This is a genomic window from Corynebacterium sp. HMSC06C06 (assembly GCF_001807295.1).
Classification (GTDB): domain Bacteria; phylum Actinomycetota; class Actinomycetes; order Mycobacteriales; family Mycobacteriaceae; genus Corynebacterium; species Corynebacterium striatum.
On record NZ_KV788521.1, the window covers coordinates 170,179 to 215,052 of the forward strand.

The following is a 44,874-nucleotide window of genomic DNA, read 5'->3' on the forward strand; positions in this document are numbered from 1 at the left end:
GTCAGGAAACGTGGCCCCCAAAGCTACAGCTGGCTGTAAAGCGACCAGTATAACCGCGCTTAAACAAGGCAGCGCAGCTGCCCTAACAAGTACAGAGAAAAAGAACTGTGTACGCTATTGCTCAATTGCCTTTTATTGTGCGCGATCCTGAAGCGCTAAAAAGGGTTTGAAACAGCGACATGATATCGCGTCATCGAAAGGGATGAAGTCGAGTGGCAGAAGCAGCCGGGAAAACCCTGGTCATCGTCGAGTCAGCGACCAAGGCTAAGAAGATCCAGCCCTACCTAGGCGACAAATACATTGTTGAAGCCTCCGTGGGGCACATCCGCGATCTTCCACGCGGCGCTGCTGACGTCCCTGCGAAGTACAAGAAGGAATCCTGGGCCCGCCTCGGCGTGAACCCTGAGGACAACTTCACCCCGCTGTACGTCATCAGCCAGGAGAAAAAGAAGAAGGTCGCAGACCTCAAGGCCAAGCTGAAGCAGTGCGATCAGCTCTACCTCGCAACAGACCCGGACCGCGAGGGCGAAGCCATCGCTTGGCACCTGCTCGAGGTTCTCAAGCCCAAGGTCCCTGTGCGCCGAATGGTCTTCAACGAGATCACCAAGTCTGCCATCTTGGAGGCGGCAGAAAACACCCGTGAGCTCGACGAGAACCTCATCGATGCCCAGGAAACCCGCCGCATCCTTGACCGCCTCTACGGTTACGAGGTGTCCCCGGTTCTGTGGAAGAAGGTCATGCCGCGCCTGTCCGCCGGCCGCGTGCAGTCCGTTGCTACCCGCGTCATCGTCGAGCGCGAGCGTGAGCGCATGGCGTTCATCTCTGCTGAGTATTGGGACCTGACCGCTTCCCTGCAGACGCAGGGCAATGCTAAGGAGGAGTTCGACGCCCGCCTGACCGCCATCGACGGCAAGCGCGTTGCCTTGGGTCGTGACTTCGACGATAGGGGCCAGCTCAAGGGTGATGAGGTGGTCGTCGTCAAGCAGGCGCAGGCGCATGCGCTTGCCGACGCCCTCCAGGGCGCCACCTTCGACGTTTCCAGCGTCGAGCACAAGCCATATACCCGCAAGCCTTATGCGCCGTTCATGACTTCGACGCTGCAACAGGAGGCAGGCCGTCGCCTGCACTACACCTCCGAGCGCACCATGCGTATCGCGCAGCGTCTCTACGAAAACGGTCACATCACCTATATGCGTACCGACTCAACCTCGCTGTCCAAGCAGGGGCTCAACGCCGCGCGAGGGGCCGCAAGCTCCATTTTTGGTTCGGAGTACGTCTCTGAGGCGCCGCGCATCTACGACCGCAAGGTGAAAAACTCCCAGGAGGCCCACGAGGCTATCCGCCCAGCCGGCGAGAAGTTCATCACCCCGGGCGAGCTCTCCGGCAGGCTCGACGCGGAGGAGTTCAAGCTCTACGAGCTCATCTGGAAGCGCACCGTGGCCTCCCAGATGGCTGACGCCAAGGGCACCTCCATGAAGGTCACCGTGGCGTCCACCGCCACCACCTCCGAGGGCGCACAGGACGTGGAGTTCTCCGCCACCGGCCGCACCATCACCTTCCCGGGCTTCCTCAAGGCTTACGAAGATGTGGCTGCCAAGAATTCCGACGGCGAGTCCCGCCTGCCGCACCTGGACGAGGGTGATGACCTCGCCGTCACCAAGGTGACGGCAGACGGCCACTCCACCAACCCGCCGGCTCGCTACACCGAGGCCAGCTTGGTTAAGAAGATGGAAGACCTAGGCATCGGCCGCCCGTCGACGTACGCCTCCATCATCAAGACCATCCAGGACCGCGGCTACGTGCTTTCCCGCGGCAACGCCCTGGTTCCGTCCTGGGTTGCCTTCGCGGTCATCGGCCTGATGGAAAACAACTTCACCGAGCTGGTGGACTACGACTTCACCTCCTCCATGGAGGACGAGCTCGACGCCATCGCCGCCGGCACCGAGAACGGCACCGACTGGCTCAACGGCTTCTATTTCGGCAACGCCGCAGCCAAGGACCAGAAGGCGGACTCGATTGCCCGCCATGGTGGTCTGAAGTCGCTCATCGACATCAACCTCGAGGCCATCGACGCCCGCCAGGTCAACTCGCTGAAGCTTTACACCGACTCGGAAGGCCGCGACGTCTTCGTGCGCGTGGGCCGCTACGGTCCGTACATCGAGCGCATCGTGGGCACCAACGAGGACGGCACGCCTGAGTACCAGCGCGCCAACCTTTCTGAGACCACCACCCCGGATGAGCTAGGTGAAGAGCTCGCTGAGAAGCTCTTTGCCACCCCGCAGGGTGGCCGCGAGCTGGGTGAGAACCCTGCTAATGGGCGCATGGTCGTGGCCAAGGAAGGCCGCTTTGGTCCTTACGTGACCGAGCAGGTGCGCGACGATGAGCGCGAAAAGGCCGAGGCCGAGGCCCTCGAGGTAGTCAAGCAGGAGCGCGAGGCCGAAGACAAGCAGCGCGCCGAGGAAGGCAAGCGCGCCAAGAACTGGGAGACCAAGACTGCGGAAAAGCAGAAGGAAAAGCGCATCGCCGAGTACATCGACGAAAAGCTCAAGCCGGGCACTGCTTCGCTGTTTAGCTCGATGGAGCCATCTTCTGTCACCTTGGAAGAGGCGCTCAAGCTGCTGTCCCTGCCGCGTGAGGTGGGCGTGGATCCTTCCGACAACGAAGTCATCACCGCGCAGAACGGCCGCTACGGCCCGTACCTGAAGAAGGGCAGTGATTCCCGCTCGCTGGCTAACGAAGAGCAGATCTTCTCCATCACCTTGGACGAGGCGCGCCGCATCTACGCGGAGCCGAAGCGCCGTGGCCGCGCCGCCGCGCAGCCGCCGCTGAAGCAGCTGGGTGACAATGACGTCTCCGGCAAGCCGATGTCCGTCAAGGATGGCCGCTTCGGCCCGTACGTCACCGACGGCACCACGAATGCTTCGCTGCGCCGCGGCGACGATCCAGCAACGCTTACCGACGCCCGCGCCAACGAGCTGTTGTCCGAGCGCCGTGCCAAGGAGGCCGCGGATGGCGGTAAGAAGACCACCAAAAAGGCTGGGAAGAAGTCGACCAAAAAATCGACCAAGAAATCCACGAAGAAGGCAACCAAGAAGTCGGCGAAGAAGCCTTCGCCAGGCACTAAGAACGTGGTCAAGGCAGGCAGCCGCAAGTAGCGATGGACTTCCTACAACGCACTGAGGAGGGCGCCGCCGCGCTGTGGCGGGCGGTATATCCCGCAATCACCGATCCCGCCGGCCACCCCGCGCGCCTTGGTTTTCTAGCTGCCGGGGAGGCCAGCGCTTGGGCGCGCATCTTCGGGTTTGAGCCCCGGCTTCTCGACGCCACAGTAATAGCTACTCTATGCACCCAAACGGCGAACCCGGTGCTGCGCGGTGGCCTTGCCGCCGGTTCGGTGGGCCAGTACTGCAAGCGCGGCGAACCGAATGCTCTGGGCATTGCCGCCATTGCCTTGCATCACGGGGCTTATCTGTATCTTTTGCGTGCACAGCGCAACGACAAGCTGGGCTGGGGCCTGCGCATCGGCGCGTGGGCTGGCGGCCTTGCCGTATCTAAGGGCCGCTACCGCGCGGCCACCGCCGTGGCTGGTGCGGCTGTCGCCGCCACTTCGGCGCTCGCAGGGGATCCAGCCTTGCGTGCAGAGGCCACGAAGGGCGCGAGCCACGGCGCCAACCTCATCCTCTTCTCAGAGGGGCTTACCCTCGCACGCACCCTGCCCTTCAACCCGCTGCGTGATAGCCGCCTGCTGGGCGCCGCCGAGGCCGCTAGCCGCGTGCTTGGCCACTTCCTTCTGGTTGATGCACTGGAGCGCCACTGACGGGTGATTCAATGCCGCTAGGCGGCTGCCTTTTTAGTTCTGGCCGCATCGTCTTGCCATAAGAAATTCGGCGATGCAGCCACTCGAATGGGCCCGGCTTGCCAAAGCATTCGAGAAGGCAGGCCAGCAGCAGAGTGAGCAGCCAGTTGCCCACCGCCAACAAGGCCAAGCCGGAGGCATAGAACTGGGAGCCGATGTTTAAGGTGAACGGGAAAATCACCGTGAAGAAGATGATCGACTGCATGATGTAGCCGCTCATCGAGCGCTTACCCAGCGCACTAAATGGCCACAGCCACCAGGGCAGTGTCTGCACCTTCTCTAGCACCAGCGCGAGCATCGCCAAGATACCCGGGCCGGTAATCACACCGACGAAGGTGTTGAGCAGATAGAAGGCCCCCTCGGCTTCCGCGGGGAGCACGCCGATAGCAGCAAGGCCCCACGGCAGGCCCACGCCCAAGATGATCGCTGCTGCAATGCCCGCCCAGATGCGCAGCTCGGTGCGGTGAGACGCGACGTCGGCAAGCGTGCCCTGGCGCGCCCACGTAAAGCCCACCAACATGATGGGTCCGTACATGAGAATGAACGGCCCGGCGCTAACAGCCTGCCCCAACAGCATCACTAATCCATCCAGCACCAACTTCCCATAGGATTTGGGGAGCTCGGAAAAGAGGACATAATTAATGCCTGATTCCGGAACCAAAAGCGTAAACACAAACGCACCGATTCCAAGGACCGTAATGATGGTCAGCAGGGTATAAGCGATCTTCTTGAGAGTTTTATCGTGCAGGGTAATAAACATGCTGATGGCCAAAGCACAGCAGCCGTAGAAAAACATGATGTCGCCATTGAAGATAAACACCAGGTGGATAATGCCGAAAAGGGCCAGGAAGCCGTAGCGCTTGATGATGACCATGCGTGCCTGGCCGAGCGGGAAGCCGCGGCGCCAAAGGCTCAGGGTGATAAGCCCAATACCGAAGCCCAGGAGCGTGGAGAACATCGGCAAGCCGCGGTTATGCGCGAACATCGCGGTAAAGAGCACGGTTGCCTTATCCCACACGTTGCCGGAATCGATGCCGCCGAAGTACTGGCCGTCTGGATGGGCGGTGGTAATCCACCCAGTGCAGACGTTGGCTAGGGCGATGCCGAGAAGAGCCATGCCACGAGCTACGTCGGGCACGATCATGCGAGGTCGAGACTGAGACACTGCGGAGGTCATGGGCCGCATGTTACAGGTCTTATGAAACTTCTTCTCGGTTACTATGCTGCTATTGCTCCGCGCGCTCAGCAAGCGTGGGGCGGATAGGGCGTGCCAGTCGCGTCATGCGGCGTCGTCCGCGCAGCTCAATGGACTTCATCATGGTCCAACGCGCCTGTTCAGCCTCGTTGGCACCGCGCAGCGTGGCGGAGTTAGTCAGCACTTGGCCCGGGGTGTCCTTGGCCAGCTCGGTCAGGCGCGCCGCCTCGTTTACTGCGTCACCGATGACGGTGTACTCGAAGCGATCTGCGCCGCCGATGTGGCCGGCCACCACGTGACCCGCCGCGACGCCGATGCCTGCCTGCAGCTCCAAGCCACGCAGCTCCTGACGCAGCTCGCGCGCCGCCTGCAGCGCCATGGAGTTAGCGTCGTAGACGTTAAGCGGAGCGCCAAATATGGCCAGCGCGGCATCGCCCTGGAACTTGTTGATGATGCCCTTGTTGCGGTGCACCACTTCGACTACGTGCTCGAAGAACTTGTTGAGCGCTTCGACGACCTCCTCCGGTGTGTGGTTGACCGCGAAGGTGGTGGAGCCGATGACGTCGATGAAAAGAACGGCTACCTTGCGGTCCTCGCCGCCCAACTCGGGGCGCTCCTCCAACGCGCGCTGGGCCACCTCCGTGCCCACGTAGCGGCCGAAGATATCGCGCACGCGTTGACGCTCGCGCAGGCCGCGCATCATCTCATTAAAACCTGCCTGCAGCACGCCCAACTCGGATCCGTCATAAATATCGACCTGTACATCATTTTCGCCGCGGCGCACGCGGTTGATGGCGTCCTGCAGCTCCAGGATGGGGTCAACGACGCTCATCATCGCGAAGATGGTACCGGTAAAACCCGTTCCCAGGGCGGTCAGTGCAAGGGCGATTACCGCGGGCATGATGTCGGTGGAGTTATCGGTAAAAAGTCCTGCGCGCTGGCCCAGCAGAACGAGCACGATTCCGATCAAAGGAATGCCCGACGTCATCACCCAGGTGAAGATGAGGCGGTACTTGATGGGCGGCTCTAGCGTGGAGTCCTCGAAGCGACGCGCCACGGCCTGCGCGGCTACTGGGCGCACCAGACGCTCGGCTTGCAGGTAGGTCAGCAGGACCACCAGCAGTCCCGCCAGGGTGGTGGACACACCGACCACCAGACCCAAACGGCCCGAGGACTGCGAGGCGATAACTACGGCGAGGATGATGCCGATGACCCACACCAAGGCCGCTACCGCGGCTTGGTAAACCGGGATGCGTAGCACGAGGTTGCGCACCATGTTGGGATCATGAGCGTCGGGATTGCGCTGCCAATCCAGCACCGGACGGAAAAGCAGCAGGGTAACCGCGATGCCGATCACCACAGCGAAGGTCACGTATAGGACGCCGACGAGCTCGAGGTTGGGCACGTCGGAGGTGAAGTCCTTAATTTCCGGCATCGGCAGGAAGAAGACCACGAAGGTCATAATCGCGATGGCGCCGACGATGTTAGAACCCAGAACGAGCGTGGCGTACATCGGCCATTGGGTGCCCATAAGCCAGCGGGCGCCACGCAGTAGTCTGTTCATGATTTATTACTTTAGTTATCCCAGTAGGCTAGGGCGAGTGAATACCGGAAGCGTTGCGCAACGATTGGCAGATACCCCGGCGGTGGCCCACACGATCCTGGCCGCCGCGCGGGCAGCCCGCGGGGAGGGGGACCCGCGTGCCATGAGCCACTCGTGGCTGTTCACGGGCCCGCCGGGGGCTGGAAGGTCCCTGGCTGCGCTCTGCTTCGCGGCTGCGTTGATGTGCACTAGCGCTGACGAAAATGGGGACCCTGGCTGCGGCCAGTGCGAGGCCTGCCGCGGCGTACTCGAGCAACAAAAACACACCGACTTGGTCTACGTGGACCCCCAAGAACAATTCATCACCGTGGGCGAGGCCCGCGAGGTGATCGGCCGCGCCGCCAGCCTTCCCAGTGTGGCGCCGTGGCGCGTGGTCATCTTCAATAAGGCCGATCGCTTCCGCAACGAGGCCGCCAACGCGCTTCTCAAGACTGTTGAGGAGCCGCCGGAGCGCACCGTCATCATCATGGTCGCCCCGTCGGAGGACCCGCAGGACTTTTCCCAGACCCTGCGATCACGCTGCCGCCACCTCTATATCCCGGCACCGAGCGTCGACGGAATCGTCAAGCAGCTCACCGCCGAGGGCGCCAGTGAGCACGACGCCCGTCTGGCCGCCGTGGCCAGCCTGCGCCACGTGGGCCGCGCGCGCCACTTGGTGCAGGATCCCGGCGTGCAGAAGCGTCGCGCCATGGCCATCAACCTGGCCGAGGAGGTCTACCGCGGGTCGCAGGCTTTCCAAGCAGTGACGGCATTGCTGAAGTTCGTGGAGACCGACGCCAAGAATTCCCGCGCCGAGCAGGATGCGGCAGAGCTGGTCAAGTTGGAGCAGTCATTTGGCGTGGGTGCCAAGGGTAAAGGCGCGGCCCGGGCACAGCGCGACGCCAAGTCGGCCCTCAAGGAGCTCGAGGATTTGCATAAGAAGCGCGCCAAGCGCCGGATTACGGACGGCTTGGACATGGCGCTCATCGATCTAGCGGGAATCTACCGCGATGCCCTCATGCTCAAGGTCGGTGCTCAAGTGGAGATGACGCACCCGGATTTTGCTGGATTGGCAGGCGAACTGGCCAAGCGCGTGAGCGAGGACGGTCTGCTCGCGGCGCAGTCCGCGATTCGCACCTGCCGTGAACAACTTCTGCAGAACGCCAACCCCCAAGTGGCCTTCGACGGCATGGTGGGGCGGTTGCGTTTGGCCCGCTAGAGCCTGCTTTCCGACGCCGATCCACACGCGATTTCCGGAACCCGCCAGCACTGCGATAGAATCCCTTTTGCTGCATATGCAGTGCGCCGCTTTAGCTCAGTCGGTAGAGCATTTCACTCGTAATGAAAAGGTCGTGAGTTCGATTCTCACAAGCGGCTCAAAAAGAACCCGCCTTCTTATCTGTAAGAGGCGGGTTTAGTGCTTCCTGGCTAGTTACCCAGACCTGGAACTACAGACTTCCTGCTCGCCACCGCACGTGCTTGCCGACGCCCCGCAATCCACCAGAAAGCTGCATTTCCACCCCTGGGTATTTGCTAGAGGATGGCGGAGGGAGGGGGAGAAGTAGGAAAGCGTTAGCTCTCGTTAGCTCTGCAGCAAGCGCGGGACAACCTTGCCCGTAGCGTTGCGCGGAAGTTTGTCCAGGAAGTGGACATCGCGCGGCACCGAGTGGTCGGCGAGGTTCTCGCGCACCCATTCGCGGATGGTTTCTGCCGTCACGGACTTGCCCAGCGAATCCTTGGTGGTCACAGCCCACACCGCGATGCGCTGGAAGGTCTTCTCGTCCTCCACGCCGCCGGCGTGCACCTCGTGGATGCCCGGCATCGCTTCCAGAATCTCAGTGACCGACTGCGGGTGAACGTTCTCGCCGCCGACGATAATCATGTCGTCGGCGCGACCTACTACGTGCAGGTAACCCTGCTCGTCGATGTAGCCCAAGTCGCCGATGGAAATCAGCCCGTCAATCTTGTTTAGCTTGATCTTCGGGTTGGTGTAGCCAATCAACGCGGTGGAGTTGGTCAGGTAAATCTCGCCGACCTCGCCGCGCGGCACCTCGATGCCCTCCTCGTCGAGGATGCGCAGCTTCGTGCCCGAAGCCACCTTGCCGCCGGTGGTCGGGTCCTTGGCCACTTCTTCCATCGTCGCCGTGGAGGCGAGCGCGAGCTCCGTGGAGCCGTATACGTTGCACAGAATGGGTCCGAAGCGCTCGTTAGTTTCCTCCACAATCTGCGGCGTGAGCGCGTGGCCTGCAGAAGCGATGAACTTTAGCGAAGAAGTTTCATAACGCTTCTCCGGGTCAACCTCGACCATGCGGCGGAAGAAGACCGGCGAGGAGAGTAGACCGTCGAGCTTGTAGCGTTCGATATCGTCGAGTGCGAGCTCCGGGTCAAAGTCGCGGCGGGTCACGATGGTGTTGCGCAGACCCAACGCGATGTTGATGCAGGCCCATCCCCAAGTGTGGAAGATGGACGCCGTCATCTGCACCTTCTGGTTTGCGCGCCACGGGATGTTGCCCACGATGGAGGCAAGCACGACCGGCAGGGTCGGCTCTGGGCGCATGATGCCCTTCGGGATGCCGGTGGTGCCGGAAGACATCAGCACGATGTGGCCATGCTTGGGGTACTTGTCCAGGCGGACCTGGGAGACGGCCTCGGGGTGCTTGACGACGTCGCTTAGCGTGCGCAATCCATAATGTTCCGCGCCCGAGTCGTGGCTGATGATGACCTCGAGCTTTTCGTAATAGGCCGGATCGAGACGGTCGATGAATTCGTCATCGATAACGAGGGCGTTGATGTTGTTTTCTTCGATGCAACCGGTTAGCTGTTCCGGAGAGGAACCCACGTTGAGCAGGAAGATGTGGGCACCCGCGTAGCCTTTGGCGCCGAGCGGGGTAATGATGCCGCGGCCGTTGCGAGCCATGACGCCGAGGCGGATCTCCGGCAGGTCGAGCGCGCGCAAGTGCTTGGCGAGGGTCTGCGCGTTATTGCGCAGCTGGCGGTAGGTGAGGGTGCCGTCGTCATCGATAAGCGCAATGCGATCTGGACAGGTGATGTAGCCCTGCTCGAGCTCGCGCGCCGTGGTGAAACGGTAGCGGGTCAGGATTGGCCCTGCCTTGATCAGGGGAGTGATTCCGTCGTGGTGGGTAATGATTCCGGACTTGAAGAGTTCGGGGACAAAGCGGCTGATCGCCGCAGCATTGAAAGCTAAATCGGAAAAATTGAAAGACATATAAACCTATTTTCAAAATAATTTGGAGAGCTATTCGCTTCTCTATCGTATTTTCGAGGCTAACCGTTGCCCTGAAGGGGGCAAATGTTGCTAGTGTTACAGAAGTTGCCCTAAAGTAGCGTAGGATACTTTTGATTCTAAACACATTTTCTGAATATCCGGATTCCTGGCGGTCAACTGGACGAGCGTCCAGGTTGCGCTAGGATAATGCGCGACAAATTTCGAGAGGAATCTAATGAAGCTGAAGAAGAAAGTGGCTGCTGTCGCCGCCGCTATGTTTGTTGCAGTTGGGGTTGGCCAGGTGCCGCAGGCGGTTGCGGCTGAGCGTAACTTGGTGGCTTTCGGTGACTCCGTTTTGGCAGACCCTGATGCGGGGGCCTACCTGCAGGCGCGTTTGAGCTCTCAAAGTGCTGGTGGTGTGAATTGCCCGCAGTCCAATAACTTTGCAAAGCGCACTGGTGCGAAGCTGGGCCTGCCGGTCGCGGATTTCTCCTGTTCCGGCGCCGTTTCCTTCTCTCCTGGGCCGCAGATGTTCTCCCAGGTGGATCGCGCTATCCAGACGGGAGCGCTCAGCGGTGAGACGCGTCGAGTTCTCTACGCCACCGGTTTCAATGACACCTACAACAACCCGGGAATGGGCCAGGGCGAGCTGCGTCGCCGCTTTGTTGATGCGAATGCGCCTTTGATTAACCGCATTCGTGCTGCTGCGCCGAACGCGCGTATTCAGATTGTGGGCTATCCGACCATTGGTTCCGCGGGGAGCTACTGCTTGCTGCACGTTGGCCCAACTCCGGCGGATCGCACCTACCTTCCGCAGGTGGAAGGCTGGGAGAACGCAGCCCAGTGGATGCAGGTTGACCTTGCGTCCCGTACGGGTGTCGAATTTCTCGACATGAAGCCTTCTTCCCGTAATAACGGCATGTGTGCGAACGCAGATCAGCGCATGTGGGCTGGTCTTGTGGACTTTACTGCCGGCGACGGCAATCTGCCGCTGCACATCAACCAGCGCGGTCACGAGCATGCGGCAAACGTTATTGCCGCATCCTAGATTCTGAAAGACATTTTCATTAGTGCGGTCTTGCTGAAAATCTGTGTAGGCTCGGCCGCATGAGTGAAACAATCGTTAAAGCAGTAATCGCCCGTTCCAAGGGCGCACCAGTAGAGACCGTTGACATCGTCGTGCCCGAGCCGGGCGCAAACGACGTCATCGTAAAAGTTCAGGCCTGCGGTGTGTGTCACACCGACCTGGCCTACCGCGACGGCGACATCGAAGATGCCTTCCCGTTCCTGCTTGGCCATGAGGCTGCGGGCGTCGTCGAGCGCGTGGGCTCCGACGTAACCCACGTGGAGGTCGGTGACTTCGTCATCCTGAACTGGCGCGCCGTGTGCGGCGAGTGCCGCGCCTGCAAGAAGGGTGAGCCGAAGTACTGCTTTAACACCCATAATGCTTCCGCGAAGATGCGTCTGGCCGAAGGCGACCAGGACGCCGGCACGGAGCTGACCCCAGCGCTCGGCATCGGGTCCTTCGCGGAGAAGACCCTGGTTCACGAGGGTCAGTGCACCAAGGTGGATCCAGACGAGGATCCTGCCGCCGCTGGCCTGCTGGGCTGCGGCATCATGGCAGGTCTGGGCGCTGCGGTTAATACCGCCGACATCCAGCTGGGCGAGTCCGTCGCCGTATTCGGCTGCGGCGGCGTGGGCACTGCGGCCATCGCAGGAGCCAAGCTGGCAGGTGCTGCGAAGATCATCGCGGTGGACATTGACGAATCCAAGCTGGAAACCGCCCGCGAGTTCGGCGCCACCGACACCATCAACACCAAGGATTTGAGCGAGGACGAGGTCGTCGAGGCCGTCCGCAACCTCACCGAGGGCTTCGGCACCGACGTCACCATCGATGCAGTGGGCATTCAGCCGACCTGGCGCCAAGCTTTCTACTCCCGCGATCACGCCGGCCGCATGGTCATGGTGGGCGTTCCTAACCTTATCGATCACGTGGATATCCCAGCCATCGACCTGTACGGCCGCGGGGGTTCCATCAAGCCGGCGTGGTACGGTGATTGCCTCCCGGAGCGCGACTTCCCGGCCTACGTCTCCTTGCACCGCAATGGGCAGTTCCCGCTGGACAAGTTCGTCTCGGAGCGCATTGCGCTTGACGACGTCGAGGAAGCCTTCACCACCATGAAGTCCGGCAAGGTTCTGCGTTCTGTCGTAGAGTTCGTGTAAACCGCTAGGGTGCAATCAAGAAGGAGCAAAGATGCAGATCCATAAGGTAGTGACCTCGGGTAAGTTTCGCCTCGACGGCGGGGAGTGGGACGTGGATAATAACGTCTATGTCATTGGCGATGCCTCCGGCGTTTACGTGGTGGACCCTTCCCACGACCTAGACGCAGTGGCCGACATGGTTGGCGACCGCCCCGTCAAGGGCATCCTCCTCACTCACGCCCACAACGACCACTGTGACCTCGCGCCCGCGGCCGCCGAGCGCTTTAGAGCCGAGGTTTATCTCCACCCCGACGATGAGATGCTGTGGGAGGAGTCCAACGGCGGTGCGCCTTTCACCCCGCTGGCGGATAAACAGCAGTTCCAGGTCAGCGGCGAGGACATCACGGTGTTCCACACCCCAGGTCACTCCCCGGGCTGTGTGGTCTTGCACCTGCCATCCGACGGCGTTCTACTCTCCGGAGACACCCTCTTCAATGGCGGGCCCGGTGCTACCGGCCGCAAGTACTCCGACTTCGACGTCATCATCGAGTCGCTGCGTAACGTCGTGTTCCACCTGCCCCCGGAGACTCGTGTCCTGCCAGGTCACGGCGATGAAACCACGGTAGGGGCAGAGGCTGCCCGCATCGACGAGTACGTGGCCCGCGGCTATTAGTTAGCCCTCGCTCGCTGCGTCTACCAGATAGGCGCCATAGCCTGATTTCATGAACGGATCGGCGAGCGCGGCCAAGGCCTGCCGGGAGATGAAACCCTCGTGGTAGGCCGCCACCTCGGGTGAGCCAATCACCGTGCCGGTGCGCTTTTGCATGACCTCGACGTAGGCGGAGGCCTCGCTCATGGAGTCCACGGTGCCGGTATCCAGCCATACGTCGCCGCGCTGCATGCGCTGTACGCGCAGCTGCCCGCGCCGCAGGTATTCCTCGTTGACCGCGGTGATTTCTAGCTCCCCGCGGGCGCTGGGCTCGATAGACTTGGCGATCTCAACAACGGAGTTGTCGTAGAAATATAGGCCCACCACCGCATGGTTGGACTTGGGCCTTTCCGGCTTCTCCTCAATCGAGAGCGCATTGCCGTCGGCGTCGAAGTCCACCACGCCATAGCGCTGCGGATCAGAAACCTCGTAGGCGAAGATGATGCCGCCCTCCGGATTGCGGCACTGCCCCAGCGCGGTGGCAAAGCCGTGGCCTTCGAAGATGTTATCGCCCAGTACCAAGGCCACCGAGTCATCCCCGATGAAGTCCTCCGCGATGAGGAAAGCCTGCGCCAGGCCCTCGGGCCGTGGCTGTACCGCGTAGGAGAGCATGAGGCCGAGCTGGGAGCCGTCGCCAAGCAGGCGTTCAAAGGATGCCGAATCCTCCGGCGTGGTGATGATGAGGATCTCCCGAATGCCCGCCTGGATGAGAGTGCTCAGCGGGTAATAGACCATGGGCTTGTCGTAGATCGGCATGAGCTGCTTCGAGATGCCTTTGGTGATGGGGTAGAGGCGCGTGCCTGAACCGCCAGCGAGGATGATGCCTTTCATGCATTCAACCTTAATCCAGCGAGTAGAGCGCGAGGTACAGCGCAATCGCCGCGCGCCAGTTCATAGGGCTAAAGCCGGTGGCCTCAATCTTGGACAAATCCAGCGTGGACTCCAGCGGACGCCGCGCGGGCTCGTCGCCGTATTCCTCGGTGCTGACCGGGTGGACCTCGGAAGGGTCGTGGCCGAGCCCGATGAACGTGGCCATCGCAATTTCGTCTCGGCCTACGCTGTCGCCCCCGGAGGATATGTTGTAGATGCCGTAGGGTGCCTGCACCTTAAGCAGGTGAGCGATGCCCTTGGCTAGGTCCTCGGCGAAGGTCGGCCGCCCGTGCTGGTCATGGATCACCTTCGGTTCCACGCCCTGTTTGGCAAGCCGCGCCATGGTCTTGACGAAGTTATTGCCGTCCCCAAAGACCCAGGAGGTGCGCACGATGTAGTGCTTTGGCGCCACGCTTGCCGACGCCTCACCTGCCGCCTTCGACGCCCCATACAGGCTCAACGGGCTGGGTGTTTCCTCCTCGGTGTGGATTTTCTGGGAACCGTCGAAGATGTAGTCGCTCGAGACATGCACCAAGGTCAGGTTGTTCTCCACGGCGATGCGCGCGAGCTTCGCGGGCGCTAGGGCGTTGACTTCCCAGGCGCGGGCGCGGTCGGACTCGGCCCCATTGACGTCGTTGTAGGCAGCGCAGTTAATGATTGTGGAGTAGTGCCGCCAATGGCGCTCAGGTGGGTTGCAGATGTCGAAGTCCTCGCGTGCACAGAACTCAGCGTGGGGCAACACTTGGCGCAGCGCGCGCCCCAGTTGACCGTTTGCACCGGTGACCAATACTTTGCGCGGGGCCATGGGGGTGACGTCGGCAAGGCGTGGGTGAGCCCGGTCTTTGTCAGAGATCTCCGTGGGTTCGAGCGGCCAATCCACCATGTCCAGATTCACGAACGTGTACTCCGCATCCGGTGACCAGTGGTCATTGACGAGGTAGGAATAGGCGGTTTCCTCCAGTGCCTGGAAACCGTTGGCCACGCCCCAGGGCACAAAGACGGCGGTCTCCGGCCCAATTTCGTGGGTGACCAGCTCGCCGTAGGTCGGAGAACCCTCGCGCACGTCGCACCACGCGCCAAAAACTTTGCCATGGGCGACGCTCACCAGCTTGTCCCATGGTTCGGCGTGGAGGCCGCGAGTCACACCCCTCGTGGCGTTGAAAGAAACGTTGTTCTGCACCGGCTGAAAGTCCGGCAGCCCGGCATCCAGCATCTTGGCGCGCTGCCAATTCTCTTTGAACCAGCCACGGTTGTCGCTGTGCACATCCAGCTCCACGATGAGCAGGCCTTCAATGGCTGTCTTCTTGATCTGCATGATTGCCTCTTATTGTCCTTGCTGTGCGTAGTGCTTCTCGACGTCGCCCTTCACCGGACGCCACCACTGCTCATTGTCGTGGTACCACGTGATTGTTTGCTCAAGCCCCACGCGGAGGTCCGTGTAGCGCGGGACCCAGCCGAGCTCGCGGCGCAGTTTCGAGGCGTCCATGGCATAGCGTTGGTCGTGGCCCGGCCTATCTGCCACGTGCTCGTAGCGGGCCTTACCAGTTTCGTCAGTAGCTCCCATGATCTCGCAGATCACTTCGATGACTTCTTTGTTGTTGATGTCTTTCTGGTCGGCACCGATGTTGTAGGTTTCACCGATTTCGCCACGATCCAAAATCGCTAGCACTGCTGCGTTGTGATCATCGACGTGAATCCAATCGCGCACTTGCTCGCCGGTGCCATAAAGCTTTGCGGGCTGATCATCCAATAAGTTGGTGATCTGCCGCGGAATGAATTTCTCCACGTGCTGGTACGGGCCATAGTTATTGGAGCAGTTGGAGATGGTCGCCCGCAGACCGAAGCTGCGCACCCAGGCACGCACTAGATGGTCCGAGCCGGCCTTGGAGGCTGAGTACGGTGAGGAAGGGTTGTACGGAGTGGACTCCGTGAACTTCGTGTCGGCGCCGATTTCAAGGTCGCCGAAAACCTCATCGGTGGACACGTGGTGGAATCGCACGTCATGCTTGCGGCACGCCTCGATCAGTGTGAACGTTCCCACCACATTGGTCTGAATGAAGGGGGAAGGGTCCCGCAGCGAGTTGTCATTGTGCGACTCAGCGGCGAAGTGGACGACTACGTCCGACTGCGCCACTAGCTCGTCTACCAATACGGCGTCAGCGATATCACCGACCACTAGTCGTGCCTCGACTCCCTCAAGGTTCGCGCGATTGCCGGCGTAAGTGAGCTTGTCGAGGACCGTGATTTCCACCTCCGGCCGCTCCTTAGCTACGAGACGAACGAAGTTTGCGCCGATGAATCCGGCGCCACCTGTGACGAGCATTCTGTGCATGGCTACCAAGTTTAGGCCACCGCCCTTATCCTTCCTCAGCTTCGGAGCAAAACGCCAGCGTGGCCCTCCCGCAAGGCACACTTGTCCTGCGGTTAGGCACTGAGTTGGCGCGCTGGAGCTTTTTGCGCAGCCGGACTGTCATTGAGAAAGATCTGCCCCGAACCTGCGGGGCGATAACCCACTCTTCCTGTTTTGGGGCATCGTTCCGCATGACCCATATTTCTGGCCCCGTCCCGTTGGTCATTGTTATCAACATGATGACCTCTGCATTGGAGCGTTAAGTTCCGTAAGTCCGTGGTCCCACCGGCTGCCCAAGCATGAATATGGTGGACATCGCATTCGACCCAGGGCTTATCACATCCCGGCCGCGAGCACACCAGCTCTGATGCCGCCAAAGCAATCCGTTGATAGAGGCTTGCGCTGCGCTTGCAGCGGCCAAGTTCCAGCGGGAAACCTTTGTCATCTACTGCGCAGATAAAGTCATGCGATGCAGCTCCTATGCGCAACAGGTCGAGCGGGGAAAGCTCCACTCCTGTGTTGGTGGCGAACCTCGTGGAAGAATCCATCTCCTCCAACTCGCTCAACGTGGTGGTGATGAGCAGGGAACCTACTCCGCCGTTAGTGTGCTGCTTCGACTCCAAGTAGTCGTGCACTATTGCCGCCAGCTGATCCGCCATGCGCTGCGAATAAGTGCGCGAGTCTTCCTCGGCGGGGACATTTGGTCCGCCCTGATGGCGGGCTGGTGCGAAAGCAGCCTTGAGCATCGCCGCAGTAGCAGCATCGACATAGCCGCTGATGAACACGCCTCCGTCGGCATCTGGCTGCGAAATGCGCAAGCGGCGCTTCTTAAAGACCGCATCCACATCCGAAACCGATTTGTTGGCCTGACGGATAGCGTTGCGCAGCCAATCCCGCAACGCCGTTTGGGAAAGCTCGCGGGACTTCTCCAAGGCTTGTTGGCGCAATTCTTGTGGCCCAGGCGTCGCGCCCTCAGTGAGGTGTTCCAATTCGCGCTCAATGAGCGCGATGGTCTTTTCGCGCGCGGCATCTTCCTCGAGCATCTGACGGCGCCGCTTTTCGGCTGCCGCGCGCTCCCGCCGATCACGCTCGCGAGCAGCCTCTTCTCGCTTGCGCTCTTCGTCGCTAGCTTCCTCGCCCACTGGCAGCGTTTCAGACGGTGCAGATTCAGAAGGGGAGACCTCAGCAAGCGGCGCAAAAAGTGATTGCCCCGTCTTTATCCGTGACTGAGCTTCGGCGTAAGTGAGCCCCAGTCTCGCCGTGAGGTAGTCTTCTGGCTTGCTCGACCCCACCACGCGCCCAGCATCATCGCGCGCGGCAATGAACGCGAATGCCGCATCCACGGTGGTCTTTTTGCTCATTGCGGTTTCGAGATGCTCAAAGGCGGGGTGGAGGCGCCCAAAGTAGACATCAGAGGGATCCTTCAAGAGCTCTCGCAGTGAAGTTAGCGAGCTCGTAATGCTATTGATTGTGGAAAATATTGCCTCATGCTTGTCTTGCATTGTGTCCGTCCCCCTCTCGAATCCCCGTATTCGATTACATGTTCTATTATATCGAATCCTAAAGGGCTGTCAATAGGGAAGTAGAAAAACTTTTCGAATTAAACACTCGGTAAGGGTAGACAGTTGTGTGACGAGCTATGCGGGGAATTTGGGTAGCGCCGTGTGATCCAGCCACTGCTCAAGCAGCGCGTCCACGGCAGCCGGATCCTCGCTCTCTGCGTGTAGGCGTTCAATGAGATTCGCTGGACTAACGACGTTATGCTGGCTGGCCTTTACATAGGAGCGGACGGCGCGGAAGAAGGCGACGTCGCCAAGCAGGCGGCGTAAAGCGTGAACCGTGAGGGCCCCACGTTTGTATACGCGGTCATCGAACATGTCGCGTGTGCCGGGATTGGAAAGCTTAAGGTCCTGCTTTTTGCGTGCCAAGACGTTGTAGTGGGAACGCGCCGAATCATGCGCAGGCTGGTCGTGCGCGTGCTCCATCCACAGCCACTCGCAGTAGCAGGCAAAGCCCTCATTAAGCCAAATGTCTTTCCATTCCCTAAGTCCCACCGAATTGCCAAACCATTGATGGGAAAGCTCGTGAGCGATGAGACGCTCAAAGGTAGCCGAGACATGGTTCGAGCCGAAAATGGAAAGCCCCTGGGCCTCCAGCGGAATCTCTAGCTCGTCCTCGGTAATGACGACCTGGTATTCGTCGAATGGGTAACTGCCAAAGCAATCGGCGTAGAACTTCAACATTTCGTGTTGCTGTGCGAATTCGCGCTTGACCGCCTCTTTGAGCTGCGCTGGGGCCCATGCGCGAACATGCTTGCCCAAATCAATCTCCACGAATTCACCGACCTGCACCGTGGCGAGGTAAGTGGCCATGGGGTGCTCGGTGCGGTAATGCCAGGTCGTTGTGGAACCGCTGGCCTGCTTGCGGGAGACCAATTTGCCGTTAGAAATAACACGGAACGGATCGTCTGCGGTAATCCGAATATCGTAGGTGGCCTTCTCGCTCGGGGTGTCATCGCATGGGAACCAGCTGGGAGCGCCGTTGGGCTGGCTAGCCACCAGGGATCCTGACTCGGTCTCCTCCCACCCCAGCTCGCCCCATGGGGTGCGAATCGGGCGCGGGGAGCCGCCGTAGCGGATGTGGAGCTCAAACTCGCTGCCTTCCTCCACGGTCTCCGCGAAGCTCATGCGCAACTTGCCAGTGGATTGCCGGAACTTCGCCACGCGTGGTGCATTTTTAGCCGTGATACGGCGTGCCACCATGGCGCCACCAAGATCAAGCGTGAGCTTGTCGACGTCGTCAAGTGCACGCATGTGCAGCACCGCCACGCCCTGTAGCATGTTGGGCTCCACGCGGTAGGTGAGGTCCAAGTCGTAGTGGAGCACCTCGAAGCCTAAATTAAACGCAATACCGGTGTACTCGTCGTGGTACTCGGAGAGTTGACCAGCGGTTGAGGCGACATGCGAAAGGGCGGTGGAAAGCAGCTTCATAATGCTGCGATCCTACCGCCCTTAAGGTCTAAAGCCCTATTCGAGAAAGCCTAGGAGTTAAGTGCTGCCTCAAATACCGGCCAGGACTTCTCAATGTCTTCGCGCCAGCCCGGCCAAGAGTGGGTGCCGACGTTGCGGAAGTTGAAGGTTGCAGGAATCTGCTGCTTGTCCAGCTTTGCCTTCAGATTGTGGGTGCAGTGGTTGACTGCAGCCTCAATGATGCCGCCCTCGACCTGCAGCTGGGCAGAGCCCATGAGTGCAACGGCTGGGTTCATACCCTGCGCGGTGTAGTAAGAAGAGGTGTCGGTCTCACCAGCGAGACCGGTTGCGGAGGAAACGTAGAGAGCGGTGCCGCGCAGCTTCTCGGAGTTGAGCAGGGCATCGTTGTAACGGTTGTTCTCGGAGCCCATTTGGCCCCACATCTGCTCCGGCTCAGCGCCGCCACGGTTAACGGTAAGGCGCAGGAACTGGTGCTCCAGCGGGGTGGAGGTAGCGGCACAGCCAGCGAAGGAGCCTACTGCATCGTAGAAGCCCTGGTTGTGCTGAGCGAAGAGGAGGGAGGAGGTTGCGGACATGGACATACCCGCAACGGCGCGCTTGTTGGAAGCCTGCAGGCGGCCCTCGAGTGCGGTCGGCAGCTCCTTGGTCAGGAAGGTCTCCCACTTCTGCGGGCCTGAGAGGTAGCTGCCGTTCGGCTCCTGCTCCCAGTCGGTGTAGTAGGAGAAAGCGCCGGCCTGCGGAACGACGACGTTGACGTTCTTCTGGGAGTAGAAGTCAACGGCCTGGGACAGGTTTAGCCAGTCAGAATCCTGCTCAGCGGAACCTGCGCCATTGAGCAGGTAGATGGTTGGGCGGTTAGCGTCCTTCGCAGGGATCACTGCCAAAGGAACAACGCGGCCGTTCATAGCAGGGGAGGTTGCCTGGAGCTTCAGGACGCGTGCATCGTCCTTGTACTTCTGGAACCACTTGGTTGCTTCTACCTCTGGGGTGACCTGCAGATCGGAGACCTCCGAGAGGGTGGTCTCGCCAGCTACCTGCTGTGGGGTGAGGGTTGCAGCACCTGCGGCAGGTGCAGTGAGAGCGCCAGCAGCGATGGCTGCTGCTGCGATGATAGTGCTAATTCGCTTCATTGGCTTCTTTCCAACATCTGAAGAGTGACAAGGAGAGCTTACTGTGTTCATGCTGTCTGGTCTACCGTGCGGAGCCAGTAGGGGTAAACAATCTCAGTTCAGTAAGCCATTCAGTAACTGGGATATCGGCGACTGCTTCATATTCGTTAACAATTTCCGACGAATTTTCCTTTTTCAAAACGGCGGCTTGGGAAAATGTCTTTTGTGCAGCGTGTTGGTCAAGGCTGGCTAAGCTGCACAAATTGCTAGGTGGCAGAGTCTTGTAGTGACTTTCGGGGTTTGCCTGTCGATGATGGTGGGCAATGATCATAGGGCTTTCGTGAAGTTATTGAAGTTAGCAGTGGTGTGGGGGTGGTTTTTGTGTCATAATTTTCTGCGTTGGAAACCATGTGGCACGTAACGACGTCGCATGAAAGCCCGTTAATATATGTGCAACCTGGTCTGCGGCCCACCCCTTGGGCGTGCGTCCTGCACCTAAATTAGCCAGAAACAATAGAAAGTGAAGCTCAATGAACGCTTTTGATACCCTTCTCGTCATGATCAACAACATCCTCGGTGGCTGGATCCACGCTGGTTCCTCCATGTCCTCCAACGCGGCATTGGCCATGGGTCTGTTCTAAATTAGCCAACGCTGCCCCCGCCACGGTGCCTATATATAAGTCCGGAGGCGGGTTCTTTTTTGCTCATCGTTGGTGGGGAGCACATGCTTGCCGACGCCCCCATCTCTCGCCCATGCACACAATCGCGGGGGGAGAGAGACACAGCGCACGAAGTTACGTATTCTTATATGCGTGACTAATGAACATTATGACGTTGTAGTACTCGGCGCGGGCCCCGGCGGCTACGTGTCCGCCATCCGCGCAGCCCAGCTCGGTAAGAAGGTTGCTGTCATTGAGAAGCAGTACTGGGGAGGCGTCTGCCTCAACGTTGGCTGCATCCCGTCCAAGGCGTTGTTGAAGAACGCCGAGGTTGCACACACCTTCAACCATGAGGCTAAGGCTTTCGGCATCTCTGGTGATGTCTCCTTCGACTTCGGTGTTGCTCACAAGCGCTCCCGCAAGGTCTCTGAGGGCATCGTCAAAGGTGTCCACTACCTGATGAAGAAGAACAAGATCACCGAGATCAACGGCCTTGGCTCCTTCAAGGACGCAAAGACCATTGAAATCACAGAGGGTGATGACAAGGGTAAGACCGTCACCTTCGACAACTGCATCATCGCAACCGGCTCCGTCGTTCGCTCCCTCCCGGGCGTCGAAATCGGCGGCAACATCGTTTCCTTTGAGGAGCAGATCTTGAAGGACGAGGCTCCGAAGTCCATGGTCATCGTGGGTGCCGGCGCAATCGGCATGGAGTTCGCATACGTCCTGGCTAACTACGGCGTGGACGTCACCATCGTTGAGTTCATGGACCGCGTTCTGCCGAACGAGGACAAGGACGTCTCCAAGGAGATTGCTAAGCAGTACAAGAAGCTTGGTGTGAAGCTGCTGACCGGCTTCAAGACCACCTCCATCAAGGACAACGGTGACAATGTCACCGTTGAGGTCGAGTCCAAGGACGGCTCCAAGACCGATACCCTGACCGTTGACCGCTGCATGGTCTCCATCGGTTTCGCACCTCGCGTGGAGGGCTTCGGCTTGGAGAACACCGGTGTTGAGCTCACCGAGCGCGGTGCCATCGCGATCGACGACTACATGCGCACCAACGTTCCGGGCATCTACGCTATTGGCGACGTCACCGCGAAGCTGCAGCTCGCACACGTGGCTGAGGCACAGGGCGTTGTTGCCGCTGAGGTCATCGCGGGCGCTGAGACCCAGCTGCTGGGTGACTACATGAACATGCCACGTGCTACCTTCTGCAACCCGCAGGTTGCGTCCTTCGGCTACACAGAGGAGCAGGCACGGGAGAAGTTTGCTGACCGCGAGATCAAGGTCGCTACCTTCCCGTTCTCCGCAAACGGTAAGGCTGCTGGTCTCAACGAGACCGCCGGCTTCGTCAAGCTCATCGCTGATGGCGAGTACGGCGAACTCATCGGTGGCCACATGGTTGGTTCCAACGTCTCCGAGCTCCTGCCGGAGCTCACGCTGGCACAGCGTTTCGACCTCACCGCAGAGGAAATCGGACGCAACATCCACACCCACCCGACGCTTTCTGAGGCCATGAAGGAAGCTGCCGAGGGCATCGGCGGCCACATGATTAACCTCTAAGCGCTTTTTGCGTTAAGGCCCCCGCGAGGGGGCCTTTTCTGCATCTTCTGGCAAATACCCAGCCCTGGAAACACAGACCTGCTGGTGGCGATCCCGCGAGAACAAACGGGATGCTTGTACGACCACGGGGTCTTGTCTTTCAGGGCTGGGTATTTGCGTTCCGGCAGCGAAGCGCGGCGCCGCAAGCCCGGGATGTCGCGTGCTTAGTAGGGGGCTACGGAAGAGCGGTGGGCGTCGATATTTAGCGTCTCGTTGATAGCAGGGAAAGCGCGCTGTGCGCAGTTCGCACGCGGGCAGGTTCGGCAGCCATTGCCAATTGGTGTTGCTGCAGAGAGGTCGCCTAAATCAAGCCCCTCGGCGTACACCGTGCGGTCTGCGTGGCGAGCTTCGCATCCTAAGCCAATAGCGAAGAGCTTATTCGTATCGCCATAGCGGCCCTGGTGATGCTGCACCGAACGAGAGATCCACAAGTAATTACGGCCATCGGGCATCTGGGCCACTTGGCGGGAGATTACGCCGGGTTTAGAGAAGGTCTCGTAAATATTCCACAACGGGCAGGTGCCGCCAGAGTTGGAAAAGTGAACGCCCGTGGCCGATTGGCGCTTGGACATGTTTCCCGCACGGTCAACGCGCACAAAAGTAAAAGGAATGCCTCGCTTGTTTGGGCGCTGGAGGGTGGAAAGACGAGACGCAACCGTCTCGTAGCCCACGCCGAAGACCTGGCACAAGTACTCAAGGTCGTATCCAGATTGCTCGGCCTCTGCATGGATAGTCGTGTATGGCAGGATGGTGGCCGCTGCGAAGTAGCTGGCGATGCCGCGCTTAGCCAAGTTACGTGAGGCCTCTGAGGTGAAGGGCTCTTCGTCGACGAGGGCGTCGATAAGCGAGCCGGCTTCTAGGAACCCTAGCTCCGCCGCCATACGGAATGCGCGCTGGCCTTCAGTAAGGCGGCTGGCGAGACGGAACGTTCCCTCTTCGGAATCAAAGCGGTGCAGCGTTCCGTCCATCTGGGGTGTGGTGAGGATCTCCACCCCGTGCTTTTCGGTGAGGCGCACGGCTAGGGCGGCCTCTGTGTCACGGATGCGGAACTGGGAAACGTTGAGCTTGGAGGCAAGGGCCTCGGCGTGTAGATCAAGCTCGTCAAGATAGTTCTGGCGAGCGTAGAAGAAGTCGCGGACTTCGTCGTGCGGCATGGATAAGGCTTGGGTGCCAGCAGTGCGCCGGCTATCGGTAGCCAGTGAGAGCTTGTCGCGCACATTGCGATAGCGACGGTGGATGTCCACGAGGGTTCGTGCCACCGTGGGGTGGTTATAGACCAATTCAGAGAGCTCCTGGAGCTCAACGGGGGAGGGGCAGAGCTCCTTGTCTTGAATTACGTCTTGGATTTCCGCGAGGAGGCGTGAATCGTCGTCGCGTGAGAAGAACGTGGCGTCGACACCGAAGACTTCCGTTATTCGGAGTAAGACAGGTACCGTTAATGGGCGAACATCGTGTTCGATTTGATTCACGTAGCTGGCCGAAAGGCCTAGTGTAGCTGCTAGGGAAGCTTGGCTAAGGTCCCTTTCGCGCCGCAGTTGGCGAAGGCGCGAACCCACGTATGTCTTGCTCATGTGAGAAAGGTTACCGGCGCAGGCCCGGTCGTAACAGGATTTTTGCAAAGTTTGTGTGAAGCTTCTTAACGACCCTGCGACTGGGGGTATTTTGCGTGGGGTGTGGGTGGTGTGACTCCTGCGAAAGTTTGACACCTAAAGGGGTAACCCTGTCACTTGAATCGTCGCCTGTGATCAACCTCATAAATTGCTGGGAATTCCGCAACGCCCGTATTGCGTAAAGGGCAGCATGCAAGGTAAACGGCTTTTCGAAAGCTAGTTTTTAGGCGATCCTTACCTAAAGAAATTTCTACGGAATGCTTAGTGGCACTTTGGCGGGCTAAAGAAGGCCCAAATTGACTAGTTGCCAGCGAATAAGGCTGCGTAAGGTAAAAGCGACTATGGAGGTGTCATGTCTGTAAAAAATCCTGACCGTGAAGCGCTCGCTCACGGCCGTATCACTAATGAAGCAATTCGTACCAAGCCTTCCGTTCCCACCTGGGCACTGAAGCTCACCATGGCCGTTACGGGCCTGTTCTTTGCGCTCTTCGTTGTTGGCCACATGGCCGGCAACCTGAAGCTTTACTTGCCGGCTCACGACGGCGATGAGGCGCTGGACATCTACGGCGAATTCCTGCGTGGACTCGGCGAGCCGCTGATTCCGCATGGCCACATGCTGTGGATCATCCGCATCGTCCTTCTCGCCTGCGTTATCGCTCACATCTACGGCGCATTTGCCCTGACAGCCCGTTCTAAGCAGTCCCGCGGTAAGTTCAAGCGCACCAACCTCATGGGTGGCCTGGATTCCTTTGCCACCAAGACCATGCTGGTCACCGGTGCCGTCCTGCTGCTGTTCATCATCTTCCACCTGCTGGATCTGACGATGGGCGTGCAGCCGATTGCCCCTGAGGCATTCGTCCACGGTGAGGTTAAGGCAAACATGATTGCCACCTTCAGCCGCTGGCCTGTCACCATCTTCTACGTGCTGGCAATGTGCTGCCTGTTCCTGCACCTGACCCACGGCATCCGTCTGGCTGCTTCTGACCTGGGTATCACCGGTGCAAAGTGGCGTCAGGTCTTCGTGATCCTGGCCTATGTCATTCCGGCAGTCGTTTGCATCGCAAACATCGTTATGCCGCTGTCCATCGCCCTGGGTTGGGTCAGCTAAAGGAGCTTTTGAATATGTCTAACACTGAACTCAAGCGCGAACACCCAACGTTCTCGCACCCGACGTCGATTGTTCCTGGCGTCACCGCTGGCCGAATTCTGGAGTCCCACGAGCCACACGGCGTCCCAATGAAGGACATGTGGAGCTACCAGAAAGACCACATGGAGCTGGTCTCCCCGCTGAACCGCCGCAAGTTCGAGATCGTTGTTGTTGGTACCGGTCTGGCGGCCGGTTCCGCAGCTGCCGCCCTCGGCGAGCTGGGCTACAACGTCAAGGTCTTCACCTACCATGACTCCCCACGTCGTGCGCACTCCATTGCTGCACAGGGTGGCGTTAACTCTTCCCGCCACAAGAAGGTGGACAACGACTCCGCTTACCGCCACACCAAGGACACCGTGAAGGGCGGCGACTACCGTTGCCGCGAGTCCGACTGCTGGCGCCTGGCTTACGAGTCCGTCCGCGTTATCGACCACATGAACGCCATTGGTGCGCCGTTCGCCCGTGAGTACGGCGGCACCCTGGCTACCCGCTCCTTCGGTGGTGTGCAGGTCTCCCGTACGTACTACACCCGTGGTCAAACAGGTCAGCAGCTGCAGCTGTCCACCACCTCGGCGCTGTACCGCCAGATCGGTCTGGGCAACGTGGAGCTCTTTGCTCACCATGACATGCAGGACATCATTACCTACAACGACAATGGTGTGAAGCGCGCAGGTGGCATCGTCACCCGTAACCTCATCACCGGCGAGCTGAAGGCCTTCACCGGCCACGCAGTTATCCTCGGTACCGGCGGTTACGGCAACGTCTACCACATGTCTACGCTGGCCAAGAACTCCAACGCTGGCGCCATGATGCGTGCCTACGAGCAGGGTGCATACCTTGCTTCCCCGGCATTCATCCAGTTCCACCCGACGGGTCTTCCGGTCAACTCCGAGTGGCAGTCCAAGACCATTCTGATGTCTGAGTCCCTGCGTAACGACGGCCGCATCTGGTCCCCGATCAAGGAAGGCGACGACCGCCCCGCCAACGACATTCCGGAGGAGGAGCGCGACTACTTCTTGGAGCGTCGCTACCCGGCCTTCGGCAACCTGGTTCCGCGTGACGTTGCTTCCCGTGCGATCTCTCAGCAGATCAACAAGGGCCTCGGCGTCGGACCGCTGCACAACTCCGTTTACCTGGACTTCCGTGACGCTATCCAGCGCCTCGGCAAGGACAAGATCCGTGAGCGTTACTCCAACCTCATCGAGATGTACGAAGAGGCAATCGGCGAGTCCGCATACGAGACTCCAATGCGTATCGCACCGACCTGCCACTTCACTATGGGTGGCCTGTGGACCGACTTCAACGAGATGACCGCTATCGACGGCCTGTTCGCCGCCGGTGAGTGCTCTTGGACCTACCACGGTGCGAACCGCCTGGGCGCTAACTCCTTGCTGTCCGCATCCGTCGACGGCTGGTTCACCCTGCCGTTCACCATCCCGAACTACTTGGCTCACCACCTCGGTGAGGCCAAGCTGGCTGAGGATTCCGCAGAGGCAGCACAGGCTATTGCACGCGCACAGTCCCGCATCGACCGCCTCATGAGCGTTCGCGGCGAGAACCCGCACGGCCCGGCTTACTACCACCGCCAGCTTGGCGAGATTCTGTACTGGGGCTGCGGCGTTTCCCGTAACGTCGAGGACCTTAAGGTTGCTATCGACAAGGTTCGCGCGCTGCGCGAGGAGTTCTGGGCAAACGTCCGCATCACCGGCAACGCCAACGACATGAACCAGGTTCTCGAGTACGGTCTGCGCGTTGCTGACTACATCGACCTGGGCGAGCTCATGTGTGTTGACGCTCTGGACCGCGATGAGTCCTGTGGCGCGCACTTCCGCGACGACCACCTCTCTGAGGATGGCGAGGCTGAGCGTGATGATGAGAACTGGTGCTTCGTTTCCGCCTGGGAGCCGGGTGCAAACGCTGGCGAATTCATCCGCCACGCAGAGCCTCTGTACTTTGATTCGATCCCGCTGATGACAAGGAACTACAAGTAATGAAACTGACACTTGAGATCTGGCGTCAAGCCGGACCGACGCAAGAAGGCAAGTTCGAGACCATTCAGGTCGCTGACGCCGCCGAGCAGATGTCCATCCTGGAGCTGCTGGACCACGTCAATGATGGTCTGATCGAGGCCGGCAACGAGCCTTTCGCATTCGCCTCTGACTGCCGTGAGGGCATCTGTGGTACCTGTGGCCTGCTGGTTAACGGCCGTCCGCACGGCCCTGGCCAGAACACCCCGGCCTGCCAGCAGCGCCTGTTCCAGTTCAAGGATGGCGATACCATCAAGCTGGAGCCATTCCGCTCCGCTGCATACCCCGTCATCAAGGACATGATCGTGGACCGCTCCAAGCTGGACCACGTCATGGAGCAGGGTGGCTACGTATCCATGGACGCCGGTACCGCACCGGACGCAGATACTCTGCACCTCAACCACGAGACTGCTGAGTACTCCCTCGACCACGCTGCCTGCATCGGCTGCGGTGCCTGTGTGGCATCCTGCCCGAACGGTGCAGCACACCTGTTCACGGGTGCCAAGCTGGTTCACCTCTCCCTCATGCCGCTGGGCAAGGAAGAGCGTGGCCGCCGCGCCCGCAACATGGTCGACGACCTTGAGCAGAACTTCGGTCACTGCTCCCTTTACGGTGAGTGCGCTGACGTCTGCCCGGCAGGCGTCCCACTGACCGCCGTGTCCGCAGTTACCCGCGAACGTGCACGTGCTGCTTTCCGCGGCAAGGACGACTAAGATATAGTCATTCACAGGAATAACAGGAACGAGAGAAAGTTTCAGCTATGAGCGACAACACCCATGCAGTTGCTGATCACGCAAGTGAGACCTACCCGGAGTTCTCCGGCAAGATCCAGGACTCTTACATTGAGGGATACGACCCAGTATCCTTCGGCGCACCGCACTCTTCTTTGCTGCGCACCTCCACCTGGGTCGGCATGGGCCTGGTCCTTTCTCTGCTGCCGGCAGCCGGCACCCTGATTTGGGGCCTCGGCGCTGATGCCTTCCCGTACGGCGTGGGCCAGGAGAGCTCCAAGATGTCCATCATCGTCGGTGCTGTCCTGCTCGTCGTCATGGCTGTCGCTTGCGTTGGTCTCATCCACTACGGTCGTCGTTACTACCGTCAGTATCGTTCTGAGACCGGTCGTATCAACTAGTTTCTGTGCATCGGACGCCCCCGCAGCCCTCGTGGCGCGGGGGCTTCGTTAGTCTCTAGGGACATAACAGGGTTAGTCTCTAGGTTCGACCAAGGAGTACCAATGACCATCGCCGTCCCAGGCCCCAACCCAGCCGACGTCGCCGAGCGCCGCCGCACCCTGCGCAAGTACCAGTGGGGCGTCACCGGCCTGCTCATCCTCGCCGCAGTCATCTTCTTCGCGTGCTCCTGGTGGCAGCACCACAACCCCGACGCCCCGACGTGGGTGGGCTATGTGCGCGCGGGCGCCGAGGCTGGCATGGTCGGCGGCCTCGCGGACTGGTTCGCGGTTACCGCCATCTTCCGCCACCCCATGGGCATCCCGATCCCGCACACCGCGCTGATCCCCAGGAAGAAGGACCAGGTAGGCGAGGCACTGAGTACCTTCGTAGAGGAACAGTTCCTCACCCCGGATGCGCTCTCGGCGAAGATCTCGGAGAACAACATCCCTGAGAAGGCCGGCGCCTGGCTGTCCCAGCCGCGCAATGCGGAGCTCGCCGCGCACAAGGCCGCAGAAATGGCCTCCCGCGCCGTCAACAGCTTTGACCACGCCGAGGCCGAGGAACTCATCCGCACCCAGATCCTCGACCGCATGATGGAGCCCGAATGGGGTCCGCCGGTCGGGCGTTTGCTCGAGGGCTATATCGCCGATGACAAAGCAGAGCCGCTTGTCGACGACCTCATCGACTGGGCCCATGGCAAAGTACTGACCATGGAGGATGCCGTCATCGAGCTCGTCGATGAAAAGATGCCCGCCTGGCTGCCTCGTTTTGCCCGCGGCATGGCAGGCGACAAGGTCTATGTGGCCATCGTCGAGTGGGCCTCCGAGGTCAAGTACGACAAGAACCACGATGTGCGCCAAGCTATTCGCCGCAACCTCGCTCTGTTCGCGCAGAAGCTCCAAGACGATCCCGAGATGGTCGCTCGCGTCGAAGGCATCAAGCAAGAGATGATGAACTCCGAGCAGGTCCAAGCCATGCCGGGGGCGGCGTGGGAGGCCTTTAGGAGCGGCGTCGCCAAGCAAGCGGCGGATCCCGAGTCCTTCTTGCGCATGAAGATCGCCACCGAAGCCCAGCGTTTCGGCACGCGCGTGCAAACGGACCCGAAGTTTTTGCAGCAGGCCAATGACATCGTGGACAAGGCCGCGCGCTGGGCCGCCGAGAACTTCGCCGGCGACATCATCAGCATCATCCCAGAGACCATCAAGCGCTGGGACGCCACGGAAGCCTCCGAAAACATTGAGCTTTTGGTAGGAAAAGACCTGCAATTCATCCGCCTCAATGGCACGGTCGTGGGAACGCTGGCAGGATTGGTTATCTATACCGTCAACCATCTAGTTTTTGGAGCCTAAGGGCCTTAGAAGGAGAACTCCATGGATAACTCATTTCTCGACTCACTGAAAACCGCCGGTGCCTCCAGCGCTGAGGTGGCAAAGAACTTTGGCAACCGGTTCAAGGAGGAGCGCCAGCAGCAGGCACAGCAAGCGAAAGCCGAGCGCGTCGCCCGCGCAGCCGACGTCCCAGGGGCCGCAGAGGGGGAGAAGTCTTTCATCGACAAGGTGACCGAAACCGTCCGCGAGCTGGGCGAGACCGTCGTTAGCGCCGCAAATGAGACCTTCGAATCCGAGTCCTTCGCGCGCGCCCGTCAGGACGTCACCGCCGCCTTTGAAGAAGGCCGCGAGGGCGTGGCCGAGGCTATCTCTAATGCGAAGGAAAAGCGCGCCACCCCAAAGAAGGCCGCCGAGACTGCGCCGCAGGCTCCGCTGGATGAAAACATCGTCGAAGGTGAGGTCGTCGACGACGACAATTCCAACCCCTTCGGTTCCGCCAGCTAGACTGTTCTAACGTATGAACACTGCATATTATATTCTCGCAAACATGGAGCACTGGATCTTCATGGCCGTTTCAATCTTCGCGATCGTGGGCGCCGTCGTGGCCGCCACGACCCGCGAAGACGCATTCCGTGCCGGAGACCGCCAGGGCAAGTGGACGTGGGTGGGCCTGCTGGTGGGCTCCGCAGTGGCGATGAACCTGCACTTGCCGTTCATCGAGTGGATCGGCGCCGTGGTGACCGGTGTGTACTGGTTTGATGTCCGCCCCCAGCTCAAGGCCATTATCAACGGCGACTACAGCTATTAAAAATGCGCAACCTGCTTGAAGCAACAATCGCAGACGTACGCGAAGCGGCGCAACATGACAGCGCCCTCCTCGTCTCGCCCACGCACGTGCTCGCCGCTGCACAGGCGCCGCACGTAGCCACCGTGGCGGGCTATCCCACCGGCCGCCACCACAGCCTCATCAAGGCCTCCGAGGCGCGCCTTGCGGTGCAATCCGGTGCGGCGGAGGTGTGGGTTGCGGTTGACGCATTGCTTGGCGACGCCACCGCCCTCCTCACCGATCTCATCACCGTGCGCGAGGCCTGCCCGCAGCCAGTCGCATTGGGGCTCATCGTCCCATCTAGCGAGCATGCGGCCGCCGCGGCACGCGCGGCAGCCCAGGCGGGCTTTGACAAGCTCATCTATGCCACGCAGGAACACCTCGCTGAAGTCGAAACCCAGATAGCACGAGAGCCGGCAGGTGCACTGCCGGCTCTCGTGTGGCCTACCGCACTGCCGGCTCTCGTGTGGCCTACCGCTTAGGCCGCGGATTCGCTATCCCTGCGCAGGGGCGCTCTGGCCGCCCGCGGTCACAGCGCCCAGCTTGCTCATCGGAACGTCCTTGCCCACGATGGTCATTTCCAGCTCACCGTCTGCCACGTCAACTGCTTCGACGCTAAGCCCCTCGCCAATGAACTGGTCCTTCATGCCCTCCTGCAAGGCGGAGGAGATGGCCCCGGTAGCCTCCTGCGGCAACTCAAAGCCGAGCAGGGAAGCGTTCTTTGCCTTGATGGACAGGCCGCCGTCGCGTGCGACAGGCTCCAGCGCCAGGTTAGCCAAGCCATTAGCGAACTCGACGTTGAGGACGTTATCAGCGTCGTTAGCCGTGATGTCAGAGACCGCTAGGTTCGCTATCTGATCGCTACCTGACTTCTCCGCGATGGCCTTCTGGAAGGTGGCCAGCAGGAAATCGTCCGGAACCTTGGTCGAAGCACGCAACGAGCCGGCTACCGGGTCATCAGAGAGCGTCATGTCCTCGATGTGGATATCGGTGGCCGGCTGGCCCTTGATCTCGGTGCCCTCGATCTTCAGCGTGGACGGCGTGGTCATGTTCATCTCAGAGAGCTTGCCGCCCAGCATGCCAATCACCAGCGGGGTAGCGCCGAAGCTAACGTCCGGCTCCTCCTGAGTCTCAACGCCTTCGTCCTTGGCTGCCTGCACGAATTGGTCTTTCATCTGGTTTCCTATGAACCAGCGCAGGCCGAATTCCGCCACCAACACGAGAATGAGGAATGTGACGAGCACCCCGATGAGAATTTTCCATGCTAGTGAAGTCTTCTTTTTAGCCATGCCTACTAGTGTTACTCATGTGGCGGCAGATGGCCAATGCGGGTGGGGCCTTCACAGCTTCGGCGCAACGACTTCCCAGTCAACGCTCAAAACATTGTCGCGAAGTCGGCGCCGGATCGGGTGGAGGGGAAGCCCGGCGTCGATAAGCGATTGGTGCGCCATGCGCCATCGCACGCGTGGTCCATGCGGCGCCCAGCCCGCCGAGTACTCCCAGGCGCGGTCAGCCTCCTTGAGAAGGTCGTGGATGGGCTCGCCTGGCACATTGCGGTGGATGAGCGCCTTGGGCAGGCGCTCGGCCAAATCCGAAGGCTTCTCCACAGCAAACGGGTCCCACGAGAGCGTCAGAGACTGCGGCCCGTCCGCGTTTAACAGAATCCAGGTAGAAAGCCGACCCAGCTCATCGCAGGTGCCCTCGATGAAGAATCCGCCCGGGGCCAAGCGCGAGGTAACCTCGTGCCAGGCTTCCGGAACCTGGGCGACGTCGTACTGGCGCAACACGTTGAACGCGCGAACGAGCTGCGGACGATAGCCCGCCAGCTCGAATCCACCCAGCTCGAACGTCACGCCGTCGCGCGGCGGCAGCACGCGCTCCGGCGCAATCTCTAGGCCGGTCACCCGCACGTGCGGATTCACCCGGCGCAGCCAGCCCGCCCACTCCACGGTGGTGAAATGGGACGCGCCATAGCCGACGTCGAGAGCCAGTGGCTCCTCCACGGACCGCAGCAAAGCCGTGATGGCGGGGTGCGCGGCGACCCACCTGTCGCAGCGACGAAGCCTGTTTTGATTGGTGGTGCCGCGGGTAATAACGCCGAAAGGCCGACCCGCACTCGCGCTTGCGCGCAGGTTATGTGCGTGATCGGCCATTTCTGTTAAAAGTAGCGTTTAGAGGTTGTCAGCGATCCACTGCTCGGTCAACTTGCCCTCGTTATTGAAGAGCTCACCTAGGGCATCGGCAACCTTCGGCTCGATGGCAGCGCCCATCATCGGGATCTTCACGGAGATCTCGTTGACGTAGGACAGGGTGGTGGTATCACCCTCGCCGGTCAGGGCGATGTCGCCGCCGAAGTCAACAGGGGTGCCCTTGACGTCAGCGGTGTACTTGACGTCGGCAGCGTTGCCGTTGAGGTCACCGATGGTGACGACGCGCTTGACCTTGAGGTCCTGGGAAACCATGGCGCGGACAGCCTCAGGCAGCAGGGTGGTTGGCAGCACCTCGAAGAGGATGGCTACGTTGTTGGTGAAGTCGTGAACCTGGCCCGGATCCGGAGAAAGGTTAGCAACAATGTGCTCCCAGTAACCCTGCGTGAGCAACGCCTGGTGAACCTTTTCGATGGGCTGATTGATCGTTACGGTGTTTTCGCTACGGGTTGACATGCTTTACAGACTACCTTGGTAGACGTGCTTGACGAATTTATGACCCAGAAGCTGCAAGAGATCACGGGCGTGACGGTGGAACATGAGACCACTTTCAAGGACCTGACCACCCTGCGCATTGGCGGCTCGCCGCGGGCCACGGTGCACTGCGAGACCGCGGAGGCTGCAGTGGCGGCGCTGCGCGTGCTCGAGGAAGTCCCGTACCTCGTTGTGGGGGGCGGCTCAAACCTCGTGGTCGCAGAGGGCGAGCTTGAGCAGGTTGTGGTGCGCCTCGACTTCGACGACATCGACGTCTCCGTGGCCAGCGGTTTGGTCCGCGCGGATGCAGGCGCTACTTGGGACGACGTCGTTTCGATGACCGTGGAATGCGGCCTGGGCGGCATCGAGTGCCTGTCCGGCATTCCGGGCGACGCCGGTGCCGTTCCCGTCCAGAACGTGGGCGCGTATGGTGCCGAGACCTCCGACGTCCTCACGCAGGTCTACCTCTACGATCGCGCGACCGGCGAGGCCTCCTGGGTGCCCGCCGCGGCGCTGGAGCTGGCGTATCGCTACTCCAACCTGAAGTTCACCGGCCGCGGCGTGGTGCTGGCCATCGAGCTGCAGCTGACCACCGATGGCCTGTCCAAGCCGTTGCGCTTTGGCCAGCTCACGCAGACCCCAGGCGAGCGCCGGCCCGCGGCTGAGGTCCGCGAGCAGGTCCTTTCGCTGCGTCGGTCCAAGGGCATGGTGCTTGACGACGCCGACCACGACACCTGGTCCGCAGGCTCCTTCTTCACCAACCCCATCGTGGACTCTGCGGTTGCCGATAGCATCCAGGAAATCGTGCGCACTGAACGCGGCGCCGAGGACGCAGACCGCATGCCGCGCCACGCCGTCCTCGCAGGCTCGGACGGCGAGGAAATAAAGCTCTCGGCCGCCTGGCTCATCGAGCGCGCCGGGTTCGCCAAGGGCTATCCAGGTGCTGGTCCAGCTACCTTGTCCACGAAGCACACTCTCGCGCTGACCAACCGCGGGACCGCGACGGCTGCCGATGTGGTGGCGTTGGCCCGCGAGATCCGCGCGGGCGTCGCCAAGCGCTTCGGCGTGGAGCTCGTGCCGGAGCCGGTCTGGATTGGGGTATCCATCTAGAACGTACCGCTGTGTGTAAATAGGCCTCCCAATTGCGCGAATTGACGGGCCTATTTACATTGAGAGGTATCCGCATGCTTGGGGGGAGCCGTGCACACTTGGGGGAAGTAGAGGATGCTGCAACCAATTCGGGGGAAACCCTCGCGCACTATCGATCGCCTCGTGGCGAAGGGCAAAGCCGTGCGCATCACGCCGGGCCTGACGTTGCCGCGCCAACCCACCCCGCGCGAACTCGCGGGGATTTTGAACGAGCGCTATCCCGGCACCGTGCTGGATGGAGGCTCGGCCATGGCCGCTTATGCCGAGCGCAAGCTGGAGTTTCCGCTGCAGCTCATGGCGGCACGTCACGCTCGTACCTGTGAGTATTTCACCACGCGGCGCGCCACACCCAAGGGCCCATATATGGTCAACGGCCTAAACGCATGCAATCCGCTGCAAGCGCTGGAGATTGTGGAAGAAGACAAAGCCATCGAGTTCTTGGAGCGTTTCTGCAACGGCAAGGATGGCCACCAAAGGTTGGCCTTTTTTAGGGAGGATTTCCAGCGCTTTCCCGCGCGCACGCGGCGGATTATGCAGCGTAGCGTCATCGGCAGTGATAGCAAATACGAGCGTCTTCTCACCCAAGCCTTTGCCGATGCCTGCCTCACAGTGGCCAACAACCAACGCATCGGGCCGTATTACTGGGATATCGTGCTGGCCAAGGAGAAGGTCGCAATCGAGATAGATGGTTACGAGTACCACAAAGGTGAGCGCATCCAGCGTTTCGAGCTGGACCGCCAGAAGCTCAACGACGCGGTGCAGCGCGGGTGGAAGCCGCTGCATTTCACGGCGGGGATGATTGAGCATCATCTGCAGGTTGCCGTCGACCAGGTTATCGCCGTGGCCTGCGGGGGAGGGCAGTTTCTGCCACCAGCGTGGAAGTGGCATTACTATTTCCGCTACGAGAACGCGCGGTGGTGAGTGCTGTGCTCTAGGCACCGTACTTCTGTGTGTATTTAGCGCAGGAAATCGGGCCGGTTTAAGGGGGCTATTTACACAGGGAGGTACACGCACACGAGGGAAGCAGCTACGGTGGTGTCCATGATCGCGCTTGGCTGTACCTCAATGACTCCGCACTCCTATCCCAATTCCCCGCGTCGCGCCGAGATGGTCGATGTCCTGCGTGGCGCAGTGGAGGCAGGCGTAGAGCTCTTCGACACCTCTGAAATCCAGGGGCCCTTCACGGGCGAAGAAATGCTTGGCGACGCCCTGGGCAACCGCGCCCGCGTCCTCACCAAGTTCGGATGGGAGATTAAGGAAGGAAAGCCCACCGGCGCTTTGAACTCGCGCCCGGAGGTTATTCGCCCGAGCGCCCATGGTTCGTTACGCCGGCTAAAACGGGAGCGCTTGGACGTGTATATGCAGCACCGCGTGGACCAAGACGTGCCCATTGAGGACGTAGCGGGCACAGTAAAAGAACTTATCGATGCAGGTGACGTGGCCGCTTTCGGGCTGTGCGAGGCAAGCCCGGAGACCATTCGTCGCGCGCACAAGGTCTGCCCGGTGAAGTATCTGGAGTATGAATACTCCATCTTTAGCCGCGACGTAGAAGAAGAAATCATCCCGCTAGCCCGCGAGTTGGGCGCGGAGTTTATGGCCTATTCACCGCTGGCGAAGGGGCTTTTGGCAGGCCGCAGCGAGCCAGATGATGATTCTTCCTCGCCGCGTTTGCACTCTGCGAACTTCGCGGCCAACAAGCAGCTGGCGCAGGAAGTGGCGGCAGCAGTGCCCGGCCGCAACGACTCCGAGATAGCGCTGGGCTGGTTGCTGGCCAAGGACGTGGTGCCGATTGCCGGTTCGACGAACCTCGCACGGATCAAAGAAAACCTCGCAGTCACTGCGCTGAGCGCGCAGGAGTGCGAGGCCATTGACGCGGTACTAAGCCGAAAGCCCGTGCAGGGCGCGCGGTTGACGCAACTGCACGAAGGCTTCGTGGATAAGGGCCGTACATAAGGCCCGCGGATAAAGGTTAAGCCATAACCTCGAGCCACTCGTCCTTGCGCGCGAGGTACTCGCGGGCAGCGGCCTGTGCGCCCTCAAGACAGTGGCTGGCGCCCCAGCCGCACTGGCGCTCGTTGGCGGCCGGAACCTCGGTGGCGTTGAGGATATCGTTGAGACCGTGCTCGAGTGCGTTGAGCAGCTCGTCCTGCTCCATGTTGTACGTAATGGCGTAGAAGCCGGTCTGGCAGCCCATCGGTGCGAAGCCGATGAGCTTATCCGTGTAGTCGCGCATAAAGTTGGCCATCATGTGCTCAATGGAGTGCACCGTAGGCATCTCTAGGTGCTCCTCGTTGGGCTGGCAAAAACGCAGGTCATACTTGATGATCTCCACGTCGTCGCTGAGGTGCTCGCGTTTGGCCACGCGTACGTACGGGGCCTTGACCAGGCGGTGGTCGAGTTCAAAGGATTCCACGTTGCTCTTTGTCATGGGATCGAGTCTATCGTTCGACTTCCGCGAAGCCCGATTTAAAGTCCCAGTGCCGGGGCGATGGCCTGCGACCACGCCTTCGGCAGTTGATGCTCGAAGAACTCATAAGAGTGCGAGCCGTAGTTCTCGCGTGCGTAGGTGATGTCCACGCCGGCGGCGCGGGCCTTGGCCACGAACTGATCCGTCATGGGGCGCGAGACTGTCTCGGCGAGCATCTCCTGGAAGTCGTCGACGTCGTACGGATCCTTTGTCATGGGCGTGCCGTTTCCGGTGGTCACCCACACCTTGATGCCGCGCAGGCGCTCCGGGTGCGCGGACGGATCGTTGTCATCCCACGCCGGGTCATCCGGCCAGCCGAAAGCGTTAACGAGGTCGCCGCCCAGGCGCGCGGTCATGACCGTGTTAAACGCGCGGCCGATGACGGAGGACGGCGCCGGGTACGGCGAGAAACCTAGAGCGGCGGAGAATTTACCGTTCGACTTTGCCGCGATGTTGAGCGCCGCCGAGCCCGACATGGACAAGCCCGCGATGGCGGAGCGTCCGTCGCCGTGGAACTCATGCTCCATGACGTAGGGAAGCTCCTGCGAGTAGTACGTCACCCACTTGTTCATGCCGAATTCCTTGTCCGTGCGGCGCCAGTCCGCGAACTGGGAGCCCCGGCCACCGACGGCGGAGACAACGTTGACCGGCTTGTCCGCAAAGAAGTCCTCATAGTTGGTCTGGGTGTACCAGGTGGAGCCGAACTCGCCACCCTCGGAGCCCTGCATGAGGTAGACCGTCGGGCGCGGTCCGTCAACAGAAGGCTTCAAGTAGTAATTCGTGATGACGCGGTCCATCGACGGCGAGTAGATGTCGATTTGGTAGACGTTCTTTTCGATGTGTCGGGTCTCGACCAAGCGCACGCCCGAGCCATCCGTGGTCGGGACATTTGTACCGTCCACCTTGGGCAGCACCGTTGAGGAGCCTTGCGGGAATTGCGAAGGCTCAAATCCCGGGGCGAGTCCAGACAGGACTTCCGAAGGCGCGAAGTTCGAGGACTGCGCGAGCGCCGGGGCGGCGGTCGACGCAGCAAGGAGCACAGTAGCGCAGGCTGCAGCCGCGCGGGAGAAAGTAAGAGGCATGGCAACGAATGTAGCCGGTGGCGGGGTTCTTTCCTAATGGCAGCATAGCAACATTACCAAAGTTAACTTTAAATTCCATCCGGAATGGGAAGAAAACTAAAGTTAACTTTAAATTGTTGGTGCCATTGGTGAAAATCTGAACTAAACTTTAAGTCATGACTCGCGCACATGAACTTCGCACCCGCAAGGACTACCTGCAGACATTGGTGGATTGGGACGCGGATCCGGCGGCTAACGGTATGGTGAGAGTAATAAGTGGTGTGCGGCGTTCGGGAAAGTCGTCTCTACTGGAGCTTTATAAGCAACACGTTGGTGCTGAAAAGGTCGTTTCTGTCAACTTTGAGGATTTTTCCACTCTGGGGCTTCGTGAAGCCCAGCGGTTTCACGAGGAAATGACGGCACGAATTGCAGCAACGGGGGCGACGCATCTTCATGTGGATGAGGTTCAGGAGCTCGACGATTGGTCACAGGTTATTAACTCGCTGCGGCTTCACGAGAATCTCACCATCACGGTGACGGGTTCGAATGCTTCCATGTTCGTGGGCGAGGGACTTACATACCTAGCTGGGCGTTATGTACAGCTGGAGATGTTTCCTCTTTCGCTTCATGAGTACTCCTCGTTCGCTCCGGAAGCTCCTTCTCAGCCTTCGGCTCGTTATGCGGAATGGATGCGCGGTACGCTGCCAGCCGCGGCGCAAGCAGGCTCTCCGAAAATCCGACGGGAGATCAACAACGCCATTTTCGACTCTATTTTCGCGCGTGACATTGCACTGCGAGGTGCAATTAAAGATCCTGACATGTTCATGAGGGTCGCGAGATTCGTATTCGATAATGTGGGCTCGCAGCTGTCGTCACACAAGATTGCCAATTACCTGACATCTGCGGGCGCAAAAACGACGCAACCAACGGTGGAGCGGTACCTGGGTCTTTTGGTCGATGCGCACATGCTCTATCGCTGTGACCGCTTTGATGTCCGTGGGAAAGCGCATCTCAAAGGCGGTGCCAAGTATTATTTTGTCGACCCAGGACTGCGTGACGTGTTACTTGGAGCGAACTCGTCGAATGCCGGGCACGATCTGGAAAATATGGTCTATCTCGAGCTGCTTCGGCGGGGATTCTCGGTTGCAGTTGGAAATGCGCCGCAGGGAGAAGTCGACTTCGTGGTGACGCGGGATAAGGAACGCTATTATGTGCAGGTCGCGCTCACGGCCTTGGATGATAAGACGCTGCATCGGGAGCTGTCTTCCTTCCGTGGCCTGCCCGCTGGCAGCCATTGCATTCTCCTCACATTCGATGCAATGCCTCTGAACACTGGAGAGGTAGTACATCTCCATGCCGCTGATTTCCTCGACGGCGCCCCGTTGCGTTAGGCCAGCAGGTCCCTAATCGCCGCTGCATCGAGCGCTGCCCCGCCGGTCGCGGAACCGGTGGGCTCGAGGAAGGCGCTGGACAGCGCGCGCTTGGTGTCCTGGAGGGCGACGACCTTGTCCTCGATGGTGTTCGCGGAGACCAGCCGATAGACCGTGACGGGCTGCGTCTGGCCAATGCGGTGGGCGCGGTCGATGGCCTGGGCCTCCGCTGCTGGATTCCACCATGGGTCCGCGACGATGACGTAGTCCGCCTGCGTGAGGTTGAGGCCCACGCCGCCGGCCTTCAAGCTAATGAGGAAGACCTGCGTGTTACCTTCCGTGAACGCGCGGATCGCGGCGTCGCGGTCGCGCGTGCCGCCGTCGAGGTAGGAGAAGGAGACTCCCTCGGCCTCGAGGCGGGCACGAATCTCCGCGAGGTAGCTCGTGAACTGACTGAAGATGAGTACGCGGTGTTCCTCGGCTAGGATGTCGCGCAGGAGCCCCGTCATCGCGTCGAGCTTGGAGCTGGGTGCACCGGACTCGGGTTCCACGAGCGTCGGCGAAATCGCGAGCTGGCGCAGACGGGTGAGCGCGGCGAGCACCTCGACGCGGTTGGACTCGGGATCCTCGGTGAGCAGGTGAAGCACGCGCTGGCGCTCGCGGGCGAGGTGCACGTCGTACAGGTTGCGGTGCGCGGGCGCGAGCTCCACCGGCACGACCTGCTCTTGGATGGGCGGCAGGTCGAGCGCGACGTCAGCTTTGCGCCGACGCAGCAGGAACGGCTCGACGCGGCGGCGCAGCTCCGCCATGCGCGTCTTGGACAGCTCTGTGTTGTTGCCTGCGATGGGCTTTTCGAAACGTTCACGGAACTGCTGGAAGCTCCCCAACAAACCGGGCGCGGCGAGGGAGAATTGGCTCCATGCGTCTTTGAGCGAGTTCTCAATCGGTGTACCCGTCACCGCGTAGAGCACCGGCGCCTGCAGGTCGCGCACCGCTGCGTAGATCTTGGATGTCGGGTTCTTCACGTTCTGTGCCTCGTCGAGAACCACGCCCGCCACGCCCAATGCCTGGTACTCGGATGCCTCGAGACGCAGAAGCGTATACGAGGTGACGAGCACATCCGCAGACTCCGCCAGAGATGCCAGAGAATCCTGGCGTCGTTTCACCGTCGCTTCCACCACCGCCACCCGCAGTAACGGCGCGAATTTCGCGGCCTCGGCCTTCCAGTTGGAAACCACGGACGTCGGCGCCACGACCAACCAGGGACCGGCGCCAGAATCGAGGATCATCGACAAAATCTGGATGGTCTTGCCCAAGCCCATGTCGTCAGCCAACACGCCGCCGAATCCACGCCGCCGCAGGCTTGCCAGCCAGCGGAAACCGTCTTCCTGGTACGGGCGCAGCGTCGCGTCCAACGCAGCCGGCACGTCGAACGAGGGCAGCTCCGTGTGCGCTGCTGCCACGACCTTGTCGAGCCACGCGCGCTCATCGACCTGGAGCGCGTCGAGCTCGCCCAGCTGGTCCCACCAGTCCACGCGCGTCTTCGGCACGCGGACGGCGCTGCGGCGGGCATCGGAAAGCCCCTGCGCGTCCTCGAGGAGCTGCGCGAACTTATCGAACTGCGGGGAGTCGAGGTGTGCGTAGTGCCCGTTCACGATGAGGATGCGCGCCTGCGAACGCAGCGCCCGGATGACCTTCGCGAGCGGCACGCCCTGCCCGTCGACACGGACTTCCATCGACAAGTCGAGCCAGTCCTTGTCCTGGCCCTTGAGTCCCGCGTGGAGATCGATGGACTCGGCCGCCTCCAGCCCGAGGAGCTCCCGCGCGCCGGGCGACAACCGTGCATCGACATCCGCGGCTTCCAGCTGCGGCAGCGTCTCATGCAGGAATTCCATGAGTTCTGCGCCGATCATCTCGCGGTCCGTGAGGTTGAAGCCTTCCAGGCCTGCCAGCAGCTCGCTTTCCGATTCCCCGTTGCGCGTCGGGTCCGCTTCCGTCCCCAGCGCGTACGTGCGCCCGTTGGAGTAGGCGAAGCGGAACTCGACGGCCCCGCGCAACAGGTGGGCCGTGGCCGTGACAAACGCCCCCACCACGGGCGGTGCCGGTGGCGTGGGCACAAACGACTCGTCCGGACTGCTCCACCCGGTTGCACGCAGTCGCGGCAGGAACTTCTCTTCGAATTCGGCGCGGCCCTCCGGCGGCACCGTGATGGGGCGGCGGGCTTCCCGTAGGCGCTGCCATTCCGCTGGTGCGCGGTGCCGGAAGCGTCCCAGGTTCAGGTACCCGTCATCATCGAACCATGCCGCACCGCGCGCCTCATATCCCAGAATGAGTGGGGGATGGTCGCCGGACTCTACGATCGCGGCGTCCATGCGCAGCCCCTCATCATTCTCGGTGACGTACACGGTTGGGGTGAGCGGCTCTTCATGGAGGATGACGAGCCCTCCGTCTGCCGTGGTGAGCTCGATGCCGTGCTCCTGGGCTTCGTCGAGAAGCGCAAAGAACTTGGGACTGCGGAGACTCCGCAATGACTGAGGCTGGCTATGAATGTCGTAAGAACCAGCCTCGGAAAGAATTTCAATGAGTCGGTCGCGGTCTCGTTCTGCGACGGGATGACCGGTGCCGTTCTGCAGCTTAGCCAGCGTCATGTCAGAGCTCACCCACCCGCGTCCGTTTTTACGCGGTCGGCCGCCGGTGACGCTGAGGTTGCGCAGCACCGCATGATCCCCCACAACGTTAAAGTCGGTCTCGAAGACCACCGCGACTGGCGTGGCGGCCGAGGACTCTGCGGATTCCACAGGCAGGTATTCCTCTAACAATTCCTGCCACGTCGGCTCGCGTCGTACAGGCCGGCGGCGCCGTTCCCACCCCAGTACTTCGCTGAGCACCTCCTGTGTTTCGCGAAAGCTGTCCGTGCGCTCCACAAGGTGGTCAACAAACTCGCCGAACGCGCCCAACGGCTCGCGCTTGCCTATCTCGCGATAGTCAAGGTGGTGCTTGAGCGCCAGCGCCACCGCATGCTTGCACCGCTCGCCATATGGGCACGCGCACCACGAGTTAAATGCCGTGACCACCCCGTCGGTGCCCAGCGTGTAGTCGACCGTGACGAAGTACTCGTCCCCACGCGACCCGGTGCAATAGCCCGACACCTTGGCGCCCTCGCCTCGGGCAGCCTCGACGGACTCGATGCGCGCGGCATTCTGCGTGGCCAGCGCAACCCCGCGCTGGACGACCCGCGGGTCTACGAAGTTATTGAGTGTCTCGGTCCTCATACCGCACATGCTACGGGAGGGTGCCGACACGAGGTCGCTGACGGCGAAAGCGCTGCTAATTCATGGGGCGAGCGATGTGCCTATCTAACGCTAGAGAGAGCTGCGGGTTGCTCAAAATGCACCACCAGCCCGCGGCATAACTGCTCATCATGCCGGCCGTGCTCCAGCGGTCCCGCGAGCTGCTGGGTACCGAATCCATGCAGCGGATGAGCTGCTCCTCGGCGGGACTCGTGGGATGAATGACCCGATAGCCGGCATTGATATTGATAAACATGGACGCGCCCGCATAGGAGTCGATGACCTCGGTGAGGCTTGTCGAGGACAGTGCAGGCAGCGGTGTAGCTTCTTGAGCGGACGCCGTAGTCGGGGCGAGCGCCGCGAGGGCAAGGAATGAGGCAGCGGCGGCCTGGGCGAGCCGTGCCGAGCAAGTGAGAGCAGACATTCTCTCATCATACTGGCGCCCCTGCTGCGGCGTTGTGGGATTCGAAAGAGGACCTTCATCTGCGCGTACGTTGCGTGTGCTGCGCCGAATCCGAGCATTCCGTATGCGCCGTCAGCGCTGCCGATGCCCCCTCGCGTGCCGCCGCCCGAATCGCGCCGGGCATCGTGCGTACTCTGATCATGAAGGGACTGGCCGAGGAGCTCGCAGAAAACGCTGGCAAGCCCGCCGAGTGGGGCTGGGAGCAGTTCACCAAGGACATCTCCTTGGGGCGCCTCTCCGAATCCGAGGACGTCGCCAAGATCATCGGATTCCTCGCTGGTCCTGACTCTGACTACATCACCGGCCAGACCATCATCGTCGACGGTGGCATGGTCTTCCACTAAACCGCAGGTCGACTATCCGTGAAATGATCGTTGGAAAACTTAGGTGCGCTGACATGACATATGCTGTTCGCCAGAGCTTGGTGATGAGGGCGAAAGTAGGGCAGCCGCGTCCGGGGAGGATAGACCTAGCGAAGCGTATGAGACGAGAGGATTAGAGACCGCTCTAGCGCCATAGCCCTGCTCAAATAGTTCCACTGCTTGTTCACGCTGAGCCTGGCTCAACTTGCTGCTGGATGCATAGAAAACTCCCCACAATCTGGTTTCTGATTTTTCAGTCCGGATTATGGGGAGCAGTTCACTTTTGACACCTTTACGGTTAAAGCTGCGGAAAGCCCGCACCGCAGTAGGGGGCGCGGGATCTGGAAATTTCAGGCATATTTTGTTCGCCGAGGGTGTGCTGCGGCTCTGAATTCTTTAGAGCCATTCAGCGCTGGGGAAGCGACCGCCCGTGACAAAATATATGATCCCGGTAACAACCCAAATTATCCAAGCGAACAGTAGAGGGGATAATCCGGCAAGAATAGAAAATGCAACAAGCAACCACGATTGGCTTTTGTATGCAAGGACTCCAGCTGCTACACCTATGGGTACGGTAATGATATAATACGGCATGGTCCCTTCCGGAAAAATGGAAGGAAAAAGATACGGGAACGCAATCGCAGTTGTTGAGAGTAAAGCTGAGAGAAGTTTACTTAACTTTAGGCTCTTGTTGCTTTTGTGCCTGTTCATTTCTTTCTCCTTCCTGGACCGTTGGGGACCCACTATGCTAATGGATTGCACGGGGCGGAATTGAAATATGTAGCAATAGCAAGGGCCATCGCGTTTTCTCCGATTCCATTGAATTTGCCCCGGTTTTTACGAATTCCTTGAACCAGCTCCCTGTCGCATGAGCAAGCGAAGTATCCTCGCGAACCATAGTATTTATCATGCTTTTGGCAGAGAGAGTCGAGAGTATTGATTGGGGCACCCGGACCACTGTGCCCTGGGCCGCACCAGTTTCCATACCCAGGCATGTCGCGCGTTTCAAGGCTATATATCATGACCTCGTTATTGTCGGCTACGCGGTTGAGGTTTTCTCCTGCGACGAGTAAATAATGCGACGCATTTTCTTCTTTGGCTTTTTCGGTGTCGAAATGGCGTTGTCCGTCCGCCCGATATACGAGGTAGTGAGACAGTGTGGCCATCGCAGTATTAAAATCTGTTGACTCTGATACCTCGCTTGCAGGGATTGCTAAAGCTTGATTGCCAACTAAGTTTTTGTCTTGCGTGCTATCAGCTGGGGATGCGGCGGATACTGTTGGGGTGGTCTCCAGGGCAAAACTTCCGGTGGGGGTAGCGAATATTGTTGCGGCTACAACAAGAACGGGAAAGACTTTTTGGAATGTATTCTTCAACTTCATTTCCTTAATTCTCTTGTCAATCTGGTTTTGTCGAGGAAATTACTGAAGAATTCAAGAGATGGCAATACTTTTACCCAAATTTTCATGAACTTTTGTCTTGTAGTGTGCTGCTTTATCGTTCCAACAGCCGTTCGATGTGAAGTGCCCCGAGTTGTCAGATGCGGGTTTTGGGTACCGGTGTTCCGG

38 protein-coding genes and 1 tRNA gene are annotated in these 44,874 nt (G+C 60.3%); 21 read left to right on the forward strand and 18 right to left on the reverse strand.

Annotated elements, in window-relative coordinates; all coding sequences use genetic code 11:
• The first annotated feature begins 212 nt into the window (after window positions 1–212).
• Window positions 213–3,155: a type I DNA topoisomerase gene (gene topA / locus HMPREF3153_RS12055; RefSeq protein WP_070420997.1), complete on the forward strand. Its 2,943-nt coding sequence runs from the start codon at window positions 213–215 to the stop codon at window positions 3,153–3,155.
• Window positions 3,156–3,157: 2 nt separating this feature from the next.
• Complete coding sequence (locus tag HMPREF3153_RS12060) at window positions 3,158–3,817, forward strand: hypothetical protein (RefSeq protein ID WP_070420998.1); 660 nt, start codon at window positions 3,158–3,160, stop codon at window positions 3,815–3,817.
• Here the strand turns inward: HMPREF3153_RS12060 and HMPREF3153_RS12065 are convergent.
• Together HMPREF3153_RS12065 and HMPREF3153_RS12070 are read right to left on the reverse strand one after the other, a co-directional pair.
• On the reverse strand, window positions 3,765–5,033 hold the full coding sequence (locus tag HMPREF3153_RS12065; RefSeq protein ID WP_246817206.1) for a DUF418 domain-containing protein: 1,269 nt from the start codon (window positions 5,031–5,033) through the stop codon (window positions 3,765–3,767). The two genes, HMPREF3153_RS12060 and HMPREF3153_RS12065, sit on opposite strands and share 53 nt — an antisense overlap.
• A gap of 49 nt (window positions 5,034–5,082) precedes the next feature.
• Window positions 5,083–6,615, reverse strand: coding sequence for an adenylate/guanylate cyclase domain-containing protein (locus tag HMPREF3153_RS12070; protein WP_070420999.1), 1,533 nt, complete (start codon window positions 6,613–6,615; stop codon window positions 5,083–5,085).
• Here HMPREF3153_RS12070 and HMPREF3153_RS12075 point away from each other — a divergent pair.
• On the forward strand, window positions 6,614–7,852 hold the full coding sequence (locus HMPREF3153_RS12075) for a DNA polymerase III subunit delta' (protein WP_083281050.1): 1,239 nt from the start codon (window positions 6,614–6,616) through the stop codon (window positions 7,850–7,852). The genes HMPREF3153_RS12070 and HMPREF3153_RS12075 overlap by 2 nt on opposite strands.
• Window positions 7,853–7,937: 85 nt before the next feature.
• Window positions 7,938–8,010, forward strand: a tRNA-Thr gene (locus HMPREF3153_RS12080).
• A gap of 205 nt (window positions 8,011–8,215) precedes the next feature.
• Here the strand turns inward: HMPREF3153_RS12080 and HMPREF3153_RS12085 are convergent.
• Window positions 8,216–9,859: an AMP-binding protein gene (locus HMPREF3153_RS12085; protein ID WP_070421000.1), complete on the reverse strand. Its 1,644-nt coding sequence runs from the start codon at window positions 9,857–9,859 to the stop codon at window positions 8,216–8,218.
• 235 nt (window positions 9,860–10,094) lie between these two features.
• Here HMPREF3153_RS12085 and HMPREF3153_RS12090 point away from each other — a divergent pair, with 235 nt between their 5' ends.
• From HMPREF3153_RS12090 to HMPREF3153_RS12100, 3 genes are read left to right on the forward strand one after another with little or no spacing between them, the layout of a single operon-like run.
• Complete coding sequence (locus tag HMPREF3153_RS12090; protein WP_070421001.1) at window positions 10,095–10,907, forward strand: GDSL-type esterase/lipase family protein; 813 nt, start codon at window positions 10,095–10,097, stop codon at window positions 10,905–10,907.
• A 59-nt stretch (window positions 10,908–10,966) separates the two neighbouring features.
• On the forward strand, window positions 10,967–12,082 hold the full coding sequence (locus HMPREF3153_RS12095) for an S-(hydroxymethyl)mycothiol dehydrogenase (protein WP_070421002.1): 1,116 nt from the start codon (window positions 10,967–10,969) through the stop codon (window positions 12,080–12,082).
• Between the two features lie 31 nt (window positions 12,083–12,113).
• On the forward strand, window positions 12,114–12,734 hold the full coding sequence (locus HMPREF3153_RS12100; protein ID WP_070421003.1) for an MBL fold metallo-hydrolase: 621 nt from the start codon (window positions 12,114–12,116) through the stop codon (window positions 12,732–12,734).
• On the opposite strand, the gene rfbA is transcribed toward HMPREF3153_RS12100, so the two are convergent.
• The 6 genes from rfbA to HMPREF3153_RS12130 form a co-directional block, all read right to left on the reverse strand.
• Window positions 12,735–13,601, reverse strand: coding sequence for a glucose-1-phosphate thymidylyltransferase RfbA (gene rfbA, locus HMPREF3153_RS12105; RefSeq protein ID WP_070421004.1), 867 nt, complete (start codon window positions 13,599–13,601; stop codon window positions 12,735–12,737).
• Window positions 13,602–13,611: 10 nt separating this feature from the next.
• Entirely contained in the window at window positions 13,612–14,955 is a 1,344-nt protein-coding gene (rfbD, locus tag HMPREF3153_RS12110) for a dTDP-4-dehydrorhamnose reductase (RefSeq protein WP_070421005.1), read from the reverse strand.
• A gap of 9 nt (window positions 14,956–14,964) precedes the next feature.
• The gene (gene rfbB / locus HMPREF3153_RS12115) at window positions 14,965–15,972 is read right to left on the reverse strand and encodes a dTDP-glucose 4,6-dehydratase (RefSeq protein WP_005531196.1); all 1,008 of its coding nucleotides are present in this window, start codon (window positions 15,970–15,972) and stop codon (window positions 14,965–14,967) included.
• A gap of 92 nt (window positions 15,973–16,064) precedes the next feature.
• Window positions 16,065–17,351, reverse strand: coding sequence for an HNH endonuclease signature motif containing protein (locus tag HMPREF3153_RS12120; protein WP_246817207.1), 1,287 nt, complete (start codon window positions 17,349–17,351; stop codon window positions 16,065–16,067).
• A gap of 276 nt (window positions 17,352–17,627) precedes the next feature.
• Entirely contained in the window at window positions 17,628–18,980 is a 1,353-nt protein-coding gene (locus HMPREF3153_RS12125; RefSeq protein WP_046645693.1) for a M1 family metallopeptidase, read from the reverse strand.
• Between the two features lie 50 nt (window positions 18,981–19,030).
• Window positions 19,031–20,110, reverse strand: coding sequence for an alpha/beta hydrolase (locus HMPREF3153_RS12130; protein WP_070421007.1), 1,080 nt, complete (start codon window positions 20,108–20,110; stop codon window positions 19,031–19,033).
• A 791-nt stretch (window positions 20,111–20,901) separates the two neighbouring features.
• On the opposite strand from HMPREF3153_RS12130, the gene lpdA reads away from it, so the two are divergent.
• A complete protein-coding gene (lpdA, locus tag HMPREF3153_RS12135) occupies window positions 20,902–22,314 on the forward strand; it encodes a dihydrolipoyl dehydrogenase (RefSeq protein WP_005531189.1) in 1,413 nt (470 codons plus the stop codon).
• A 203-nt stretch (window positions 22,315–22,517) separates the two neighbouring features.
• Here lpdA and ramB read toward each other — a convergent pair whose 3' ends face one another.
• Window positions 22,518–23,924, reverse strand: coding sequence for an acetate metabolism transcriptional regulator RamB (gene ramB / locus HMPREF3153_RS12140; protein ID WP_005531188.1), 1,407 nt, complete (start codon window positions 23,922–23,924; stop codon window positions 22,518–22,520).
• A gap of 391 nt (window positions 23,925–24,315) precedes the next feature.
• On the opposite strand from ramB, the gene HMPREF3153_RS12145 reads away from it, so the two are divergent.
• From HMPREF3153_RS12145 to HMPREF3153_RS12180, 8 genes are all read left to right on the forward strand, one after another.
• Window positions 24,316–25,071 (forward strand): succinate dehydrogenase cytochrome b subunit, encoded by a 756-nt coding sequence (locus HMPREF3153_RS12145; RefSeq protein ID WP_005531187.1) that lies wholly within the window; start codon window positions 24,316–24,318, stop codon window positions 25,069–25,071.
• Window positions 25,072–25,085: 14 nt separating this feature from the next.
• Window positions 25,086–27,101, forward strand: a complete 2,016-nt coding sequence (locus HMPREF3153_RS12150) for a fumarate reductase/succinate dehydrogenase flavoprotein subunit (protein WP_034657443.1) — start codon at window positions 25,086–25,088, stop codon at window positions 27,099–27,101.
• Window positions 27,101–27,850, forward strand: a complete 750-nt coding sequence (locus HMPREF3153_RS12155; RefSeq protein ID WP_046645690.1) for a succinate dehydrogenase/fumarate reductase iron-sulfur subunit — start codon at window positions 27,101–27,103, stop codon at window positions 27,848–27,850. Before HMPREF3153_RS12150 ends, HMPREF3153_RS12155 begins: the two co-directional genes overlap by 1 nt.
• Before the next feature lie 47 nt (window positions 27,851–27,897).
• Window positions 27,898–28,269, forward strand: a complete 372-nt coding sequence (locus tag HMPREF3153_RS12160; protein ID WP_046645689.1) for a hypothetical protein — start codon at window positions 27,898–27,900, stop codon at window positions 28,267–28,269.
• Window positions 28,270–28,371: 102 nt separating this feature from the next.
• Window positions 28,372–29,658 carry a DUF445 domain-containing protein gene (locus HMPREF3153_RS12165; RefSeq protein WP_070421008.1) on the forward strand — a complete coding sequence of 429 codons (1,287 nt, stop codon included), beginning with the start codon at window positions 28,372–28,374 and terminating at the stop codon, window positions 29,656–29,658.
• 21 nt (window positions 29,659–29,679) lie between these two features.
• Window positions 29,680–30,141: a hypothetical protein gene (locus tag HMPREF3153_RS12170; protein ID WP_070421009.1), complete on the forward strand. Its 462-nt coding sequence runs from the start codon at window positions 29,680–29,682 to the stop codon at window positions 30,139–30,141.
• Window positions 30,142–30,154: 13 nt separating this feature from the next.
• Window positions 30,155–30,445: a DUF2516 family protein gene (locus HMPREF3153_RS12175; protein ID WP_005531171.1), complete on the forward strand. Its 291-nt coding sequence runs from the start codon at window positions 30,155–30,157 to the stop codon at window positions 30,443–30,445.
• Window positions 30,446–30,447: 2 nt separating this feature from the next.
• The gene (locus HMPREF3153_RS12180) at window positions 30,448–30,945 is read left to right on the forward strand and encodes a deoxyribose-phosphate aldolase (RefSeq protein WP_070421010.1); all 498 of its coding nucleotides are present in this window, start codon (window positions 30,448–30,450) and stop codon (window positions 30,943–30,945) included.
• A gap of 12 nt (window positions 30,946–30,957) precedes the next feature.
• Here HMPREF3153_RS12180 and HMPREF3153_RS12185 read toward each other — a convergent pair whose 3' ends face one another.
• Genes HMPREF3153_RS12185 through HMPREF3153_RS12195 form a run of 3 tightly spaced genes read right to left on the reverse strand, consistent with a single transcriptional unit; the run spans window position 30,958 to window position 33,126 of the window.
• Entirely contained in the window at window positions 30,958–31,752 is a 795-nt protein-coding gene (locus HMPREF3153_RS12185; protein ID WP_070421011.1) for an LmeA family phospholipid-binding protein, read from the reverse strand.
• A 51-nt stretch (window positions 31,753–31,803) separates the two neighbouring features.
• Window positions 31,804–32,616 carry a class I SAM-dependent methyltransferase gene (locus HMPREF3153_RS12190; RefSeq protein WP_070421012.1) on the reverse strand — a complete coding sequence of 271 codons (813 nt, stop codon included), beginning with the start codon at window positions 32,614–32,616 and terminating at the stop codon, window positions 31,804–31,806.
• A gap of 18 nt (window positions 32,617–32,634) precedes the next feature.
• On the reverse strand, window positions 32,635–33,126 hold the full coding sequence (locus HMPREF3153_RS12195; RefSeq protein WP_005531167.1) for a DUF2505 domain-containing protein: 492 nt from the start codon (window positions 33,124–33,126) through the stop codon (window positions 32,635–32,637).
• A 24-nt stretch (window positions 33,127–33,150) separates the two neighbouring features.
• Here HMPREF3153_RS12195 and HMPREF3153_RS12200 point away from each other — a divergent pair, with 24 nt between their 5' ends.
• The 3 genes from HMPREF3153_RS12200 to HMPREF3153_RS12210 all read left to right on the forward strand — a co-directional run bounded on the left by HMPREF3153_RS12200 (window position 33,151) and on the right by HMPREF3153_RS12210 (window position 36,246).
• Window positions 33,151–34,254, forward strand: coding sequence for a UDP-N-acetylmuramate dehydrogenase (locus HMPREF3153_RS12200; RefSeq protein ID WP_070421013.1), 1,104 nt, complete (start codon window positions 33,151–33,153; stop codon window positions 34,252–34,254).
• A gap of 114 nt (window positions 34,255–34,368) precedes the next feature.
• On the forward strand, window positions 34,369–35,214 hold the full coding sequence (locus HMPREF3153_RS12205) for a PDDEXK family nuclease (RefSeq protein ID WP_083281052.1): 846 nt from the start codon (window positions 34,369–34,371) through the stop codon (window positions 35,212–35,214).
• 120 nt (window positions 35,215–35,334) lie between these two features.
• Window positions 35,335–36,246: an aldo/keto reductase gene (locus HMPREF3153_RS12210; RefSeq protein ID WP_070421028.1), complete on the forward strand. Its 912-nt coding sequence runs from the start codon at window positions 35,335–35,337 to the stop codon at window positions 36,244–36,246.
• Window positions 36,247–36,262: 16 nt separating this feature from the next.
• Here the strand turns inward: HMPREF3153_RS12210 and HMPREF3153_RS12215 are convergent, their stop codons facing one another.
• Window positions 36,263–36,721 (reverse strand): S-ribosylhomocysteine lyase, encoded by a 459-nt coding sequence (locus tag HMPREF3153_RS12215; protein ID WP_070421014.1) that lies wholly within the window; start codon window positions 36,719–36,721, stop codon window positions 36,263–36,265.
• A gap of 38 nt (window positions 36,722–36,759) precedes the next feature.
• A complete protein-coding gene (locus HMPREF3153_RS12220; protein WP_070421015.1) occupies window positions 36,760–37,842 on the reverse strand; it encodes an alpha/beta hydrolase in 1,083 nt (360 codons plus the stop codon).
• A 155-nt stretch (window positions 37,843–37,997) separates the two neighbouring features.
• Here HMPREF3153_RS12220 and HMPREF3153_RS12225 point away from each other — a divergent pair, with 155 nt between their 5' ends.
• Window positions 37,998–39,212, forward strand: coding sequence for an ATP-binding protein (locus tag HMPREF3153_RS12225; protein ID WP_070421016.1), 1,215 nt, complete (start codon window positions 37,998–38,000; stop codon window positions 39,210–39,212).
• Here the strand turns inward: HMPREF3153_RS12225 and HMPREF3153_RS12230 are convergent.
• Window positions 39,209–42,463 carry an SNF2-related protein gene (locus HMPREF3153_RS12230; protein ID WP_070421017.1) on the reverse strand — a complete coding sequence of 1,085 codons (3,255 nt, stop codon included), beginning with the start codon at window positions 42,461–42,463 and terminating at the stop codon, window positions 39,209–39,211. The two genes, HMPREF3153_RS12225 and HMPREF3153_RS12230, sit on opposite strands and share 4 nt — an antisense overlap.
• A gap of 55 nt (window positions 42,464–42,518) precedes the next feature.
• Window positions 42,519–42,905 carry a hypothetical protein gene (locus tag HMPREF3153_RS12235; protein ID WP_046645680.1) on the reverse strand — a complete coding sequence of 129 codons (387 nt, stop codon included), beginning with the start codon at window positions 42,903–42,905 and terminating at the stop codon, window positions 42,519–42,521.
• Window positions 42,906–42,937: 32 nt separating this feature from the next.
• Between HMPREF3153_RS12235 and HMPREF3153_RS13100 the strand changes: the two genes are divergently transcribed.
• On the forward strand, window positions 42,938–43,288 hold the full coding sequence (locus HMPREF3153_RS13100; RefSeq protein WP_236251915.1) for an SDR family oxidoreductase: 351 nt from the start codon (window positions 42,938–42,940) through the stop codon (window positions 43,286–43,288).
• Between the two features lie 761 nt (window positions 43,289–44,049).
• On the opposite strand, the gene HMPREF3153_RS12905 is transcribed toward HMPREF3153_RS13100, so the two are convergent.
• On the reverse strand, window positions 44,050–44,688 hold the full coding sequence (locus HMPREF3153_RS12905; protein WP_201818044.1) for a phospholipase A2 family protein: 639 nt from the start codon (window positions 44,686–44,688) through the stop codon (window positions 44,050–44,052).
• Between the last annotated feature and the right edge of the window lie 186 nt (window positions 44,689–44,874).

Coding starts and splice junctions, on each gene's coding strand:
- HMPREF3153_RS12195 (WP_005531167.1), bottom strand. CDS start 33,126: ATGTCAACCCGTAGCGAAAACACCGTAACGATCAATCAGCCCATCGAA.
- rfbA (WP_070421004.1), bottom strand. CDS start 13,601: ATGAAAGGCATCATCCTCGCTGGCGGTTCAGGCACGCGCCTCTACCCC.
- HMPREF3153_RS12230 (WP_070421017.1), bottom strand. CDS start 42,463: ATGAGGACCGAGACACTCAATAACTTCGTAGACCCGCGGGTCGTCCAG.
- HMPREF3153_RS12215 (WP_070421014.1), bottom strand. CDS start 36,721: ATGACAAAGAGCAACGTGGAATCCTTTGAACTCGACCACCGCCTGGTC.
- HMPREF3153_RS12180 (WP_070421010.1), top strand. CDS start 30,448: ATGCGCAACCTGCTTGAAGCAACAATCGCAGACGTACGCGAAGCGGCG.
- HMPREF3153_RS12060 (WP_070420998.1), top strand. CDS start 3,158: ATGGACTTCCTACAACGCACTGAGGAGGGCGCCGCCGCGCTGTGGCGG.
- HMPREF3153_RS12095 (WP_070421002.1), top strand. CDS start 10,967: ATGAGTGAAACAATCGTTAAAGCAGTAATCGCCCGTTCCAAGGGCGCA.
- HMPREF3153_RS12145 (WP_005531187.1), top strand. CDS start 24,316: ATGTCTGTAAAAAATCCTGACCGTGAAGCGCTCGCTCACGGCCGTATC.
- HMPREF3153_RS12125 (WP_046645693.1), bottom strand. CDS start 18,980: ATGAAGCTGCTTTCCACCGCCCTTTCGCATGTCGCCTCAACCGCTGGT.
- rfbD (WP_070421005.1), bottom strand. CDS start 14,955: ATGCAGATCAAGAAGACAGCCATTGAAGGCCTGCTCATCGTGGAGCTG.
- HMPREF3153_RS12185 (WP_070421011.1), bottom strand. CDS start 31,752: ATGGCTAAAAAGAAGACTTCACTAGCATGGAAAATTCTCATCGGGGTG.
- rfbB (WP_005531196.1), bottom strand. CDS start 15,972: ATGCACAGAATGCTCGTCACAGGTGGCGCCGGATTCATCGGCGCAAAC.
- HMPREF3153_RS12065 (WP_246817206.1), bottom strand. CDS start 5,033: ATGACCTCCGCAGTGTCTCAGTCTCGACCTCGCATGATCGTGCCCGAC.
- HMPREF3153_RS12170 (WP_070421009.1), top strand. CDS start 29,680: ATGGATAACTCATTTCTCGACTCACTGAAAACCGCCGGTGCCTCCAGC.
- HMPREF3153_RS12190 (WP_070421012.1), bottom strand. CDS start 32,616: ATGGCCGATCACGCACATAACCTGCGCGCAAGCGCGAGTGCGGGTCGG.
- HMPREF3153_RS12165 (WP_070421008.1), top strand. CDS start 28,372: ATGACCATCGCCGTCCCAGGCCCCAACCCAGCCGACGTCGCCGAGCGC.
- HMPREF3153_RS12085 (WP_070421000.1), bottom strand. CDS start 9,859: ATGTCTTTCAATTTTTCCGATTTAGCTTTCAATGCTGCGGCGATCAGC.
- HMPREF3153_RS12225 (WP_070421016.1), top strand. CDS start 37,998: ATGACTCGCGCACATGAACTTCGCACCCGCAAGGACTACCTGCAGACA.
- HMPREF3153_RS12090 (WP_070421001.1), top strand. CDS start 10,095: ATGAAGCTGAAGAAGAAAGTGGCTGCTGTCGCCGCCGCTATGTTTGTT.
- HMPREF3153_RS12220 (WP_070421015.1), bottom strand. CDS start 37,842: ATGCCTCTTACTTTCTCCCGCGCGGCTGCAGCCTGCGCTACTGTGCTC.
- HMPREF3153_RS12130 (WP_070421007.1), bottom strand. CDS start 20,110: ATGAAGCGAATTAGCACTATCATCGCAGCAGCAGCCATCGCTGCTGGC.
- ramB (WP_005531188.1), bottom strand. CDS start 23,924: ATGAGCAAGACATACGTGGGTTCGCGCCTTCGCCAACTGCGGCGCGAA.
- HMPREF3153_RS12905 (WP_201818044.1), bottom strand. CDS start 44,688: ATGAAGTTGAAGAATACATTCCAAAAAGTCTTTCCCGTTCTTGTTGTA.
- HMPREF3153_RS12155 (WP_046645690.1), top strand. CDS start 27,101: ATGAAACTGACACTTGAGATCTGGCGTCAAGCCGGACCGACGCAAGAA.
- HMPREF3153_RS12160 (WP_046645689.1), top strand. CDS start 27,898: ATGAGCGACAACACCCATGCAGTTGCTGATCACGCAAGTGAGACCTAC.
- HMPREF3153_RS12100 (WP_070421003.1), top strand. CDS start 12,114: ATGCAGATCCATAAGGTAGTGACCTCGGGTAAGTTTCGCCTCGACGGC.
- HMPREF3153_RS12075 (WP_083281050.1), top strand. CDS start 6,614: ATGATTTATTACTTTAGTTATCCCAGTAGGCTAGGGCGAGTGAATACC.
- HMPREF3153_RS12205 (WP_083281052.1), top strand. CDS start 34,369: ATGCTGCAACCAATTCGGGGGAAACCCTCGCGCACTATCGATCGCCTC.
- HMPREF3153_RS12175 (WP_005531171.1), top strand. CDS start 30,155: ATGAACACTGCATATTATATTCTCGCAAACATGGAGCACTGGATCTTC.
- HMPREF3153_RS12235 (WP_046645680.1), bottom strand. CDS start 42,905: ATGTCTGCTCTCACTTGCTCGGCACGGCTCGCCCAGGCCGCCGCTGCC.
- HMPREF3153_RS12210 (WP_070421028.1), top strand. CDS start 35,335: ATGATCGCGCTTGGCTGTACCTCAATGACTCCGCACTCCTATCCCAAT.
- HMPREF3153_RS12070 (WP_070420999.1), bottom strand. CDS start 6,615: ATGAACAGACTACTGCGTGGCGCCCGCTGGCTTATGGGCACCCAATGG.
- HMPREF3153_RS12120 (WP_246817207.1), bottom strand. CDS start 17,351: ATGAGCAAAAAGACCACCGTGGATGCGGCATTCGCGTTCATTGCCGCG.
- HMPREF3153_RS12150 (WP_034657443.1), top strand. CDS start 25,086: ATGTCTAACACTGAACTCAAGCGCGAACACCCAACGTTCTCGCACCCG.